Annotated in this window: 46 protein-coding genes and 6 tRNA genes (1 of these 52 running past the window's edge); 31 read left to right on the top strand and 21 right to left on the bottom strand. The window is 53.0% G+C overall.

The window, feature by feature from the left end; translation table 11 throughout:
- Both KTQ90_RS00750 and trpS read left to right on the top strand, forming a co-directional pair.
- Positions 1 to 1,094, top strand: partial view of a sulfatase family protein gene (locus KTQ90_RS00750; protein WP_217316830.1) — the 3' portion only. It extends 472 nt beyond the left edge of the window; the window shows 1,094 of its 1,566 coding nt (coding positions 473–1,566); its start codon lies off the left edge, out of view; its stop codon occupies positions 1,092 to 1,094.
- Positions 1,095 to 1,226: 132 nt separating this feature from the next.
- Positions 1,227 to 2,312 (top strand): tryptophan--tRNA ligase, encoded by a 1,086-nt coding sequence (gene trpS, locus KTQ90_RS00745; protein WP_022157155.1) that lies wholly within the window; start codon positions 1,227 to 1,229, stop codon positions 2,310 to 2,312.
- A gap of 102 nt (positions 2,313 to 2,414) precedes the next feature.
- Here trpS and KTQ90_RS00740 read toward each other — a convergent pair whose 3' ends face one another.
- Together KTQ90_RS00740 and KTQ90_RS00735 are read right to left on the bottom strand one after the other, a co-directional pair.
- Positions 2,415 to 3,179, bottom strand: a complete 765-nt coding sequence (locus tag KTQ90_RS00740) for a UDP-2,3-diacylglucosamine diphosphatase (RefSeq protein ID WP_022157154.1) — start codon at positions 3,177 to 3,179, stop codon at positions 2,415 to 2,417.
- A gap of 110 nt (positions 3,180 to 3,289) precedes the next feature.
- A complete protein-coding gene (locus KTQ90_RS00735) occupies positions 3,290 to 3,610 on the bottom strand; it encodes a metal-sulfur cluster assembly factor (RefSeq protein WP_217316829.1) in 321 nt (106 codons plus the stop codon).
- Between the two features lie 165 nt (positions 3,611 to 3,775).
- On the opposite strand from KTQ90_RS00735, the gene KTQ90_RS00730 reads away from it, so the two are divergent.
- A complete protein-coding gene (locus tag KTQ90_RS00730) occupies positions 3,776 to 5,236 on the top strand; it encodes a carbon starvation CstA family protein (RefSeq protein WP_217316828.1) in 1,461 nt (486 codons plus the stop codon).
- A 75-nt stretch (positions 5,237 to 5,311) separates the two neighbouring features.
- Here the strand turns inward: KTQ90_RS00730 and radC are convergent, their stop codons facing one another.
- The 3 genes from radC to efp all read right to left on the bottom strand — a co-directional run bounded on the left by radC (position 5,312) and on the right by efp (position 8,280).
- Positions 5,312 to 6,028 (bottom strand): RadC family protein, encoded by a 717-nt coding sequence (gene radC, locus KTQ90_RS00725; protein ID WP_217316827.1) that lies wholly within the window; start codon positions 6,026 to 6,028, stop codon positions 5,312 to 5,314.
- A gap of 476 nt (positions 6,029 to 6,504) precedes the next feature.
- Positions 6,505 to 7,518: a glycosyltransferase family 2 protein gene (locus KTQ90_RS00720; RefSeq protein ID WP_217316826.1), complete on the bottom strand. Its 1,014-nt coding sequence runs from the start codon at positions 7,516 to 7,518 to the stop codon at positions 6,505 to 6,507.
- Between the two features lie 195 nt (positions 7,519 to 7,713).
- On the bottom strand, positions 7,714 to 8,280 hold the full coding sequence (gene efp / locus KTQ90_RS00715) for an elongation factor P (RefSeq protein ID WP_022158312.1): 567 nt from the start codon (positions 8,278 to 8,280) through the stop codon (positions 7,714 to 7,716).
- Positions 8,281 to 8,594: 314 nt separating this feature from the next.
- Between efp and rpmH the strand changes: the two genes are divergently transcribed.
- The 18 genes from rpmH to rpoC all read left to right on the top strand — a co-directional run bounded on the left by rpmH (position 8,595) and on the right by rpoC (position 24,111).
- Positions 8,595 to 8,750, top strand: coding sequence for a 50S ribosomal protein L34 (gene rpmH, locus KTQ90_RS00710; RefSeq protein WP_004351099.1), 156 nt, complete (start codon positions 8,595 to 8,597; stop codon positions 8,748 to 8,750).
- Positions 8,751 to 9,042: 292 nt separating this feature from the next.
- Positions 9,043 to 9,234 (top strand): 30S ribosomal protein S21, encoded by a 192-nt coding sequence (rpsU, locus tag KTQ90_RS00705; RefSeq protein ID WP_007897876.1) that lies wholly within the window; start codon positions 9,043 to 9,045, stop codon positions 9,232 to 9,234.
- 416 nt (positions 9,235 to 9,650) lie between these two features.
- Positions 9,651 to 10,556 (top strand): tyrosine-type recombinase/integrase, encoded by a 906-nt coding sequence (locus tag KTQ90_RS00700; RefSeq protein ID WP_217316825.1) that lies wholly within the window; start codon positions 9,651 to 9,653, stop codon positions 10,554 to 10,556.
- Positions 10,557 to 10,615: 59 nt separating this feature from the next.
- Positions 10,616 to 10,915 (top strand): ribosome hibernation-promoting factor, HPF/YfiA family, encoded by a 300-nt coding sequence (gene hpf, locus KTQ90_RS00695; protein ID WP_022157424.1) that lies wholly within the window; start codon positions 10,616 to 10,618, stop codon positions 10,913 to 10,915.
- Positions 10,916 to 11,015: 100 nt separating this feature from the next.
- A tRNA-Thr gene (locus KTQ90_RS00690) sits at positions 11,016 to 11,089 on the top strand.
- A gap of 67 nt (positions 11,090 to 11,156) precedes the next feature.
- Positions 11,157 to 11,238, top strand: a tRNA-Tyr gene (locus KTQ90_RS00685).
- A gap of 15 nt (positions 11,239 to 11,253) precedes the next feature.
- Positions 11,254 to 11,329: transfer RNA gene (locus KTQ90_RS00680), tRNA-Gly, on the top strand.
- A gap of 4 nt (positions 11,330 to 11,333) precedes the next feature.
- Positions 11,334 to 11,405 (top strand) — tRNA-Thr (locus KTQ90_RS00675).
- 69 nt (positions 11,406 to 11,474) lie between these two features.
- The gene (gene tuf / locus KTQ90_RS00670) at positions 11,475 to 12,665 is read left to right on the top strand and encodes an elongation factor Tu (protein WP_022157425.1); all 1,191 of its coding nucleotides are present in this window, start codon (positions 11,475 to 11,477) and stop codon (positions 12,663 to 12,665) included.
- A 79-nt stretch (positions 12,666 to 12,744) separates the two neighbouring features.
- Positions 12,745 to 12,817: transfer RNA gene (locus tag KTQ90_RS00665), tRNA-Trp, on the top strand.
- 16 nt (positions 12,818 to 12,833) lie between these two features.
- Positions 12,834 to 13,025 (top strand): preprotein translocase subunit SecE, encoded by a 192-nt coding sequence (secE, locus tag KTQ90_RS00660; RefSeq protein WP_022157426.1) that lies wholly within the window; start codon positions 12,834 to 12,836, stop codon positions 13,023 to 13,025.
- Between the two features lie 15 nt (positions 13,026 to 13,040).
- Complete coding sequence (nusG, locus tag KTQ90_RS00655; RefSeq protein ID WP_022157427.1) at positions 13,041 to 13,586, top strand: transcription termination/antitermination protein NusG; 546 nt, start codon at positions 13,041 to 13,043, stop codon at positions 13,584 to 13,586.
- 64 nt (positions 13,587 to 13,650) lie between these two features.
- Positions 13,651 to 14,094, top strand: a complete 444-nt coding sequence (rplK, locus tag KTQ90_RS00650) for a 50S ribosomal protein L11 (RefSeq protein ID WP_118354694.1) — start codon at positions 13,651 to 13,653, stop codon at positions 14,092 to 14,094.
- 19 nt (positions 14,095 to 14,113) lie between these two features.
- Positions 14,114 to 14,803, top strand: a complete 690-nt coding sequence (rplA, locus tag KTQ90_RS00645) for a 50S ribosomal protein L1 (protein WP_217316824.1) — start codon at positions 14,114 to 14,116, stop codon at positions 14,801 to 14,803.
- An 18-nt stretch (positions 14,804 to 14,821) separates the two neighbouring features.
- Positions 14,822 to 15,337, top strand: coding sequence for a 50S ribosomal protein L10 (gene rplJ, locus KTQ90_RS00640; protein ID WP_022157430.1), 516 nt, complete (start codon positions 14,822 to 14,824; stop codon positions 15,335 to 15,337).
- Between the two features lie 54 nt (positions 15,338 to 15,391).
- A complete protein-coding gene (gene rplL, locus KTQ90_RS00635) occupies positions 15,392 to 15,769 on the top strand; it encodes a 50S ribosomal protein L7/L12 (protein WP_022157431.1) in 378 nt (125 codons plus the stop codon).
- A 172-nt stretch (positions 15,770 to 15,941) separates the two neighbouring features.
- Complete coding sequence (gene rpoB, locus KTQ90_RS00630) at positions 15,942 to 19,754, top strand: DNA-directed RNA polymerase subunit beta (protein WP_217316823.1); 3,813 nt, start codon at positions 15,942 to 15,944, stop codon at positions 19,752 to 19,754.
- Positions 19,755 to 19,782: 28 nt separating this feature from the next.
- Positions 19,783 to 24,111: a DNA-directed RNA polymerase subunit beta' gene (gene rpoC, locus KTQ90_RS00625; RefSeq protein WP_022157433.1), complete on the top strand. Its 4,329-nt coding sequence runs from the start codon at positions 19,783 to 19,785 to the stop codon at positions 24,109 to 24,111.
- Positions 24,112 to 24,320: 209 nt separating this feature from the next.
- Here rpoC and KTQ90_RS00620 read toward each other — a convergent pair whose 3' ends face one another.
- The 5 genes from KTQ90_RS00620 to KTQ90_RS00600 form a co-directional block, all read right to left on the bottom strand.
- Positions 24,321 to 25,259, bottom strand: coding sequence for a HipA domain-containing protein (locus tag KTQ90_RS00620; RefSeq protein WP_217316822.1), 939 nt, complete (start codon positions 25,257 to 25,259; stop codon positions 24,321 to 24,323).
- Between the two features lie 28 nt (positions 25,260 to 25,287).
- Positions 25,288 to 25,635 carry a HipA N-terminal domain-containing protein gene (locus tag KTQ90_RS00615; protein ID WP_217316821.1) on the bottom strand — a complete coding sequence of 116 codons (348 nt, stop codon included), beginning with the start codon at positions 25,633 to 25,635 and terminating at the stop codon, positions 25,288 to 25,290.
- Positions 25,632 to 25,865 (bottom strand): helix-turn-helix transcriptional regulator, encoded by a 234-nt coding sequence (locus tag KTQ90_RS00610; RefSeq protein ID WP_217316820.1) that lies wholly within the window; start codon positions 25,863 to 25,865, stop codon positions 25,632 to 25,634. The genes KTQ90_RS00615 and KTQ90_RS00610 overlap by 4 nt, the downstream gene beginning before the upstream one ends.
- A gap of 543 nt (positions 25,866 to 26,408) precedes the next feature.
- Complete coding sequence (locus tag KTQ90_RS00605) at positions 26,409 to 27,719, bottom strand: hypothetical protein (protein ID WP_217316819.1); 1,311 nt, start codon at positions 27,717 to 27,719, stop codon at positions 26,409 to 26,411.
- A gap of 4 nt (positions 27,720 to 27,723) precedes the next feature.
- Positions 27,724 to 28,704 carry a T9SS type A sorting domain-containing protein gene (locus KTQ90_RS00600; protein WP_217316818.1) on the bottom strand — a complete coding sequence of 327 codons (981 nt, stop codon included), beginning with the start codon at positions 28,702 to 28,704 and terminating at the stop codon, positions 27,724 to 27,726.
- Between the two features lie 758 nt (positions 28,705 to 29,462).
- On the opposite strand from KTQ90_RS00600, the gene KTQ90_RS00595 reads away from it, so the two are divergent.
- The 6 genes from KTQ90_RS00595 (at position 29,463) to KTQ90_RS00570 (ending at position 38,711) form a co-directional block, all read left to right on the top strand.
- The gene (locus KTQ90_RS00595; protein WP_217348248.1) at positions 29,463 to 30,821 is read left to right on the top strand and encodes an ATP-binding protein; all 1,359 of its coding nucleotides are present in this window, start codon (positions 29,463 to 29,465) and stop codon (positions 30,819 to 30,821) included.
- 301 nt (positions 30,822 to 31,122) lie between these two features.
- Positions 31,123 to 31,674, top strand: coding sequence for a DJ-1 family glyoxalase III (locus KTQ90_RS00590; protein WP_217316864.1), 552 nt, complete (start codon positions 31,123 to 31,125; stop codon positions 31,672 to 31,674).
- The gene (gene recG, locus KTQ90_RS00585) at positions 31,671 to 33,767 is read left to right on the top strand and encodes an ATP-dependent DNA helicase RecG (protein WP_217316816.1); all 2,097 of its coding nucleotides are present in this window, start codon (positions 31,671 to 31,673) and stop codon (positions 33,765 to 33,767) included. The genes KTQ90_RS00590 and recG overlap by 4 nt, the downstream gene beginning before the upstream one ends.
- A gap of 282 nt (positions 33,768 to 34,049) precedes the next feature.
- Entirely contained in the window at positions 34,050 to 34,997 is a 948-nt protein-coding gene (locus tag KTQ90_RS00580; protein WP_217316815.1) for a M23 family metallopeptidase, read from the top strand.
- Between the two features lie 322 nt (positions 34,998 to 35,319).
- Positions 35,320 to 36,678, top strand: coding sequence for a sodium-dependent transporter (locus KTQ90_RS00575; RefSeq protein ID WP_217316814.1), 1,359 nt, complete (start codon positions 35,320 to 35,322; stop codon positions 36,676 to 36,678).
- Between the two features lie 101 nt (positions 36,679 to 36,779).
- Positions 36,780 to 38,711, top strand: coding sequence for a sensor histidine kinase (locus tag KTQ90_RS00570; RefSeq protein WP_217316813.1), 1,932 nt, complete (start codon positions 36,780 to 36,782; stop codon positions 38,709 to 38,711).
- Positions 38,712 to 38,884: 173 nt separating this feature from the next.
- Here KTQ90_RS00570 and KTQ90_RS00565 read toward each other — a convergent pair whose 3' ends face one another.
- From KTQ90_RS00565 to KTQ90_RS00520, 10 genes are all read right to left on the bottom strand, one after another.
- On the bottom strand, positions 38,885 to 39,847 hold the full coding sequence (locus tag KTQ90_RS00565; RefSeq protein ID WP_217316812.1) for a phosphatase PAP2 family protein: 963 nt from the start codon (positions 39,845 to 39,847) through the stop codon (positions 38,885 to 38,887).
- A 131-nt stretch (positions 39,848 to 39,978) separates the two neighbouring features.
- Entirely contained in the window at positions 39,979 to 40,980 is a 1,002-nt protein-coding gene (locus KTQ90_RS00560) for an NAD-dependent epimerase/dehydratase family protein (RefSeq protein WP_217316811.1), read from the bottom strand.
- 121 nt (positions 40,981 to 41,101) lie between these two features.
- Positions 41,102 to 43,375, bottom strand: a complete 2,274-nt coding sequence (gene priA, locus KTQ90_RS00555; protein ID WP_217316810.1) for a replication restart helicase PriA — start codon at positions 43,373 to 43,375, stop codon at positions 41,102 to 41,104.
- Positions 43,375 to 43,995, bottom strand: a complete 621-nt coding sequence (locus tag KTQ90_RS00550) for a porin family protein (protein WP_217316809.1) — start codon at positions 43,993 to 43,995, stop codon at positions 43,375 to 43,377. The genes priA and KTQ90_RS00550 overlap by 1 nt, the downstream gene beginning before the upstream one ends.
- Positions 43,996 to 44,057: 62 nt before the next feature.
- Positions 44,058 to 45,113, bottom strand: a complete 1,056-nt coding sequence (gene porN, locus KTQ90_RS00545) for a type IX secretion system ring subunit PorN/GldN (protein ID WP_217316808.1) — start codon at positions 45,111 to 45,113, stop codon at positions 44,058 to 44,060.
- A 59-nt stretch (positions 45,114 to 45,172) separates the two neighbouring features.
- Positions 45,173 to 46,717, bottom strand: a complete 1,545-nt coding sequence (gene porM, locus KTQ90_RS00540) for a type IX secretion system motor protein PorM/GldM (RefSeq protein ID WP_022157455.1) — start codon at positions 46,715 to 46,717, stop codon at positions 45,173 to 45,175.
- Positions 46,718 to 46,728: 11 nt separating this feature from the next.
- Entirely contained in the window at positions 46,729 to 47,619 is an 891-nt protein-coding gene (gene porL, locus KTQ90_RS00535; RefSeq protein ID WP_217316807.1) for a type IX secretion system motor protein PorL/GldL, read from the bottom strand.
- 10 nt (positions 47,620 to 47,629) lie between these two features.
- On the bottom strand, positions 47,630 to 49,090 hold the full coding sequence (porK, locus tag KTQ90_RS00530; RefSeq protein ID WP_022157457.1) for a T9SS ring complex lipoprotein PorK/GldK: 1,461 nt from the start codon (positions 49,088 to 49,090) through the stop codon (positions 47,630 to 47,632).
- A 158-nt stretch (positions 49,091 to 49,248) separates the two neighbouring features.
- Positions 49,249 to 50,160, bottom strand: coding sequence for a PorP/SprF family type IX secretion system membrane protein (locus tag KTQ90_RS00525; protein ID WP_217316806.1), 912 nt, complete (start codon positions 50,158 to 50,160; stop codon positions 49,249 to 49,251).
- 93 nt (positions 50,161 to 50,253) lie between these two features.
- A complete protein-coding gene (locus KTQ90_RS00520; RefSeq protein WP_217316805.1) occupies positions 50,254 to 51,270 on the bottom strand; it encodes a glycosyltransferase family protein in 1,017 nt (338 codons plus the stop codon).
- 134 nt (positions 51,271 to 51,404) lie between these two features.
- Between KTQ90_RS00520 and KTQ90_RS00515 the strand changes: the two genes are divergently transcribed.
- Both KTQ90_RS00515 and rsmD read left to right on the top strand, forming a co-directional pair.
- Positions 51,405 to 52,097, top strand: a complete 693-nt coding sequence (locus KTQ90_RS00515) for a DUF3822 family protein (RefSeq protein WP_217316804.1) — start codon at positions 51,405 to 51,407, stop codon at positions 52,095 to 52,097.
- A gap of 128 nt (positions 52,098 to 52,225) precedes the next feature.
- A complete protein-coding gene (gene rsmD, locus KTQ90_RS00510) occupies positions 52,226 to 52,783 on the top strand; it encodes a 16S rRNA (guanine(966)-N(2))-methyltransferase RsmD (protein ID WP_022157461.1) in 558 nt (185 codons plus the stop codon).
- Between the two features lie 806 nt (positions 52,784 to 53,589).
- Here rsmD and KTQ90_RS00505 read toward each other — a convergent pair.
- Complete coding sequence (locus KTQ90_RS00505) at positions 53,590 to 56,964, bottom strand: glycoside hydrolase family 2 TIM barrel-domain containing protein (protein ID WP_217316803.1); 3,375 nt, start codon at positions 56,962 to 56,964, stop codon at positions 53,590 to 53,592.
- A 182-nt stretch (positions 56,965 to 57,146) separates the two neighbouring features.
- Here KTQ90_RS00505 and KTQ90_RS00500 point away from each other — a divergent pair, with 182 nt between their 5' ends.
- Together KTQ90_RS00500 and KTQ90_RS00495 are read left to right on the top strand one after the other, a co-directional pair.
- The gene (locus KTQ90_RS00500; protein WP_254359330.1) at positions 57,147 to 57,461 is read left to right on the top strand and encodes a HigA family addiction module antitoxin; all 315 of its coding nucleotides are present in this window, start codon (positions 57,147 to 57,149) and stop codon (positions 57,459 to 57,461) included.
- 127 nt (positions 57,462 to 57,588) lie between these two features.
- Positions 57,589 to 57,670 (top strand) — tRNA-Tyr (locus KTQ90_RS00495).
- Position 57,671 lies beyond the last annotated feature (1 nt).

Below are 57,671 nucleotides of genomic sequence, written 5' to 3'. Positions count from 1 at the left end.
CTGCGGACATTGGTTTCGACAACCACTACATCATGGCGGCTACTGCCGATCGTGTGCCCTGCGTGATTATCGAGGACGGCATGGTGGCTAACTACGACGAGTCGGCGCCAATCGACGTGAACTACTATCATAACTTCGAGGGCGAACCTACGGCGCGCGAGCATCCAGAGCTGTGCTACAACCTGCGCTCGTCGCACGGACACGACCAAGCAATAGTGAACGGCATCGGACGCATCGGATATATGAAGGGCGGAGGTAAGGCGCTGTGGAAGGACGAGAACATCGCCGACTCGATAACAGGCTACGCCGTCAACTACATCAAGCAGCACGCCGACCGCCCGTTTTTCATGTACTTCGCCACGAACGACGTGCATGTGCCGAGATTCCCGCACGAGCGATTCCGCGGCAAGAGCGGCATGGGCTTGCGCGGCGACGCCATCGTGCAGTTCGACTGGTCGGTGGGCGAGATTATGCGCACGCTCGACCGACTCGGCATTGCCGACAACACCATCATCCTGCTCACCAGCGACAACGGACCCGTCACCGACGACGGATATGTAGACCGCGCCGACGAACTGCTCAACGGACACTCGCCGCAGGGGCCGTGGCGTTCGGGCAAGTATTCGGCTTACGAAGGCGGAACGGCTGTGCCCGTCATCGTGCGCTGGAAGGCAGGCGGCGTGAAGGCAGGCGAAACGTCGGAAGCGCTCTTCTCGCATATCGACTTGCTGGCGTCGTTCGGTTCGCTCATCAACGCACGCATACCGAAGGGCGCTGCCGTAGACAGCGAGAACCGCATCAGTACGCTCCTTGGCAACGACCGCACCGATCGTCCGTACGTCATCGGTATGGCTAACAACCACGTGCTCTCCGTGCGCACAAAGCAGTGGAAATACATAGAGCCGAACGACGGCGCAAAGACCATCGGCTGGGCGGCTACGCTCAACGGCGAACGCGTGGAGACTGGCAACAGCCCGCAACCGCAGCTCTACGACATGCAGAAAGACATTAAGGAGGAGCACAACGTGGCGCTCGAAAACGCACAGACCGTGTTCGACCTGCAGAACGTATTGCGCCGCGAAAGGGCGAAATAGATGAGGCTGAGTAGCTCAAACGCCCCAATTCTTGTGATAAACGGCAAAGTTTTTGCCCAATTCCTATAAATAATGTACCTTTGTAGGTTGATAGGAAACAAAAACAAACAGGAAATAAAAAATAAACAAAATATGGGAAAGATAATTCTTACGGGCGACCGTCCTACAGGTAAGCTCCACTTGGGTCACTATGTAGGCTCGCTCCGCCGCCGCGTCGAACTGCAGAACGCTGGCGATTTCGACCGCATGTTCGTCTTCATGGCTGACGTGCAGGCTCTCACCGACAACGCAGACAACCCCGAAAAGATTCGCCAGAACATCATTGAGGTGGCGCTCGACTACCTCTCGGCTGGTCTCGACCCCGAGAAGTGCACGCTGTTCATACAGAGTCAGATACCGGAGCTCGCCGAGCTTACTACCTATCTGATGAACCTCATCACCGTGTCGCGCGTGCAGCGCAACCCGACTGTGAAGACCGAGATAAAGATGCGCAACTTCGAGGCTAACATTCCGCTCGGCTTCTTCTGCTACCCTGTGAGCCAGGCTGCCGACATCGCTCTGTTCAAGGCTACAACCGTACCTGCAGGCGAAGACCAGGAGCCGATGATTGAGGTGACACGCGAACTTGTGCGCCGCTTCAACCAGACATACAGCGAGGTGCTCGTTGAGCCGGAGATCATGCTGCCCGAGAACGCTACGGCACGCCGTCTGCCAGGCACCGACGGCAAGGAGAAGATGTCGAAGTCGCTCGGCAACTGCATCTACCTCTCTGACTCAGCCGCTGAGGTGTGGAAGAAGGTGAAGAAGATGTCGAACGGTGCGCCGCGTATGAGCATGGACGAGCCGGGCAACCTCGAAGGCAACGCCGTGTTCACATATCTTGAGGCGTTCAGCACACCCGACGACTTCGCAGAGTTCTGGCCCGAGTACAAGACACTCGACGAGCTGAAGGACCACTACGTGCGTGGCGGCATCGGCGACGGCACAACGAAGAAGTTCCTCAACAACGTGCTCAACAAGATGCTCGACCCGATTCGCGAGCGCCGCGCAGAGTACGAGAAGGATATCCCCGAAATCTACAACATCCTGCGTAAGGGTTCGGAGGCTGCACGCGAGACAGCCGCTCAGACAATGGACGAGGTGCGTCGCGCAATGCAGATTGACTACTTCAACGACGCTGCGCTCATTCAGCAGCAGGCTGAAAAGTTCCGCAAGTAAAAGAATGCCATAACCCTCCTATGAAAAAGGGCAAAACTCATTAATCGTGAGTTTTGCCCTTTTTATATATCGTTATATACGACTTGGCTTTTTATATATCGTTTACGGCTGACTCTCGCCCTCCACATACTCCTCAAGGAACATGTGCTCGCCGTCGAACACGGCGTAGGTGAACTGTGTTATCCAGTCGCCGAGAATCATCATGCGCGTCTTTTTCGAGAGGAAGAGGTCGAGTTCTATGTGTCGGTGTCCGAACATGAAGTAGTCAACATCGTTGTGCGTCTTCATGTACTGCTTCGCAAAGAGCACGAGATGCTCGCGGTCTTCGCCCATGTACGGCGGTTCCTTGCCGTCGGCACGTTTCAAGCGCGAGTGCTTCGCCCAAGTGAGTCCGAACCACATTGCCCAGCGCGGGTGCAGCGAGTTGAACAGCACCTGGCACGTGCGGTTGTGGAACACGCTCTTTATGAACTTGAAGCGGCGGTCGGGGTCGCCCAGTCCGTCGCCGTGCGCTATGTAGAACACCTTGTCATAAATCTCCACCGTCTCGGGCTTGGTGTGTACAATCAGTCCGCACTCCTCCTCGAGGTATCCGTATGTCCAGATGTCGTGGTTGCCGGTGAAGTAGTGCACCTCCACGCCCATGTCGGTCAGCTCCGAGAGCTTGCCCAGGAAGCGCGTGTAGCCCTTCGGCACCACGTAGCGCCACTCGCACCAGAAGTCGAACATATCGCCCAGCAGATAGATGGCGCGCGCCTTTGTCTTTATCGAGTCGAGAAACCTCACGAGTCGGCGCTCCTGCGTGCGACCGTGGTCGATAGCCCACGAACCGAGGTGGGCATCGCTAAGGAAATATACATTTTTCATGCGAATTCAACATTGGTTAATTCAAAATCGGCGCAGCCTACCATTCTTGTTATAGCAAGCGGCATAGCCGAGCGCAAAACTCACTATTCAAAGCTCAATATTCGACCTTGTTAGTCGAATCCAAGCTCTATCTTTGCCTCTTCCGTCATCATGCTCTGGTCCCATACAGGCTCGAAAACGAGGTTCACGTTAGCCGACTTCACATGCTCGAGCGAGTCTACCTTCTGTCGTACATCCTCAAGTATGAAGTCGGCGGCGGGGCATGTAGGCGCTGTGAAAGTCATGTCGATGTCCACGTTGCCGTCGTCCTGCACGTCAATCTTGTAGATGAGTCCGAGGTCGTAGATATTCACCGGTATTTCGGGGTCGTACACCGTCTTGAGCACGTCGACGATGCGTTCTTCTATATGTGTCTTTTCTTCCTGTGTCATTCGTTTTGTACTTTAGGTTGTTATACATTAATATATTATTGCAAATTTAAGGAAAAATATCCGAATACCGAATTTTATGGCAGTAATAATACAGCTTTTCTTACTCGGTTACGATAAAAAACTATACTTTTGCATCGCATAACGTAACCATAATAACTAAAAAAAATGATAACATTCCTGATCAGTCTGGCAGCCCTTGTGTTGGGCTACCTTGTCTACGGACGCTTCGTGGAGCGCATCTTCGCACCCGACGACCGTGTTACGCCAGCCGTGGCGCAAGCCGACGGTCTGGACTATGTCGCGATGCCTTATTGGAAGGTGTTCATGATACAGTTCCTCAACATCGCTGGCACCGGACCTATCTTCGGTGCAATCATGGGCGCCAAGTTCGGACCCGCGGCATATCTCTGGATAATCTTCGGCTGCATCTTCGCCGGAGCCGTTCACGACTACTTCGTGGGCATGCTCTCCATGCGCAACGGTGGTTGCGACCTGCCCGAACTCGTGCGGCGCTATCTCGGCGGAGCCGCATCTAAGGTATTGTTGGTGTTCGCCGTGTTCCTGCTCATCATGCTCGGCACGGTGTTCGTGTATAGTCCGGCAGAGATTCTGCACGGCATAAGTGGTTCGACAACCATGTGGATAACCATCATCTTCGTTTATTACGTAGTGGCGACGATGCTACCTATCGACAAGATCATCGGCAAGATATACCCGCTCTTCTCGTTCTCGCTGCTGTTCATGGCTGTGGCTCTGATGGCTGTGCTGTTCGTAAAATGGCCTGCGCTGCCCGAGCTGTGGCATGGTGTGGGCAATATGGGCAAGGCTACAGACCCTGCTTCGTTCACCGACAACATCTTCCCATGTCTGTTTATCACCATCGCCTGCGGCGCTATCAGCGGTTTCCACGCCACGCAGAGTCCGCTTATGGCTCGCTGTCTTACGTCTGAACGCAAAGGCAGACCTATCTTCTACGGCGCAATGATTACGGAAGGACTCGTGGCGCTCGTTTGGGCTACGGTGTCGATGTGGTTCTTCTACGACGCTCCGCAGCCGGGATATGCCCAGATTGGCGGCACCATGGCTAACGGACTGCATACGTCGGCGCCCGTCGTTGTGAATCTTGTCTGCAAGGATTGGCTCGGCATTGTGGGCGGTGTGCTCGCTATGCTCGGCGTGGTAGCTGCCCCGATAACAAGCGGCGACACAGCGTTCCGCTCTGCCCGTCTTATCATCGCTCAGGCGCTGAAACTCAGTCAGCGTGCAAAGAAGAACCGTCTGTATATCTGCGTTCCGCTCTTCGCCGCATCGTTCGCCATGCTCGTTTGGCAGATGGAGAACCCCGACGGCTTCAACACCATCTGGCAATACTTCGGATGGGCTAACCAGACGCTTTCTGTCTTCGCCCTCTGGACCATCACCGTCTATCTTGCTCGCGAAAAGAAGCCTTACATCATCACGCTCGTGCCAGCCCTCTTCATGACTTGCGTCTGCACCACCTTCTTCATGGTGTCGAAGACTGCGCTCGGCTTGCCATACACTGTGGGCTACGGCGTCGGTGCAACCGCACTTGTCGTTGCTGCCGTGTGGTTCGCTGTGTGGTTTAGAAAATCGAACTGTCATTAAATATAAAAACAATTGCTTCTATGTAACCAGCGTTTTGTGCTGTTGCATAGAAGCAATTGTCTTTATGTGTGAACCTTAAATCCTGCCCTCTTCGGCGTAGCTGTAATAGCGGCCGTCGGTCACGATGAGATGGTCGATGAGATAGAGTCGCATTGTCTCGCAAGCGGTCTTCAGTTTGTGAGTGATGCGGTCGTCGTCGCCAGAAGGGCGCGCGTTGCCGCTCGGATGATTGTGTATTAGCGTGAGCGTTGTGGCGTTGGCGAGCAGCGCCTCGCGCAGAATGACGCGCACATCGACAGCCGTCTCGGTGAGTCCGCCGTGCGACAGTCGCACCGCCTTGATGAGTCGGAAGCGCTGGTTCATCAGTAGCACCCATGCCTCCTCGGTGTCGAGGTCCTGCATCTTCGGGTGCATATACTCGTACACCGCCTGCGCCGACCCCATGTCGGGGCGTTCGGCAGCCTTCGACGCTTGGCGGCGCTTGCCCAGTTCGCATGCCGCAATGATAGTTATCGCCTTCGCTTCGCCGATGCCGTTATACTGCATCAGTTCGTGCAGCGACATCTTGCCCAAGGTGTTGAGGTTGTTGTCGCAGGCGCTCAGTATGCGCTGCATGAGCGCCACGGCGCTCTCCTTCGTGCTGCCCGAACCTATGAGTATCGCCAACAGCTCGGCGTCGGACAGCGTCTCGGCGCCCTTGTCGCGCAGCTTTTCGCGCGGTCGGTCGGCTTCCGACCAATCGGAGATCTTTAGTTGAGCGTTATGATTAGTATTGTTGCTTATGTCGTTCATAGGTTGTTTGTTTAATAGAAAAATAATACAGAAGGCTCTCCCACGGAATTCACAGAACACACAGAACTTGTTGCAGAACTTTTCTCCCACAGATTTCGCAGATGTACACAGATAATTATGGCGTGTTTCAAGGCGAGTATGTTTACAGAACTTAATTAGTGCGAAAAATCTACCATATCTCCCAGCTGGCGTGTAACGCATTGTTGAGTAGTGAGTTAAAGGCTGGTAGATAGCGCTTTTCTTCCAGATATCTACCAGCCATCTGCCAGGCATCTCCCAGCTATCTTATAGACTGGCGCTGTCCGCATTGGTTAGGTTTTGACTCACACCCACTGTCAATATGATAGTGCCATCCGGTTTTGTTGGTGCAGCGGAGACCGCTGCACCCCCTGAAGCTACATCTGTGTGTATCTGTGCGATCTGTGGGAGTTTCTTTTCAGCAATAAACTTAGAGTGCGATCCGTGGGAGACGTGTGTTATTTGTAGAATGTTTTCTCGAACGCAGCGAACTCCGACTTGCCGCGCACGCAGCGTTTCCACCAAGCCTCGATGAATCCGAAGCCGTAGCCCATGAGCTGCACGTAGGCGGCGGCGATGCTCTGCACGCCGATCTTCAGACTGCGGTTGAGGCGAGCCGAGTCGATGCAGATGAGGAGCGAGTAGAGGGCGAGCGGCACGAGCGGCAGCCACGCCAGAGTGGGGCAGAGCACGAGCAGCACGAGACAGAGCGCGAGCATGGCGAGCACGCCCACGGTGAACACCATCGGCAGCATGTGCACCAGCTTCAGCGACTCGGGGTATTTCTTGTAGAGATTGATGCGCGCGATGCCCGAGTTGTACACCTGGCGGAAGAACTTGCGCAGGTCGGTGCGGCGCTTGTGCCACACCCATGCCTCGGGGAAGAGTCGGCAGCGCAGTCCGGCCTTGAAGATGCGTATTGAGAAGTCGATGTCCTCGCCGAAGCGCATCTTCGAGAATCCGCCCAGCTCCATGTATCTGTCGCGACGCACGCCCATGTTGAACGAGCGCGGGTAGAACTTGTCGAGCTTCTTCTTGCCGCCGCGTATGCCGCCGGTGGTGAAGAACGAAGTCATCGAGTAGGAGATAGCCTTCTGCGTGTCGGTGAACGAGGGGTGCGAGCTGTCGGGTCCGCCGAAAGCGTCGGCAGGCTCGCGCTTCAGTTCGTCAGACACCGCCGCCAGATAGCCTTCGGGCAGCACCACGTCCGAGTCGAGGATGAGCACGTAGTCGCCCTGCGCGCGCTCCACACCGTAGTTGCGCGTCTGTCCGGGTCCGGAGTTGGGCTTGGTGAAGTATTGTATGCGGAGCTTCTGCGCATATTTCTCGCAGACATCCTTGCACGGCACCGCCGAACCGTCCTCCACTACCACCACTTCGAAGTCGGTTTCGCTCTGACGGGTGAGGCTGTCGAGCAGTTCGTCCACCTCGTCCGGACGGTTGTAAACGGGAATTATTATGCTGTATTTCATTTCTTTTTGAGTTGACAGGTGAACAAGTGTACGATTAGGCAAGCCGACGATTAGGCAAGTAGACAAGCCGACGAGTCGGCAATAAACGCAAAAGAGTAAAAAAGTAAAGAGCACGTCGGGGCGTGCATGACGTTATCCCCAATGCTTTTTACTTTTTTACTCTTTTCTATTTCTTATTCCGTTGTTCGGTAAGGATTACTCCTTAACGCGCTGCAGGTAGCTACCGTCGCGTGTGTCAACCTGAACGAGGTCGCCTTCGTTAACGAAGAGAGGCACGCGAATCTCTACGCCAGTCTCGAGAGTAGCCGGCTTGAGAGTGTTTGTAGCAGTATCGCCCTTGATGCCCGGCTCAGAGTGAGTAACGCGGAGGTTAGTCTTCACCGGCATTTCGCCGAAGAGCACGGTATCTGTAGAAGCGTCAGAAACGACCTCGACGATGTCGCTCTCCTTCATGAAGTCAACGCCAGTGATGAGGTTACCAGCGATAGGAATCTGGTCGTAAGTCTCCTGGTTCATGAAGATATAGTCCTCGCCCTCCTTGTAGAGGTACTGGTACGGACGACGCTCTACGCGTACGTCCTCAAGCTTCTCGCTGATGTCGAAGCGACGCTCCAACACGCGGCCGTCGACAACGTTCTTCAACTTAACGCGCATGAAAGTGTTGCCCTTACCCGGTTTTACATGAAGGAAGTCGATTACGAAAAAGAGCTTGCCGTCCATGCGGATGCAAGTTCCCATCTTGATGTCTTGTGAGTTGATCATTGCTGTTTTTATTTATATTATTGTATTATCTCTCAAAAATCGCTGCAAAGTTACTGAAAATCACGCACAAAAACGCATGGTTCATAGTTTTTTTTATTCGTGACACGCCCTAAATCGTGAAAACCGGCAAAAAAAGCCCCTCAACCTCCCCGTCGCACCGCTTTTCAGTCCATACACGGGCGATTTTGCCCTAAAAATGTAGAAAAAACTAAAAAATGCAGCTAAAAAAGGCTCAAGTCTTTGTCGTTTAAAAAATTATGAGTAATTTTGCAACCCAAAAGTGTGAATAATAACAAATAAATAAAAATAAGACAATGAAAAGAACATTTCAGCCGCACAATCGTCGCCGCGTAAACAAGCATGGTTTCCGTGAGCGTATGGCTACAAAGAATGGTCGTCGCGTATTGGCTTCTCGCCGCGCACATGGCCGCAAGAAGTTGACAGTATCTGACGAGCACCACGGAAAGTAGTCGGCTGCGCCCCTCGGGGCAGAGCAGACTGCAACGTGTCGCAAGCAGACTTGTGACGACAAAAGGCAGCAGGAACTCCGCAAGGAGCGCCCGCTGCCTTTTAACGTTTATGGAGGCAAAGCGGCGTGCGTAGCATCCGGCTGCGCATTACGATGCCGAATAAGCAGGGCAGAATGCAGAAATATTGCGAAAAATTTGGCTAATCGGCAAATAATCAGTAACTTTGCACCCGCTTTGTGGCACGGTGCCGCAAATAAACAATGTATAACTATTTAAATTAAAAGAAACAAAAATGATTATTGTACAGGTAAAAGACGGTGAGAACATCGAAAGAGCACTCAAGAAGTTTAAGAGAAAGTTTGAGAAGACAGGCGTAGTGAAGGAACTCCGCGCTCGTCAGCAGTACAACAAGCCTTCTGTACTCAAGAGACTCAAGATGGAGCACGCTATCTACGTACAGCAGCTCCGCGCTAACGAGGAGTAATCTCCCCATTTCGACTAACAATTAATATGACGCGCACGCCCCACGGCAAGCGCAGTCGGATGGACCAGGAGGTGTACACACTCAGAAATAATCATTAAGACATAAACATGCCAACCCGAATCCTCTGCGACTCGGGCAGGCTGGCGACGGCAATAGCAGTTCTAAAGAGCAGCTATTGCCGTCTTTGTGTTTGGCAGCAGCAGCGTTACATCCACGCGGTAACACCATTACCGCAATGCTGTAACGACATAGCCACGCTGCGGTAATCATGTTACCGTAGCGCGGTAAAACACTTGCCGCACACGACGAATAGGCACCAGAACCACGCTAAAACGTGAAAAAACGAAAAAAGACAGCCGAAAACTTGCAAATGACAAATATTCGTCGTATATTCGTAGCGAAAAACAAAAAAGAACATGCAAAAAGGTATTGACGGCTTTCTCGACTATCTGCGCTACGAGCGCAACCGGTCGGAGAACACAGTGGAAAGCTACCGCCGCGACCTCGAAGCGTTCCAGCAGTTTTTCAGCAGTCTCGACAGCGAACTCACGTTCGCCACGGTAGACACCGACGTCGTGCGCGACTGGATGGAGCACCAGCTCGACCAAGGCAACCGCGCCACAACCGTAGCCCGGCGTCTGAGCGCCCTGAAAACCTACTACCGCTATCTCCTCGCACGAGGATACGTAGAGCACGACCCGGCGCACATCGTCTACCGCCCCAAGACCGACCGGCCCCTGCCGCAGTTCGTGCGCGAAGAACAGATGGACCGGCTGCTCGACCACACACAGCAGCCCGACACCTATCAGGCGCAACTCGAGCACACCATCGTGCTCACCTTCTACGAGACAGGCATGCGCCTCTCCGAGCTCACCTCGCTCGACGACAACTCCGTCGACTACGCACGCAGCGAGATACGCGTGCACGGCAAAGGCAACAAACAGCGCGCCATACCCTTCGGCGACGAACTCGCCCAAGCCCTGCGCAGCTACACCGCACGTCGCGACGCCGAGACACCGCCGCGCTGCACCCAGGCGCTCTTCCGCTCCGCACGCGGCACGCGCCTAAGCCCCGAGCGAGTGCGCCAGATGGTGAAGCAACAGCTCTCCACCGTGACCGGCCTTCAGAAACGATCGCCCCACGTGCTGCGCCATACCTTCGCCACCGCAATGCTCAACAACGGAGCCAACATCGAAAACGTGCAGAAGCTGCTTGGACACGAGCGCCTCTCCACAACCGAAATATACACCCACACCTCGTTCGAGCAACTAAAGAAAGCATATAATGAGGCACATCCCCGAAGCGAAACGCCGAAAGGATGACACTATACCTTATTATATATATAGTATAAACGACCTTAAACAAAGAAAAGGAGGACACTATGAACGTAAAGATTCAGTCAATTCACTTTGACGCTACCGAGAAACTACAGGAATTCATCGAGAAGAAAGTAGCAAAGCTTGAGAAGACATTCGAGGATATAAGCAGCGCAGAAGTGCAGCTCAAAGTAGTGAAGCCAGCCACCGCGCAGAACAAGGAAACAAGCCTCGAAGTGACCGTCCCCGGACAGAAGCTCTTCGTCGAGAAAACATGCGACACATTCGAGGAAGGCATCGACCTCTGCGTAGACGCAATGAAGGTGCAGCTAACTAAATTCAAGGAAAAAACACGCAAGATGTAAAAAAAAAGCCGAAAAATTTTGGCGAATAAAAAATAAGTCGTATCTTTGCAGCCGTTTTAGAACACGTCCTAAACGCAAGCCTTAGCGGCTGCAAGGATCTGCCTCTTTAGCTCAGTTGGCCAGAGCACGTGATTTGTAATCTCGGGGTCGTTGGTTCGAATCCGACAAGAGGCTCAAACAAACGGAAAACCTGAACGCAGTTTTTCTTCAGTATCCAAGCGATACGCTACTAATAAAGATTGGGTGGTTACCAGAGTGGTCAAATGGGGCAGACTGTAAATCTGCTGGCTATGCCTTCGGTGGTTCGAATCCATCACCACCCACTTCACTTTATCTTTGCGGAAATAGCTCAGTTGATAGAGCACTAGCCTTCCAAGCTGGGGGTCGCGGGTTTGAGCCCCGTTTTCCGCTCCAAGTTGCTGTAATAGCTCAGTGGTAGAGCACTTCCTTGGTAAGGAAGAGGTCCTGAGTTCAACTCTCAGTTACAGCTCTTTCTGTTCTTTAAACCAAGAATCGGAAGAAAAACGAACATTCAATTTATATATAAAATAAGAAAGCTATGGCTAAAGAAACATTTGTGCGCACCAAACCGCACGTAAACATTGGTACAATTGGTCACGTTGACCATGGTAAGACCACTCTTACTGCTGCCATCTCAAAGACTCTTCACGACAGAGGCTTCGGCGGCGAGGATGTTAAGTCTTTCGACCAGATCGATAACGCTCCTGAGGAGAAAGAGCGTGGTATCACCATCAACTCAGCTCACATCGAGTACGAAACAGCAAAGCGTCACTACGCTCACGTAGACTGCCCGGGTCACGCCGACTACGTTAAGAACATGGTAACTGGTGCTGCTCAGATGGACGGTGCTATCCTTGTAGTTGCTGCTACTGACGGTCCTATGCCTCAGACACGTGAGCACGTACTTCTCGCTCGTCAGGTAAACGTACCGCGCATGGTTGTTTTCTTGAACAAGTGCGATATGGTAGAGGACGAGGAGATGCTCGAGCTCGTAGAGATGGAGGTTCGCGAGATCCTCGACCAGTACGGCTATGAGGAGGAAACTCCTATCATCCGCGGTTCTGCTCTTGGTGCACTCAATGGTGTAGAGAAGTGGGCTGACAAGGTAATGGAGCTTATGGACGCTGTTGATACATGGATCCAGGAGCCTCCACGTGACCTCGACAAACCATTCTTGATGCCTATCGAGGACGTATTCTCAATCACAGGTCGTGGTACCGTTGCTACTGGTCGTATCGAGACTGGTCGCGTTAAGGTAGGCGACGAGACAGAGCTCCTTGGTCTCGGTGAGGACAAGAAGTGTGTCGTAACTGGTGTTGAGATGTTCCGTAAGATCCTTGACGAGGGTGAAGCTGGCGATAACGTAGGTCTTCTCCTCCGTGGTATCGACAAGAACGAGATCAAGCGCGGTATGGTACTCTGCCACCCGGGTCAGATCAAGCCTCACAAGCACTTCAAGGCTTCTATCTACGTTTTGAAGAAGGAAGAGGGTGGTCGTCACACACCGTTCGGCAACAAGTATCGTCCTCAGTTCTACCTCCGTACTATGGACTGCACAGGCGAGATCAAACTTCCTGAGGGAGTTGAGATGGTAATGCCTGGTGACAACGTAGAGATCGAGGTTGAGCTCATCTACGCAGTTGCTCTGAACGAGGGCCTTCGTTTCGCTATCCGCGAGGGTGGTCGTACAGTAGGTTCTGGCCAGATCACAAAGATCCTCGAAGACTAATTCGACGGACCGCAGACTCGCAAGAGGCTGCACTAAATAAAAATAGTTCCCGCATCGCTACGGCGTCGGGAACTATCCTACGGGAATAGCTCAGTTGGTAGAGCACTGGTCTCCAAAACCAGGTGTCGGGAGTTCGAGCCTCTCTTCCCGTGCTAAAAAGAAGATAATATGTTTAAGAAGTTTGTAAATTATTGCAAGACTTGTTACGACGAACTTGCGCATAAAACAACTTGGCCAAGTTATGCCGAACTCAACCACAGTGCAGTGATTGTATTATCTGCTTCCCTTGTCATTGCAGTTGTGGTGTTCGCTATGGACTCTCTGTTCAAGTGGGCAATGAGCATGGTTTATCCAGGTTAATCATTTTCAAGAAAAATGGCTAAGACAGAAAAAAAATGGTACGTGCTTCGTGCTGCCAGCGGAAAGGAATTCAAAGTAAAGGAATATATCGACGCTGAGATCAAGCACAACCCATTACTTCAGACGCATGTTTCGCAAGTGGTTCTGCCGCTCGAGAAACACGCATCTTTGCGTAATGGCAAAAGAGTAATCAAGGAGAAAATCTCTCTCCCCGGTTATGTATTCGTAGAAGCTGCCCTCGTAGGCGACGTAGCACACACGCTGCGTTTCATGCCGAACGTTTTAGGCTTTCTTGGAGGCTTGGACAACCCCTCACCAGTTCCGCAGTCGGAAATCAACCGTATGCTCGGTTCATGCGAGGAAACGGAGATTGAAGACAACATCGACATCCCGTACGTAGTTGACGAGACTGTCAAGGTGACAGACGGACCGTTCTCTGGCTTCAGCGGCATCATCGAAGAGGTGAATGTCGAGAAGCGCAAACTAAAGGTGATGGTCAAGATCTTCGGACGCAAAACTCCGTTGGAATTAGGTTTTATGCAAGTCGAAAAAGAAGGCTAACGCAAGGTTACGAATGCGTTTAGAATTCTTTTATATTAAATCAATTTAAATATTAACAGACAAAATGGCTAAAGAAGTTGCTGGATTAATCAAATTACAGATTAAAGGTGGCGCTGCGAATCCTTCTCCTCCAGTAGGACCTGCACTTGGTTCTAAGGGTATTAACATCATGGGATTCTGCAAAGAGTTCAACGCCAGAACCCAGGATAAGGCAGGCAAGGTAATTCCTGTTGTTATCACTTACTACACCGATAAATCGTTCAGCTTCGAACTTAAGACTCCTCCTGCAGCAGTACAGCTGAAAGAGGCAGCTAAAGTTAAGAGTGGCTCAGCTCAGCCTAACCGCCAGAAAGTTGGTAAAGTAACTTGGGAGCAGGTAAAAGCAATCGCTGAGGACAAACTGAAAGATTTGAACTGCTTTACAGTTGCATCGGCTATGCGACTCGTTGCTGGTACAGCAAGAAGTATGGGTATCACTGTAGAGGGAGACTTCCCTGAAAATGTTTAATAACTTCAATTTTTAAGAAATGAAACTGACAAAAAATCAAAAATCAGTAGCTGACAAGGTTGAAGCAGGGAAGATGTACACATTGAAAGAGGCTTCAGAGCTGGTAAAGGAAATTACCACAACCAAGTTTGACGCTTCTCTCGATATCGACGTACGCTTGGGCGTAGACCCGCGTAAGGCTAACCAGATGGTTCGCGGCGTGGTTTCTCTTCCCAACGGTACCGGTAAGGTAACACGCGTACTCGCTCTCTGTACTCCCGATCAGGAGGCTGCTGCTAAGGAAGCAGGTGCTGACTACGTAGGTCTTGACGAGTATATCGATAAGATCAAGGGTGGTTGGACAGACGTCGACGTTATTATCACTATGCCGTCATGCATGGGTAAGATTGGTCCTATCGGCCGTATCCTCGGTCCGCGCGGACTCATGCCTAACCCTAAGAGCGGCACTGTAACAATGGACGTTGCCAAGGCGGTTAAGGAAGTAAAGCAGGGTAAGATTGATTTCAAGGTTGACAAGGCTGGTATTATCCACACTTCAATCGGTAAGGTAAGCTTCTCTTCGGAGGCAATCTATCAGAATGCTAAGGAGTTCATCGCTACCATCATCAAGCTCAAGCCTGCTGCTGCTAAAGGTACATACATCAAGAGTATCTTTATTTCAAGCACTATGAGTAAGGGTATCAAGGTTGATCCTAAATCAGTTGAGTAACTCTAAAAGTTTTGTAAAATGAAGAAAGAAGTAAAAGATACTATTATTGCCGAACTCGGTGCGAAGCTGAAGGAGTTCCCTCACTTCTACATCGTTGACCTCGCAGGTCTCAACGCCGAGGCTACAAGCAACCTCCGCCGCAAGTGCTTCAAGAACGAGATCAAGATGATCGTCGTTAAGAACACACTTCTCCGCGAGGCTTTCCAGGCAAGCGACATTGATTTCGAGCCTCTGTACGGCGCTCTCAAGGGCACTACAGCAGTTATGTTCGCTCACACAGCTAACGTACCGGCTAAGCTCCTGAAGGAATACGTTAAGGATGGCGTACCTGCACTCAAGGGTGCATATGCTGAGGAGACAATCTTCGGCGCAGATCAGCTCGAGGCTCTCGTAGCTATCAAGAGCAAGAGCGAGGTTATTGCAGACATTGTTGCACTGCTCCAGTCGCCTGCAAAGAACGTTATCTCTGCTCTTCAGTCAGGCGCAAACACTATTCACGGTGTGCTTAAGACTTTGGGCGAGCGTCCTGAGTAATATAACTACAAGTCAAAGAACATTAACATTAAAAACAATTAAAATTTAAATACAATGGCAGATATTAAAGCTCTTGCTGAAGAATTGGTAAATCTTACAGTAAAGGAAGTAAACGAGTTGGCAACAGTCCTCAAGGACGAGTATGGTATTGAGCCTGCTGCTGCAGCTGTAGCTGTAGCTGCTGGTCCTGCAGCAGGTGGTGCTGATGCAGCTGAGGAGAAGACATCTTTCGATGTTATCCTCGCTGAGGTAGGTGGCGCTAAGCTCCAGGTTGTAAAGGCAGTTAAGGAAGCTTGTGGTCTCGGCTTGAAGGAAGCTAAGGACCTCGTAGACGCTGCTCCTGCTAAGATCAAGGAAGGTCTCTCTAAGGAAGAGGCTGAGAACTTGAAGAAGGCTATCGAGGAGTCAGGTGCTAAGGTAGAGCTCAAGTAATAACAGCTTACAATTCAAATGTCGGGTTTAACGCTGCTAAGCAGTATTTAGGAAAGGTTAACCCGATATTTTAAAATTAGCAAATATGGTTAGGATCTTCCAAGTAGGTGGGTCCTAACCTTTTTGTGTCTTTCCGCTTATTTCGATTTTTTATCACCCATAATAACTTCTGATGGCTTCAAAAATTGTTGATAACAGAGTAAATTTTGCCACCGTCCATAATCCGTTGCCATATCCGGATTTCCTCGATGTGCAGTTAAAGTCTTTCAAGGACTTCTTACAGTTAGACACTCCGCCTGAGGAACGCAAGAATGACGGTTTGTATAAGGTGTTCTCTGAGAACTTCCCTATCACCGACACACGTAACAATTTCGTTCTTGAGTTCTTGGATTACTATATCGACCCGCCCCGCTACTCAATTGACGAGTGCCTTGAGCGCGGTCTTACATATAGCGTACCTTTGAAGGCTAAGATGAAACTCTACTGTACGGACCCCGAACACGAAGACTTCGGCACATTCATACAGGACGTTTTCCTTGGCACGATCCCTTACATGACATCCAACGGTACGTTCGTCATCAACGGTGCAGAGCGCGTAGTAGTTTCGCAGTTGCACCGCTCGCCGGGCGTGTTCTTCGGTCAGGGTGTGCATGCTAACGGTACTGTGCTCTACTCGGCACGTATCATCCCGTTCAAGGGTTCGTGGATTGAGTTCGCTACCGACATCAACAACGTGATGTACGCATACATCGACCGTAAGAAGAAGTTGCCCGTAACAACTCTTTTGCGCGCCATGGGCTTCGAGCAGGACAAGGATATCCTCCAGATATTCGACCTTGCTGAGGAGGTGAAGGTGAACAAGAAGAACATGAAGGCTGCCATCGGCCGCAAGCTCGCCGCACGTGTGCTGAAGACCTGGAACGAGGACTTCGTAGACGAGGATACGGGCGAGGTTGTGTCTATCGAGCGCAACGAGGTTATCATGGAGCGCGAGACTGTGCTCACAGAAGAGAACATCGACGACATCCTCGAGTCGGGCAACGCTTCAGTGCTTCTCCACAAGGACGCAGAGGCAGCTTCACGCTACTCAATCATTTTCAACACTCTCGCTAAAGACCCCTCTAACTCTGAGAAGGAGGCTGTGCTTTACATCTACCGTCAGCTCCGCAACGCTGACCCGGCTGATGACGCATCGGCACGCGAGGTGTTCCAGAACATATTCTTCTCTGACAAGCGCTACGACCTCGGCGAAGTTGGTCGCTACCGCATCAACAAGAAGCTCGGTCTCGACATCGACTCTGAGACACGCGTTCTTACAAAGGAGGATATCATCGCCATCATCCGCTATCTCATCCAGTTGGTTAACTCTAACGCAACTGTTGACGATATCGACCACCTCTCTAACCGCCGCGTACGCACAGTAGGCGAGCAGCTCAGCAACCAGTTCTCTATCGGTCTGGCACGTATGAGCCGCACAATCCGCGAGCGCATGAACGTGCGTGACAACGAGGTGTTCCAGCCGACAGACCTTATCAACGCCAAGACAATCTCGAGCGTTGTAAGCTCGTTCTTCGGCACCAACCCGCTCTCGCAGTTCATGGACCAGACCAACCCGCTTGCCGAGGTTACTCACAAGCGTCGTCTTTCGGCACTCGGTCCTGGCGGTCTGTCACGTGAGCGTGCAGGCTTCGAGGTGCGAGACGTACACTATACACACTACGGACGTCTTTGCCCGATTGAGAGCCCTGAGGGTCCGAACATCGGTCTTATCTCGTCTCTCTGCGTTTACGCAACTATCAACGAGCTCGGCTTCATCGCCACTCCTTACCGCCGCGTGAAGGATTCGCTCGTCGACCTCAATAACGACCACGTAGTATACCTCACCGCTGAGGAAGAGGAAGACCACGTAATCGGTCAGGGTAACGCTCCTCTGCGCGAGGACGGTTCGTTCATACGCGACAACGTTAAGTGCCGTCAGAACGCCGAGTTCCCGGTTGTGCCGCCATCAGACGTAGACCTCATGGACGTCTCTCCGCAGCAGATCGCATCTGTATCGGCAGGTCTTATCCCGTTCTTGGAGCACGACGACGGTCACCGCGCACTCATGGGATGTAACATGATGCGCCAGGCAGTGCCATTGCTCCACAACGACGCACCTATCGTAGGTACAGGTCTTGAGAAGCAGGTGTGCGAGGACTCTCGTACAATGATTACTGCAGAGGGCGAGGGCGTTATCGAATACGTAGACGCTACAACAATCCGCATCCTCTACGATCGCACCGACGACGAGGAGTTCGTAAGCTTCGAGCCGGCTCTCAAGGAGTACCGCATTCCGAAGTTCCGCCGCACCAACCAGAACATGACCATCGACTTGCGTCCTATCTGCAACAAGGGTCAGCGCGTTAAGAAGGGCGACATCCTCACAGAGGGTTACGCTACAGAGAACGGCGAGCTCGCACTCGGTCGCAACCTCCTCGTGGCTTACATGCCGTGGAAGGGTTACAACTATGAGGACGCCATCGTGCTTTCAGAGCGCATGATTCGCGACGACGTGCTTACATCTGTACACGTAGACGAGTACTCACTCGACGTTCGCGAGACAAAGCGCGGCATGGAGGAGTTCACAAGCGATATTCCTAACGTTTCGGAGGAAGCTACAAAGGACCTCGACGACAACGGTATCGTTCGCATCGGTGCACGCATCGAGCCGGGCGACATCCTCATCGGTAAGATTTCGCCGAAGGGCGAGAGCGACCCGTCACCGGAGGAGAAGCTGCTCCGCGCCATCTTCGGCGACAAGGCTGGCGACGTGAAGGACTCTTCACTCAAGGCTAACCCGTCGCTCAGCGGTGTGGTTATCGACAAGAAGCTCTTCTCTCGTGCCGTCAAGACACGCGAGTCGAAGAAGCAGGACAAGGTGATTCTCGCCAAGATTGACGAGGAGTATGAGGCAAAGAACGACGACTTGAAGGATATTCTCGTCGACAAGCTCCTCACACTCACCGAGGACAAGGTTTCGCAGGGTGTTAAGGACTACTCTGGTGCAGAGATCATCACAAAGGGCACAAAGTTCACAGCTACAATGCTGAAGAACCTCGAGTACGACGGCATTCAGTCGAACGACTGGACCGGCGACGAGCACACCGACAAGCTCATCTCTAAGCTCATCATGAACTACATACGCAAGTACAAGCTGCTCGACGCAGAACTCAAGCGTAAGAAGTTCGCCATCACCATCGGCGACGAGCTGCCTTCAGGCATCCTCCAGATGGCTAAGGTATACGTTGCAAAGAAGCGTAAGATTGGCGTAGGTGATAAGCTAGCAGGTCGTCACGGTAACAAGGGTATCGTTTCGAAGATTACACGTATGGAGGATATGCCGTTCCTCGAGGACGGTCGTCCGGTCGACTTGGTATTGAACCCGCTCGGCGTGCCTTCTCGTATGAACCTCGGTCAGATCTTCGAGGCTATCCTCGGTGCTGCCGGCCGTAAGCTCGGCGTCAAGTTCGCTACACCTATCTTCGACGGTGCTCACCTTGAGGACCTCTCTGAATGGACAGACAAGGCAGGTCTGCCGCACCTCTGCTCTACACACCTTTATGATGGTGAGACAGGCGAGCGCTTCGACCAGCCGGCTACAGTAGGTGTGACATACTTCTTGAAACTCGGTCACATGGTTGAGGACAAGATGCACGCCCGTTCAATCGGTCCGTACTCGCTCATCACACAGCAGCCACTCGGTGGTAAGGCACAGTTCGGTGGACAGCGTTTTGGTGAGATGGAGGTTTGGGCTATCGAGGCGTTCGGTGCCAGCCACGTGCTTCAGGAAATTCTGACAATCAAGTCCGACGATACAGTGGGCCGTTCAAAGGCTTACGAGGCTATCGTTAAGGGCGACCCAATGCCTACACCGGGCATCCCAGAGTCGCTCAACGTGCTCCTGCATGAGCTCCGCGGTCTTGGTCTGAGCATCAAACTTGATTAATCCGAACATCCCAAAACTATAGAAATATATGGCTTTCAAGAAAGATACAAAAGTTAAGAATAATTTCACGAAGATTACCATCGGTCTTGCCTCTCCGGAGGAGATCCTGGAAAATTCGTATGGTGAGGTTACCAAGCCTGAGACCATCAACTACCGCACCTACAAGCCCGAGCGCGACGGCTTGTTCTGCGAGCGCATCTTCGGTCCGACACGCGACTATGAGTGCGCCTGCGGCAAGTACAAGCGTATCCGCTACAAGGGCATTGTCTGCGACCGATGCGGTGTTGAGGTAACTGAGAAGAAGGTACGCCGTGAGCGCAGCGGACACATCGAGCTCGTTGTGCCCGTAGCTCACATCTGGTACTTCCGCTCGCTGCCTAACAAGATCGGCTATCTGCTCGGTATGCCGACAAAGAAACTCGATCAGGTTATCTACTACGAGAAGTACGTAGTTATCCAGCCCGGTGCGTTCGAAGGACGCACCGACGAGCAGGGCGACGAGTACAACGGTTCGCACAAGATGGACCTCCTTACTGAGGAGGAGTATCTCGACATCGTAGAGAACAAGCTCGGTGCTGAGAACGACCTTCTTGAAGACACCGATCCGAACAAGTTCATTGCAAAGATGGGTGCAGAGGCTGTCTACGACCTTCTCGCAGGTCTCGACCTCGACTCTCTTTCATACGAGTTGCGCGACCGTGCCAACAACGACTCTTCGCAGCAGCGCAAGACAGAGGCTCTGAAGCGTCTGCAGGTTGTAGAGGCATTCCGTGGAAGCAAGGGCGTCAACCGTCCGGAGTGGATGATCATGAAGATTATCCCGGTTACTCCGCCGGAGCTCCGTCCGCTCGTGCCGCTGGATGGCGGTCGTTTCGCAACATCCGACCTCAACGACCTCTATCGTCGTGTAATTATCCGTAACAACCGTCTGAAGCGTCTCGTAGAGATCAAGGCTCCTGAGGTTATCCTCCGCAACGAGAAGCGTATGCTCCAGGAGGCGGTAGACAGCCTCTTCGACAACTCACGCAAGTCGAGCGCCGTTAAGAGCGACGCCAACCGTCCGCTCAAGTCACTCTCTGACTCTTTGAAGGGTAAGCAGGGCCGTTTCCGTCAGAACCTCCTCGGTAAGCGTGTCGACTATTCAGCACGTTCGGTTATCGTTGTAGGTCCGGAGCTGAAGATGGGCGAGTGCGGTCTGCCGAAGCTCATGGCAGCCGAGCTCTACAAGCCGTTCATCATCCGCAAGCTCATCGAGCGCGGCATCGTGAAGACCGTTAAGAGCGCAAAGAAGATCGTAGACCGTCGCGAGCCGGTTATCTGGGACATCCTCGAGAACGTAATGAAGGGCCACCCGGTAATGCTCAACCGTGCGCCGACACTTCACCGTCTCGGTATCCAGGCGTTCCAGCCGAAGCTCATTGAGGGCAAGGCTATCCAGCTCCACCCGTTGGCATGTACGGCGTTCAACGCCGACTTCGACGGCGACCAGATGGCTGTTCACCTTCCGTTGAGCAACGAGGCTATCCTCGAAGCTCAGGTGCTGATGCTTCAGAGCCACAACATCCTCAACCCTGCCAACGGTGCTCCTATCACAGTGCCGTCACAGGATATGGTGCTCGGTCTCTACTATATCACAAAGCTCCGTCCGGGTGCAAAGGGCTCAGGCCTTTCGTTCTACGGCGACGAGGAAGCTATCATTGCTTACAACGAGGGCAAGTGCGACCTCCACGCTCCGGTTAAGGTGATCGTGAAGGACGTAGTGGACGGCCAGTTCCAGAAGCGCATGGTGGAGACATCTGTAGGACGTGTCATCGTCAACCAGATCATCCCAGAGGAAGTAGGCTTCTTCAACGATATCATCTCTAAGAAGACTCTGCGCGGACTCATCTCCGACGTAATCAAGGCTGTAGGTATGGCTCGCGCCTGCGAGTTCCTCGACGGCATCAAGAACCTCGGTTACCGTATGGCTTACGTTGCAGGTCTTTCGTTCAACCTCGACGATATCATCATCCCGCCAGAAAAGAAGGAAATCGTGGATCGCGGTCACGAAGAGATTCGCGCCATCCAGGACAACTATAACATGGGCTTCATCACTGAGAACGAGCGTTACAACCAGGTGATCGATACCTGGACTCACGTGAACAACGACCTCGCAAGCATCCTTATGAAGGAGATGACAGAGGCCGATCAGGGCTTCAACGCCGTATTCATGATGCTCGACTCTGGTGCCCGTGGTTCTAAGGACCAGATCAAGCAGCTCTCTGGTATGCGTGGTCTTATGGCTAAGCCTATGAAGGCAGGTGCCGAGGGCCATCAGATTATCGAGAACCCGATTATCTCTAACTTCAAGGAGGGTATGTCGGTGCTCGAGTACTTCATCGCTTCGCACGGTGCCCGTAAGGGTCTTGCCGATACCGCTATGAAGACAGCCGACGCCGGTTACCTTACACGTCGTCTTGTAGACGTTTCGCACGACGTAATCATCTCTGAGGAGGATTGCGGCACACTGCGCGGACTTGTCTGCACCGCTCTTAAGAACGGCGACGAGGTGGTTTCTTCTCTCGGCGAGCGCATCCTCGGTCGTGTGTCAGTACACGACGTTGTCGACCCGCGCACTGGCGAGGTTATCGTCAATGCTGGCGAGGAGATTACAGAGGCTAAGGCACAGCTCATCGAGGACTCTCCAATCGAGAGCGTAGAGATTCGTTCGGTGCTCACTTGCGAGAGCAAGAAGGGCGTCTGCATGAAGTGTTACGGTCGCAACCTCGCTACACAGCGCATGGTACAGCTCGGCGAGGCTGTCGGTGTCATCGCAGCTCAGGCTATCGGTGAGCCGGGTACACAGCTTACTCTCCGTACCTTCCACGCCGGTGGTGTGGCTGGTAACGCAGCAGCCAACGCTTCTATCACAGCAAAGAACGACTGCAAGCTTAAGTTTGAGGACCTCCGTGTCGTTCCGTTCGTAGAGAACAACGGCGAGAAGGACGTCAACTGCCAGATGGTAGTGAGCCGTCTTACAGAGTTGCAGTTCGTCGACCCGAATACCGACATCGCACTCGCTTCTGTCAACGTGCCTTACGGTTCTTCGCTCTACTTCAAGGATGGCGACGTTGTGAAGAAGGGCGACCTCATCGCTAAGTGGGACCCGTTCAACGCCGTTATCGTTACAGAGTACGCAGGTACGCTCCGCTTCAACGACGTTATCGAGGGCATCACATACCGCGCTGAGACCGACGAGGCGACAGGTCTTACCGAGAAGATCATCACCGACTCTAAGGACAAGTCGAAGGTTCCGACCTGCGACGTGCTCGATGCAAACGGCGAGGTTATCGGTACATACAACTTCCCGGTAGGTGGTCACGTAGTATGCGACGACGGTCAGACCGTGAAGACCGGTACCACACTCGTTAAGATTCCACGTGCAGCAGGTTCTGCAGGCGATATCACCGGTGGTCTCCCACGTGTAACCGAGCTCTTCGAGGCTCGCAACCCGTCTAACCCAGCTGTCGTATCAGAAATCGACGGTGAGGTGACAATGGGTAAGGTGAAGCGTGGCAACCGCGAGATCATCGTTACATCGAAGACCGGCGACCAGCGCAAGTACCTCGTATCGCTCTCTAAGCAGATTCTTGTACAGGAGCACGACGCCGTACGCGCAGGCACACCGCTTTCTGACGGTATCATCACTCCGGGCGACATCCTCGCCATCAAGGGTCCTACCGCCGTTCAGGAGTACATCGTTAACGAGGTGCAGGACGTTTACCGTCTGCAGGGTGTGAAGATCAACGACAAGCACTTCGAGATTATCGTTCGCCAGATGATGCGCAAGGTACAGATCGACGAGCCGGGTGATACAACATTCCTCGAGCAGGAGATGGTAGACAAGCTCGACTTCGCTGAGGAGAACGACCGCATCTGGGGTAAGAAGTACGTCACCGACGCTGGTGACTCTGACGTGCTCAAGGTTGGTCAGATCGTTTCGGCACGCAAGTTGCGCGACGAGAACTCAAGCCTCAAGCGCCGCGACCTCCGTCTCGTTCAGGTTCGCGACACCGTGCCTGCTACATCTACACAGATCCTGCAGGGTATCACACGTGCCGCTCTCCAGACCAAGAGCTTCATCTCGGCTGCTTCGTTCCAGGAGACAACCAAGGTGCTCAACGAGGCTGCTATCCGCGGTAAGGTAGACTTCCTTGAGGGTATGAAGGAGAACGTTATCTCTGGTCACCTCATCCCGGCAGGTACCGGTCTGCGTCAGTGGGACAAGCTCATCGTGGGTTCACGCGAAGAGTACGACCGCATGCAGGCTAACCGCCGCAACGTGACCGACTACTCTAATGAGGAGTCTGCTGAATAAAGCATAAATCCCGATATCACTGTCCGGTTCTTTAGCCGGACGGCGGTATAAACCATAAACGAGAAAACGCTGCAAGCGAGTCTTCACCGACTGCTTGCAGCGTTTTTATTGTATATGTACGTATATATAATTATACCCTTTCGGGTGTAATATCAAACAATTCGCTTGATATTACACCCGAAAGGGTATAAACACGATGCTTCAAACCATCATCTTAGCATCAGCATCCTTTTCAGAATAAGTCGTTTGTACTGCCGTTTGAAGTCGTCTGGCAGGAACGACGCCTCTATAAGTTCAATCCATTTCATCAGCGCCTTGCGGAATTTCTTCGCAATGTTGTCGAGCACCTTTTCGTTCACGCCCGAAGCTATTATCGACTTCTCGAAGTCGCTGCGCCTTATGCGCGCCTTCTTGCCGTTGAGCGTCAGCGCCAGTTCCTCCTTGTCCTCGGGCATCACTATTGCGGTCGATAGCAGGTCGTAGGCAGGCGTCAGACAGTAGCCCATCGGCGACTTGTAGAGCGAGAAGTTCTTCAGGTGCATGTCAGAGTTGCCCGTAATCCACGAGAACACCACCACCTCCCAGTAGTTCACGAGGTCGAGCTGCGGCACCGCCGAATACTTCTTTATGTGCTTCGCAATCTGCTCGTACGAACCCTTGTACTTGTACTCGGTGAGTCGCTCCGTGAGCTGGCACATGTCCTCCATCGCAATCTTCGATCCGTCGCGTTCGCGGTCGATGCGCCGTGTTATGTAGCACAGCTCTCCGTCGGCAAAGCGAATGAGCGAGTGGGGCACGACGGCTATTTTCGCCGCCTCCGCCATGTGCATCGTCAAGTCCTCCAGTTCGGGCAGTGCGCGGTAGGCGTCGGTCTGTGGTTTCAGAATGTAGCGTCCCCACAGCCCCACGATTGTGAAGCGGTCGGGCTCGTTCTTTCCACCCGGGTTCACGTCGAGCGACAGCTTCGCCTGCACGCCGGTCAGCGTGGTCTGCGCCCGCACCACCTGCTTTGCGAGGTCGGCTATCTCGCTGCGTCTGTAGGGCAGCGTCGGCACCTCCTTCACGCCGAACATCTTTCGTGCGCAGGCAGGGTGGAAGTCCTTCTGTCCCTCCTTCAGCGGCTTGTAACAGTAAAGGCATTTTTCCATAATCAAGAGTTTTTTAGTTAGCAATACCTCAGTTCGGGTTGTGCGCCGTGCCGTCTGCTCCCTCTTCCGGCACCACGCTCACCGCTCCGATGCAGTCTTTGCAGCAGGCGAGCAGCAGCGACATACGGTCGCGCTGGTTTATCTTCCAGCTGCGTTCCGCAATGTTCAGCAGCCATCCCTCCGGCACCAGTCCGTCGAAGAACGGAAAGAGCACCTTGTCCTCATACGGTTCTTTGCGCAGCGGCATCGTGAGGCTGATAGGCTCAGCGCCCTCCGCCGCGAGATACTCGCTGTCGTACACAAACTGAAATCCGTTTTCGTCCTCCGTCAGCCGACCTGCGTAGCGGTCGTACATGTATATCTTTGCACTCTTCATATGTTGTGGTGTTGAGATGTTGAGCTGTTAAGATGTTGTGGCACCGCTCCCACTTCGTGTCCGAACAGTGCGAGCACCTGATTTATCTTGTCTATGCGGAGCGTCTCCTTTCCCTGCTCCAGTTCGCGTATGAAGCGCAGTCCCACGCCCGACTTTTCCGCCAGATCCACCTGCGTGAGGTTGAACATGCGTCGGCGTTCCTTTACAAATGCGGATATTGATGTCTCCATATATATACAATTATACCCTTTCTGGTGCAAATATATAAAATTTATTTGATATTGCACCCGAAAGGGTATAATTATTCTTTCATTTTACTTATTACCTTAAATTAGCAGACAAAGTCTTTCCTTATATTCTTTGGATTTTTATCGTGCGCATACGCATATCTGCACGATAAAAATCCAAAGATGTTCAAATTAGGACACGACGCCACTTCCGTTTCCTGCGAGCCTATCTCAACACGCCTCCATTTGCGTATGTCTTGTATACGGCTGTACATTGACGCACTATCTCGTCCCACTGGTAGCCGTTGTAGGTAGATTATTGTTATCCAATGACTTGCTTTCTTGTAAAAATAACAAGTCTGCTAATCTAAGGAGATATGTCATTGTCCTGTAAAGTTTCAGTACGTGAAAAAATCTACCATATCTTCCAGAATTGCCGTAACTTGCACATTGCGAGCACGATAAAGGCTGGTAGATAGGCTTTCGAGAGCGATATCTACCAGCCTATCTACCAGTCTATCGTAAGCGGATACGTTTACAGTCAACCTATTTCTCTATATACATTTTGCGCGAAAGCGCATTGCCTATTTTCACAATGTAGAGGCCATTGTTTAGGGGAACGGTGACATTCGCGGCATTGGGCGTCTCGCTATAAACCACTTTCCCGTCAAGTCCGCAAACGGTAATATTCGTATTGGTGGGCAAGCCCGTCAGGCTGATACCTCCCTTCGTTGCTCGCAGCAACAAAGCGTCATTGCCGACTTGCGATATTCCAGTGGCATCGCCCACGTTTACCGTCCTGCGCGAATTTACCACCACATCGCCATTGGCGGAAATCAAAGTGCCGTCGGGAATGACTATGGTGTAGCCTTTATCGGATGTCAGCGGCGTGCCTTCAAAGTCGGCTTTCAGCACCCATTGACCGTCTTCCTCCGTCAGCGTGGGCATCACTTCCTTGACCATTTCCGAATTGTCGCCATACCACAGTTGCACCTTTGGATCACTGGACAGCATCACAGCTTGATTATAGTAGAATGCCACTTCACCTAGCACGTCCGTCGGGTGGTTGTCGAATAGGCTGCACCACACGTAGTTAATCGATGGCAGTGGCTCTTCGTAGCCGCCTACAAAATGCAATACGGCTTTCTTGTTTGTGATGTCGGGGCGGTACATGGCATAGACAGTTCCTTCTGGTATTTCAAGGGCGAAGTTTACGCCTTTCTCGAATTTTATATATTCACCAAAATCCACACATACTTGTCCTAAGTCCCAATCCCATGTGGCTTGAAATGGAAACTGGCGTACTGGCACGCCCTCGCGATACAAGACGGCTTGTTGTTCATCACTCTCAGTTTCCGTACCCCAATAGAAGGTCATTAGATTTGCTTTTGCAAGAGTGGAACCGTCTACAATGTCCGTGTGGAATTCGCCGAGGTCGGTGGGAATAGTGAACGAATATCTAACTTCATCATTATCGATGTTAGGCTCACCTTCTTTGTAAAAAGTTCCTTCGTCAATAACCACGGTGAAAGTTTCACCTTTTGGCAGAACAAGAGCTTCGTCGAACATTACTTCTACTGTCCCTTGTTGTGTAGTTGAGACATTCGAACTGTCATGTCCATGATAATTGTTTATGGCAAGTTTACCTTCGGCAATCACTTCATCTCCCTTATATACTTTGGCAGTGGAGTCGTTAAGCGATAATAGTTCTTGGTATGTAAAATCAATCTGCCGCAATGGCCAATAAGCGGCACGAATATCAAGTGAGCATTGCTTAAATGTTAGCTCTGTAGCTTGCGCTGATATTGAAGTCGTTAAGCCCAACACCACAACGATTGTAAGAATATACTTTTTCATGTGATTACTTTTTTACGATTATTTTTTTTGTTGTTAATGTACCGCTCGCGTCAGAGACGGAAACGATATAGAAGCCACGTGGCAAATTCATCTCAATAGATGCATTTCTGCCGAATTTGGCGGATTTATACTCTCGACCAGACATATCTGTTACCCTCACCGTTGCAGGATTATTCAATCCATGTATGGACAAAGTTCCTTCGCTATATCCAATTAATACTTTTGGGGGCGAAGAGACAGATAAAATGCCTGTTGCCTCTTTGGGGTTATATACAGGGCGTATGTTTTTCCCCGTATATTTTAATCCTATCATTTTACTAGCGCCAGCACCAGTATCATAATAAATACAATAAGCTCTTTCTGGGACATAGGTAGTTGAATCTGGAACGCCGTTATTGTAGATGTCGCATTTCGCTTCACCCATCCATAATACAGCCGATTGTCCTTCTGGTAGTTCATATTGTGCCCCAGGGCCAGCTCCCGCCCCTGCTGCTGGAATAAAAATACTATTCGTATTGGGACCACAGAAACGTTGTCCTTTTACATCATTCTCTTCAATTATCCCATTACTCCAGCACATCATTGTTAGTTCGTACTGTTCTTCTTGTGTAGGCATGCGCCAACCACTGCCCCATAGATTCACTGCTGCATCATATTCTGTTCCACTTATATTCCAGCCAATATCAATGCATTCATAAAATTCACCATATCTAGAATCTTGAATAATTTTCCCTGTATAATATAGATAATTCTCTGGGACAAACCAATCCTTTGGCTCAACTTCGCCCCAAGCAAAGAAATCGCCATATTCTTCGGGCGCGTTGGCACCAATGTTACAAGTTGCCCATAGAGTTCCACTTGGCAGGCCTAAATCGGCATAATCATGCCCCGCGTGAGTTCCACTTACCCAATGTGCTGGAATTTTATTTTGCGCATTGCAAATGACTGCAAAAATCATTAGTAATGCAGTAATAATGTATCTCATACCGTGCCATTTTATTGGGTGCGATGCTGAATACGCGCATCGCCCCCGTTATTTCATTGTTATTTTACCTTACAACAAGTTTCCTCGATGATATTTCTTGTTTAGTCTCTACAGACACAACGTATATTCCTTTCCCCCATTGTAGAAGGCATAGAAACATGTGTCTCTGTCCCGTTACATGTGGAATGTGCCAAAGTGGCTCAACGGATTTTTTCCGTGGCAGGGGATGTTTGTTAATTTTTCTTTTTGGAGTTAGTGGTCAAAATAAAAAATGAAAGTCTTACGACGAATGAGAGATGCAGTCTATTCTGCTGCAATAGATCTATTCTCTACTCTTTTATGAGAGTAAGCACGTTTAGAATATAAAGACAATTTAGTTTTAGATATTTGCTTATACATCCTTTTGCCAACGAAGATAGAATATTATAATTTAAAATGCAAGCGACAGTCGAAAAAACTTTGGTATTTAAGTTTATTTTATAGTGCGTTTGAATTTAGTAACATCTATTAACGTGCAAAAAAACAACTTGGACATCTTGGGTTAAAGCGTTGAGTTGACTATTTTCGGTCTTAGTTGTAAAGCTAATTGAGTCAATTAAGATGAAAAAACGGGCTCCAATAGTGCGATTATGTGAATTTTTGGGTGTTTACAGTGCGGATTATGTGAATTTTTTGGTGTTTATAGTGCGGATTATGTGAAATTTTTGGTGTTTATAGTGTGGATTATGTGAAAAGTGTTATCTTTGCACATATAATAAATGAATCGGAATATGGATAAACTGCTCAAAAGAAAGGTAGATAACTACTTGTTGGAATGGAAGAACAATCCAGACCGTAAACCACTTATTATTAAAGGTGCCCGACAGGTTGGCAAGACTCGTTCTATTGAATGGTTTGCCAGCCAGAACTATCAATGTGTTATTCAGATTAATTTTGTAGAGCAAAAGAGGTATAGGGATATCTTTGAAGATGGGTTTGAAGTTGATGCGATTCTGAAGAACATCTCCTTGCTTAATCCTGAATTGAAGTTCATACCCGGTGATACGCTTTTCTTTTTTGATGAGTTGCAGGCATGTCCCAATTGTGCCACATCATTGAAGTTTTTCAAACTCGATGGTCGGTTTGATGTAATTTGCTCCGGCTCATTGATGGGTATCAACTATCGTGAAATAGAGTCGAACAGTGTTGGCTACAAGGAAGATTATGAGATGCATTCTATGGATTTCGAAGAATTCCTATGGGCAAAAGGGTATTCAGAGGAATTTATAGACGACCTTTACCAGAATATGTTGGAGGTCAAGCCTATAAACAATTTGCAGATGGACGTTCTTTTCGGTCTTTTCCGCGATTATGTTACTATAGGCGGTATGCCAGAGGTGGTAGATTCGTATATCAAGAACAACAATTTCAGCGGTACTTTGGCTATTCAGCGTCAGTTGCTGAAAGACTATGAGGAAGATATCACCAAATATGTAGAAGGTTTGGATAAAGCTAAGGTGAAGGCTGTCTATAGCCACATCTCTACGTTCCTTGCCAAAGAGAACAAGCGTTTCCTGATAACAAAGATAGGCAAGAACGCACGTAACAGAGATTATGTGGGGTGTGTAGAGTGGCTGGCTGACGCAGGAGTCATCAATGTCTGCTATTGTCTTAATCAGCCGGAGCTTCCGTTGAAGGGTAACTACGACCCTAAACTTTATAAGATTTACTACAAGGATACCGGTCTGCTGATTGCTTCTCTTGACGAAGAAGCTCAGGAGGACTTGAGGGCTAACAAGAATCTCGGCACGTACAAGGGGGCTGTCTATGAGAATATAGTTGGAGACATGCTTGTGAAGCAGGGTTACAATCTTTATTACTACAACAGCGACAGACCCGCACTCGAAATGGACTTCTTTGTAAGAGATGCCGATTCTTTGATTCCGATAGAGGTGAAGGCTAATGACAACGCTACCGCCTCACTAAACAATCTGCTGAAAGAAGACAAGTATCCAGATATAAAATACGGCATCAAGTTGGGGTACAAGAATATCGGATTCAACGGCAAGTTCTATACATTCCCATACTTCCTGACGTTTCTGCTGAAGCGGTTCGTGGCAGAGAGGGGTAGGTTTTGAAAATGATTGTTTGAAAAATGATATTTTAAAAAATCATTTTTAGAAATGTGTTTTTTAGTCGCGCTGCGCTACTTTTAGTAGAAACCTTACGGAGTCTCGCCAAAAAACGGTATATTTGCAATCGAAAGAAACAAGCGGCGGCGTGCGTTGAAGCGGCGCTGCCTGATAAACAGATACATATATGGCACGATTCTATTCGCTTAAAAAGAAGGATGAGGACGACGCAAAGACAGCCGATCCGTTCGGCGTGCTGCGTCCGAAAGTGAAGAATGCAGAACAACAACAAGTAAACATATACGACATGGCAAAAGCATACGTATTTCTTGCCGACGGCTTCGAGGACATCGAGGCGTTGGCTCCGGTTGACATCCTCCGCCGCGGCGGACTCAACGTAAAGACAGTAAGCATCAACGCTACGGAGATGGTGGCGTCGGCGCACGGCGTGCAGGTGAAGGCGGACATGATGTTCGCCGATGCCGACTTCAGCGACGCCGACCTGCTCATGCTGCCCGGCGGAATGCCCGGCGCTAAGAACCTTGACGAGCACGAAGGCGTGCGCGCGGCGCTCGTTCGCCATGCCGAACAGCAGAAGCTCATTGGCGCCATCTGCGCTGCGCCTATGGTGCTGGGCCATCTGGGTCTGCTCCGCGGCAAGCACGCTACGTGCTATCCGGGCTTCGAGACAGAGCTTGAGGGCGCCACATACACCGCCGAGCCTTGCACCGCCGACGGCAATATCATCACGGGCAAGGGTCCTGGCGCATCGTTCGCTTACGCTTACCGACTGCTTGAGGAGTTCAAGGGCGCAGGCGTCGTTGAGGAGTTGAAGAAAGGAATGATGTACGAGTTTTGAACATCCTCTCACAGGACATAATGTATCTGCCGGGAGTCGGCCCCAACAAAAAGGACGTGCTCAACAAGGAGTTGGGCGTGCGCACCTGGGGCGACCTTCTGGAGTACTATCCATATAAATATGTGGATAGGAGCCGCATCTATGCCATACACGAACTGCAGAGCGACATGCCGTTCGTGCAGATACGCGGCAGGATACTCTCGTTTGAGGAGTTCGAGATGTCGGCACGCAAGAAGCGCGTCGTGGCTCACTTCTCCGACGGCAGGGGAGTGGTCGACCTCGTGTGGTTCTCCGGTGCGCAGTACGTTTACAAGACCTACAAGGTGGGCGAAGACTACATCGTGTTCGGACGCCCCACGGTATACGGCGGGCGTTTCCAGTTCTCTCATCCCGAGATAGAACGCGCCTCCGAACTGCAGCTCTCCGAGATGGGCATGCAGCCCTACTACGTCACTACCGAGCAGATGAAGAAACGCAACATATCGTCGCGCGCCTTGGAGAAGATGGTGAAGGCGATGCTGCAGAAGATAACGGAGCCGATACCCGAGACGCTGCCCGACTTCATCGTGAACGCACGCCACCTCGTCTCGCGCGACACAGCCTTGCGCTGCGTCCACTATCCGAAGAACGCCATCGAGATGCAGAAGGCGCGCGAGCGACTGAAGTTCGAGGAGCTGTTCTACGTTCAGCTCAACATCCTGCGCTACGCCTCCGACCATCGCCGCAAGTTCCGCGGCTACGTGTTCTCGCAGGTGGGCGACGACTTCCACCGCTTCTACTCCGAGAACCTTAAGTTCGAGCTCACCGGTGCGCAGAAGCGCGTCGTGCACGAGATACGCGACGACATGCGTTCGGGCCGTCAGATGAACCGCCTGCTGCAGGGCGACGTGGGCAGCGGAAAGACCCTCGTGGCGCTCATGACCATGCTCATAGCGCTCGGCAACGGCTATCAGGCGTGCATCATGGCGCCTACCGAGATACTCGCCGAGCAGCACTTCGCCACGATACAGGAGTTTCTGCGCGGTCTCGACATACGCGTCGAACTGCTGACGGGGCAGGTGAAGGGCAAACGGCGTCAGGAAGTGCTCGACGCCCTCATAGCCGGCGAGGTGAAGATACTCGTCGGAACGCATGCCGTGCTCGAAGACCCCGTGCGTTTCCAGCGACTCGGCGTGGCGGTTATCGACGAGCAACACCGCTTCGGCGTGGCTCAGCGCGCACGCCTTTGGGCTAAGGGCGAGAACCCGCCCCACATACTCGTGATGACCGCAACGCCCATACCGCGCACACTCGCCATGACCATCTACGGCGACCTCGACGTGAGCATAATCGACGAACTGCCACCCGGCCGCAAGCCCGTGCAGACCATACACAAGTACGACAGTCAGATGACATCGCTCTACTCCGGCATACGCCAGCAGATACGACTCGGGCGTCAGGTCTACATCGTCTATCCGCTCATCACCGAAAGCGAGAAGAGCGACCTCAAGAACCTCGAGGAAGGCTACGCCGCGCTGTGCGACATCTTCCCCGAGTTCAAGATAAGCAAGGTGCACGGCAAGATGAAGTCGAAGGAGAAAGACGCCGAGATGCAGAAGTTCGTTTCGGGCGAGACGCAGATTCTCGTCGCAACCACCGTCATCGAGGTGGGCGTGAACGTGCCCAACGCCTCCGTCATGGTGATACTCGACTCGCAGCGCTTCGGACTCTCGCAGCTCCATCAGCTGCGCGGACGCGTAGGACGCGGCGCCGACCAGAGCTATTGCATACTCGTCACCACCTACAAGCTCTCCGCCGAGACGAGCAAGCGCATCGACATCATGTGCGAGACCAACGATGGATTTCGCATCGCTGAGGCCGACCTCAAGCTGCGCGGACCCGGCGACCTCGAAGGCACGCAGCAGAGCGGCATTGCCTTCGACCTGAAGATAGCCGACATAGCGCGCGACGGACAGATAATGACCATCGCACGCGAAGAAGCTCAGAAGATAATAGACGCCGACCCTACATGCACCTCGTCGGAGTACGCCATGCTCTGGCGCCGACTGCGCGAATTGCGCGATACGAACGTCAATTGGGCGGCAATTTCATAGCAACAAGCTGACAGACAGGCTGATACAACGGCGTGTCTGTCGGCTTGTTTTTTTTGCTTTATAGCTGCAAAGAAAATGTTAAACTTCGTGCAAAAACTGTTAATGCAGAGTGCATAATGTAATATTATTCAATATTTTTTCGTATCTTTGCAACGCAATGTTCAAAATGCTATGCCAACATTGCAAATTAACTACTACTGATATCGAATATACTACAATTCGATGACCATCTTTTTGAAGGAATGATATACTCATTCTATTTTAAAAAAAACTGCCTGAAGAATGAATTTGAAGAAAATCGTTAAGACATTTGCAATATCGATGTTGCTCGCCGTTACTTCTACAACCGCCAACGCACAAGACCTTCTTGCACGCCAGGCGCCGGTAGACCGTAAGATGGCAGCCGTCGACACAATCATGCTTCGCAACATCACTATGCGCGAAGAACTCGAATCGCCCTCTGCAGACCTCTACGCCAACTGGGACAACAAGTACGCTCACCGCGCTACGGAGCTTCCTGAGACATACAAGATAGACCTCCGCCACTTCACCATGCCTACCACAAGCCGTGTCATCACGAGCAACTTCGGTTCGCGTTGGGGACGCCAGCACAAGGGTCTCGACATCAAGGTGTACATCGGCGACACAATCCGCGCTGCCTTCTCTGGCAAGGTGCGCATCGTGCGCTACGAGGCAGGCGGCTACGGCAAGTATATCGTAATTCGCCACAACAACGGCCTGGAGACCATCTACGGCCACCTCTCAAAGCAGCTCGTCGAGGAGAACCAAGAGGTTCGTTCGGGCGAGGTTATCGGTCTCGGCGGCAATACAGGCCGCAGCACCGGTTCGCATCTCCACTTCGAAACACGTCTTTGCGGCGTTGCGCTCAACCCGGCGCTTATGTTCGACTTCCGCGCGCAGGACGTAACCGGCGACTACTACGCATTCAACAAAGAGACATACGACAACGAGTCGACCAACGCTACACGCTTGCGCGGTAAGCAGGATTCTTCTACTTACGCAAGCACCAACTCTTCGGACGACTACGCTACAAACAAGCGCACCACTTCGGGTCTTACCGACCAGATTTCTTACCACAAGGTGAAGAAGGGCGAGACATTGGACCGCATCGCAAAGAAGCGCGGCGTAACTGTAGAAAAGATCTGCAAGCTCAACCACATCACAAAGACGATGCGTCTGCGCCCAGGTCAGATTCTGCGCTACTCTTAAAGTGCAATCGGGGCGCTATTCAAGAACGCATAGCGCCATTCATAAGCGTATATTTTACGACTGTAACAACATAGCAAGGCGACGCCAAACAGCTTGAAAGGGATTTTCGGGTTGTTTGGTGTCGCCTTTCTTTGTATATGACGCATTGTTAATCGTATACTTCTACGACGTTTTGTGTTTACGATTGTTTGTAGAAAGCGTAAAAATGTGTAATTTTGCAAGCTGTAATGCGCAAAGAATGTGCGCATGTTAATGATAACACAATAAGTTGTAATGAAAACGCAACAAGTGGTAATAATAACACAATAAAAAAGTATCAAGGATGACACAAGAGAGAGTTAGTTTTGGAAGTAAGTTGGGCATGGTTCTTGCCACAGCAGGATCGGCAGTAGGTTTAGGAAACGTATGGCGTTTCCCTTATATGGCGGGCGACAACGGCGGCGCCGCCTTTATCCTTATATATATAATGTGCATAATGCTGCTCGGCATTCCCTGCATGATGAGCGAGTTTATCATCGGCAGACACGGAGCAGCCAACACCGCACGCGCCTACTCGCGCATGGACACGCATAAGGCGTGGCGCTTCGTGGGACTGATGGGCGTGCTCACGGGTTTCCTCATCACGGGCTATTATGCCGTGGTGTCGGGCTGGTGCCTGCAGTATATCTTCGCCTCGGGCGTGGGCGAGCTGAGCGGCGACCCCCAGTACATAGCTAACTATTTCGCCGACTTCTCCGCATCGCCCGTGAAGCCGGTTTTATGGACCGTGGCGATACTCTGCATCTGCCACTTCATCATCGTGCGCGGCGTGCGCGGCGGCATCGAGCGTGCGTCGAAAGCCTTCATGCCGACACTCTTCGTGCTGCTGTTGGTGGTGGTTGTGAGTTCGTGTCTGTTGCCCGGCGGAATGAAGGGCGTGGAGTTTCTCTTCAAGCCCGACTTCTCGAAGGTGAGCGGCAAGGTGTTTCTCGCCGCAATGGGTCAGGCGTTCTACTCATTGGGCCTTAGCATGGGCTGCATAAGCACGTTCGCAAGCTATTTCTCGCGAGAGACCCATCTGCTGAAGTCGGCTGTGAACATCGCCGTCATCGACACGCTGGTGGCTATTCTCGCCGGACTCATGATCTTCCCTGCTGCGTTCAGCGTGGGCGTAAGCCCCGACAGCGGTCCGTCGCTCATCTTCATCACTCTGCCCAACGTGTTTCAGCAGGCGTTCGCCGGAATGCTGCTCGTGGGCACCGCCGTAGCCGTCATGTTCTACATGCTGCTCTCGCTTGCTGCCCTCACGTCGCTCATTTCGCTGCACGAGGTGAGCACGGCGTTCCTCAGCGAGGAGACATGCCTCGACCGCAAGAATGCGGCACGCCTCGTCACGGTGGTGTGCTCGGTGATAGGCGCGTTCTGCTCGCTCTCGCTCGGCGATAGAGCCTGGCTGAGCATGTTCGGAAAGACGCTGTTCGACTGGTTCGACTTCGTAACGGGTCAGCTGCTGCTGCCGTTCGGCGGAGTGCTCACCTGCATCTTCATGGGTTGGGTGGTGCCGCGCAAGCTGATAAAGGACGAGTTCACTAACTGGGGCACGCTGCGCGGCACGTTCTTCGGCGTGTACATGATTCTCGTGCGCTATGTGTGCCCGGTGTGCATCGTGGCAATATTCCTCAACCAGCTGGGAGTGTTGTAAAAGTAAAAAAGTAAAGCGCTAAAAAAGTATCTGCTTTGTTTTGCCGACTCCTTATTTTCAGTTAAATTTGTAGGTAGAACAAACAATATAGATACATATATATGCGAACAGTCATTCTGCTGCTTTTATCAGTGCTGCTCAACCTGCCGTTATGGGCGCAGGCTGAGCAGCGTACGGCGTCACCGAAAGAGTTGGCGCCGGTGGTGATCGTGTCGTCGTACAACACCGCCGTACGCCATGTGAACGAGAACCTTGCGGAGTTTTTCGAGGAGTACACCCGAAGCGGCATACCAAATCCAATAACCGTTGAGGACATCAACGCGCACAACCTGCGCGACTGCCTCGGCTGGCGCCACCGACTGAGACGAGTGCTAAGGAAGTATTACGAGCACGGCAACCGTCCGGCGTGCATCGTGCTGCTGGGTCTGGAGGCGTCGTCGGTGTTCTTCTCGTTCGACGACGCCGAGCTGAAGCGCACGCCAGTTGTAGTGGGCATGAGAAACTCGGCAATAGTGAAGATTCCAGCTCAGCAGAATCTCGACATTGTGGAGTGGGACCCTGAGTCGTACGACCTTACGAAAGACTTCAACGACTATAACATCGTGGGCGGCGAGCTCTACTACTACGACGTGAAGCGCAACCTCGACCTTATAAAGCGTTTCTACCCGAAGTGCAGCACGATCACGTTCATGACCGACAACACGCTGCGCGGCGTAACGATGCATGCGCTCTTCAAGAAGTACGCGCAGAAGGACAAACGCTTCGACGTGAACTATATCGACGGCAGAAAGATGTCGATGATAGAGGCTGACGAGACGATATCGAACATGCCGCCTTCGCAGGCGCTGCTGTTAGGTACGTGGAGCGTGGACAACTCGAACAGCTATGTGGTGCGCAACTCTACGTACACCTTCGGACAGACCAACCCGAAGCTGCCTACGTTCACCCTCACCGACGTAGCTATGGGCCACTGGCCCGTGGCGGGCTATTCGCCGCGCTATCATGTCATGGGCCGCACGCTTGCCGACAAGGTGGTGGAGTTTCTGAAGACGGGCAGGAAGAAGCCGGTAGAACTGGTGGAGAACCGCTATGTGTTCGACCTGCAGCGCCTGAACATGCTGAAGCTCTCGCTCGATGGCTTCAGCTTCAACTACGACGTGGTGAACGAGCCGCTGAGCGTCTTCGAGGAGTATCGCGACACCATTCTGTTCATCACCGTGCTCATCATCGTGCTCGTCTCGGCACTCGCCATAACGCTCCATCTGCTGCGCAAGAGTCGCCGGCTGAGCGCCAAGCTCGTGAAGCAGGGCAAGGAGCTGCTCGTGGCGAAGTACAACGCAGAGGAGGCAAACCAGACCAAGTCGCGTTTCATTGCCAGCATCAGTCACGAGATACGCACGCCGCTCAACGCCGTGCTGGGCTTCTCGCAGCTCTTCGCCAACGACCAGATAGAGATGTCGGCGGAGGAGCGCAAGCAGTATGCCGACCTCATCATGACCAACAGCAACATGCTGTTGAAGCTCATAGACGACGTGCTCGAGGTGTCGAAGATAGAGGCTGGCAAGCTGAAGTTCAACATCGGCGAGCACGACGTGGTGGCGCTCGTGAACACGGCGGCGAAGATAGCCGATGCCAACAACAAGTCGGCGGATGTGGAGATACGCGTCGAGACGAACGTCAGCCGTCTGATGATAGAGACCGACCGCGAACGCCTGCTGCAGGTGCTCGCCAACCTCACTACCAACGCAAAGAAGTGTACGGAGAAGGGCACGATAACCATTGCGCTCGAGAAGCTGCGCAAGGACGACATGATAAGCATCAGTGTGAGCGACACGGGCTGCGGCATACCAAAGGAGAAGGCGCAGGAGGTGTTCGAACGCTTCAGCAAGCTCGATTCGTTCAGGCAGGGCACGGGGCTCGGACTCTCCATCTGCAAGGCGTTCGTCGAGGAATTGGGCGGAAAGATATGGGTAGACACGACGTACACCGAGGGCGCACGCTTCGTGTTTACGCATCCTATAAAGCAGAAGTAACAGTCTGAACTCAATTACCGCGCGGCAAAAATGACATTCCCCCTATGCTGTAACGACGTTACAGCATAGGGGGAATATCGTTACCAGTCTGCGGTAATATCACCATCTCACCACCTCACCATCTCACCATCTCACCATCTCACCATCTCAACCAATATCACCATCTCACCACCTCACCATCTCAACCCCTTTGTCGCATACATCAGCGCGAAGTACAAAGCAGTGCCGGTGATGAGGCCCGCGATGGCGTCGATGGCGTAGTGCGCCTGTATGTAGACCGTGGCGAGACAGAGGAAGAAGTAGAACGGCGCGAGGAAGAGAAGCAGGCGGCGGTTGCCCGAGTGGTAAGCCAGCCACATGCACACCGTCGACACGCCCACGTGCGACGACGGGAAGGCGGCTGTGGGGCGTTCGCCCGCTGCCTTAGCCTGCTCGACGAGGTCGTAGAAGAAACCGTCTACGTAGCCCGGCGTGGGCAGACATTCCTGATGCGTGTTGAAGTAGGTGCCGACAGCAGGGAAGAAGCCGTTGGCGATGTTCTCCAAGCCCACCGCCTTGAAGTAGAACGTTGGTCCGGCTACGGGCACGAAGATGAACACGATGTAGTAGATGAAGAACGAGGCGAGCAGCACGAATGATGCGCGCTCGAACTCCTTGTAGCGTGCGAAGAAATAGTAGAACGCCACGAGACCTATCATCGGATAGTAGGCGGCGTAGCCCATGCTCATGAGTTCGCTGATGGGAGCCCACGAGAAGGTGGAAGCGAAGGTGAGCGCCGGCTGGAAGCCGAACACCGACTGCTCAGCGCGGCAGAACACGTGGTCGAGGTTGGGGAACATGCGGTTGAGCTCGTACGTGTCGGGATACCACCACGCCAGCAGCGACATCTGCGCCACCACGCGCGCCAGCAGCGTCAGTCGGCACGGCACGAGTCGGTAAGCCACCCACAGCGCCACGGTCATTGCCACCACACGCACGCGGCCCCAAATCATGGCGTCGGGGTTCTGCAGGTTGGTGTAAGTGAAGAGCGCCACGAGCAGCGTGAACACCGTGTATGCCATCACGAGCCACTCCAGCGCGAGCAGTCCGCGCTTGGGCGATTTGTCTATAGAGAAAAGTTGTGTAAGGAATTTCATTGTCTTAAGTGTAATTTTAGGGGGTGCACTTGTCTCAAGTGCACCAACCGAGCAAAAGTGCACCAACCAAGTAAAAGTGCTCCAACCAAGTAAAAGTGCACCAACCGAGCAATCACCTGCGCGCACAGGCGTTACAGCCATCCGTTCTTCTTATACCACTCAACGGCGAGCTTCACGCCTTCGGCGAGTTTGTAGTGAGGATGATAGCCCAGCTCGTCGCAAGCCGGCTCGATGTCGCAGCGCCAGTTGCGCTGTTTCAGAATGTTATACTTATCGTTGTTCAGCGCGGTCGGCTTCTTCGTTATCTGGCTCAGCTTCTCGCCGAAGAACGTCACGATGCGCAGCACCCATATCGGCGCCACGATGCGCAGCATCCACTTCACGCCCATCTCCTTCTTCAGCAGGTCGCTGAACTCGGTAGAGCTGTATACGTCGCCGTCGGAGAGGAAATACTTTCTGCCGCTCATGCCGCGGTCGAGAGCGAGGAACACCGCCTGCACCACGTCGAGCACGTAGACGAACGTGATGTCCTGGCGCTTGAATCCCGCAGCGAAGTCGATGTGCTTCTTTATGCTCTCAGCCATGAGGAAGTAGTCCTTCTCGCGCGGTCCGTAGACGCCGGTTGGGCGCAGTATGATGTAGGGGAAGTCGTTGCCGATGCCGTCGAGGTACTTCTCGGCGTCGAGCTTGCTCTTGCCGTACGCCGTGTTGGGGCGCGGCATGTCGTGCTCGCTGATGTCCTGGTAGGGCTGCTGCTCGTGTATGGCGCCGAAGACGCTGAGCGAACTGAGGAACACGAAGCGCTTCAGCGGCATCTGCAGCTCGATGAGCGCATCGACGAAGTGCTTTGTGCCCTCGGTGTTCATGCGGCGGAAGTCGGCCTTGTCGAGACATTTAGTAACGCCGGCGGCATGAACGACGTAGTCGAACTCGTGCTCGCCGAGTTGCGCCTTCAACTGCTCCTTCGAACCGAAGTCAAGCTCAATAAAATGTATGCGTTTGTCCTGAAGATATTTGCGCGATGTGGTTTTTCTCACTGCTGCCCACACCTCCATATCTCTGTTGAGGGCTTCCTCAACGATAAAACTGCCAATGAAGCCACTGGCTCCTGTTATAAGTATCTTGTTAGTCATTCTTAATATTGGTACATAGTACAGGCTGCAAAGTTACTATAAAAAAGCGAGTTAGCGAAATAAAAGAGCTTTTTTAGTAGACTCATTTCATCTCGCTAACTCGCTTGTATGTATAAATGTATCAGCTTGGGTCGACATCGAAGAACACGGTCATGGCTGCGTAGCGCTTGTCCTGCAGCAGCTGCGTGCGTGCTTCTGCCATGCACTGGCGTGCGAGCGGCAGGTTGATGCCCTGCTCGAGCTTGATGACAATCTTGCGTATCGACTCGGTCTTCACACGTGCCACAGCCGGTTTGTCGGGGCCGAGCACGCGGTCGGCGAACGCCTGTCTTAGACGCGAAGCCATCTCGATGGCGGCGCTGTCTACGAGCTGCTCGTTGCGGTGGCGCAGGTAGACGTAGACGAGGTGGTAGAACGGCGGATAGCGGAACATGCTGCGCTCCTCGAGCAAGTCGCGGGCGAACGTCTTGAAGTCGCCCGCCACGACCTGCTGTATCACGGGCAGGTCGGCACTCTTGGTCTGCAGAATGACGAGTCCGCGCTCGTCGCGCCTGCCAGCTCTGCCGCTCACCTGCGAGAGCATCTGAAACGCCTGCTCGTAGGCACGGAAGTCGGGATAGTTGAGCATGGTGTCGGCATTCAGAATGCCCACGACCGTGACGCCCGAGAAGTCGAGCCCCTTGGTTATCATCTGCGTGCCGATGAGTATGTCGGTTCTGCCGCAGGAGAAGTCGTCGATGATGCGTCCGTAGGCGCCAGCCGAGCGCGTCGTGTCGAGGTCCATGCGGGCGATGCGCGCCTCGGGGAACAACTCGCGCACGCGGTCCTCAATCTTCTCCGTGCCGTAGCCTCGACCGAGCAGTTCGGTGCTCTCGCAGTTGGGGCACTGCTTCGGCACGGGGTAGGTGTAGCCGCAGTAGTGGCAGGTGAGCAGGTTCATCGAACGGTGATAGGTGAGCGACACGTCGCAGTTCTTGCACTTAGGCACCCATCCGCATACCTTGCACTCCACCATAGGCGCAAAGCCGCGGCGGTTCTGGAACAGCAACACCTGCTTCTTGTTGCTGAGCGCCGTGCGCATCGCTTCGAGCAAGTCGGGCGAGAACGCCCCACGCATCATCTTGCGGCGGTAGAGGTCCTTGGTGTCTACGACGCGTATCTCGGGCATCGCCACGTCCTTGTATCTGGTTGTGAGCTGCACGTAGCCGTACTTGCCCGTGCAGGCGTTGTGGTAGCTCTCCATAGATGGCGTCGCCGTGCCCAGCAGCACCTTAGCCCCTTCGTACATTCGGGCGAGCATGATGGCTGCCGAGCGTGCGTGATAGCGCGGCGCAGGGTCTTGCTGCTTGAACGAGGTCTCGTGCTCCTCGTCGACGATGACGAGTCCGAGGCGCGTAAAGGGCAGGAAGATGGCAGAGCGGGCACCGAGTATTACGTCGTAAGGCTCGGCGGAGAGCTGCTTCTTCCATATCTCCACACGCTCGGCGTCGCTGTATCTTGAGTGGTAGATGCCGAGGCGCGAGCCGAACACGTTGTGCAGGCGGCGCGTCATCTGCACCGTCAGCGCTATCTCGGGCAGCAGATATAGCACCTGCTTGCCTTCGTCGATGGCTTTCTTTATAAGGTGGATGTATATCTCGGTCTTGCCGCTCGACGTTACGCCGTGCAGCAACACTACGTTCTTCTCGTTGAACTGGCGGCTGATGCTGTCCTCAGCCGCTTTCTGCGCCGGGCTGAGCGGCTGAATACGCTCGGGGTGATACTCGCCGGAGGTGTTCAGGCGGCCCACTTCGCGATGGTAAAGTTCGAGGAAGTTGCGCTGAATGAGCTGGCGCAATACCGCATCTGATGCGTTGGCTGCGTTCTGCAGCTCGTCGCAGGCTATCTCGGCGATATGCGCCGGCGGTGTCTCGCCGTCAATCTCGTTCCAATGCGACAGTTCGAGGTAGGTGATGAATGTCTGGTGTTGTTTTAGCGCGCGCTTCAGGATGGTGAGCGCCATGTGGAGCGACTGCTCCGAACGCAGCTTGGTGGGCAGCGTGACGCAGCGCACCGTCTTCGGACGATAGTTCTCTTCGGCTTTCAGACCGGCAGGGAGCGCGGCTTTGAATACGTCGCCAATGGGCGACATGTAATAGGTAGAAATCCACTGCCATAGGCGTAGCTGTTGCTCGATGAGCACCGGCTCTGTGTCTATGACTTGGATGATTGGGCGTGTCTCGAACTCGGGCTTCTCGCTGTGCAACCGCACCGCCATAGCCGTGTATGTCTTCGACCTGCCTAAGGGCACAAGTACACGCACACCCATCCGCACCTGAGCCACCATCGGCTCAGGCACGGAGTATGTGAATGTTCCTTCTAATGGTAAAGGAAGTATTACGTCTACGAAGTGCATTAGAAATAGTATGCAAGGGCAATCTGCCAAGCGTTTGTGCGGCCCTTGTCCTTGAACACCTCGTTTACTGTCTTGCTGAGTGTAGCGTCGCCGGTCTTTCCGCAAGCGATGTTGTAGTTGGCTGTAACCTCGAAGTGGTTCATGAAGCTGAAGCCTGCGCCTACGTTCACGCTGAACTGTGATGAGCGGAACTTCCAACGGCTGTCGCCGCCGAGGTCAACGTTCTTGTCGCCTACGTTGAAGCCGAACTGCGGACCTGCGAAGAACAGTACGCTTGCTACGCTGCCCAAGCCTACACTGTAGCGTGCGTTGATAGGAATATTGATTGCCTGTGTCTTCACGGTCTCTTTGGTCTTTGCCTCGCCTACGGTGAGCTTTGCCTCACGCTGGTCGTAGAGAGCCGAAGCGTCGATGCCCAGACCTACGATAGGCAGTGTGAACTTTACGGTCGGACCGAAGAAGAAGCCTGCGCGGTTGCTTGCGTCGAACACCTCTGAGTTGAGGCTCATGCTTGTAACGTTCAGACCGCCCTTAACACCGAAGTTGATACCAGCATTCGCTGTGTTTGCTGTGAAAAGCATCGCAAGTGCGATAGCTGCTGATGTAAAGATCTTTTTCATACCTGTTTTGTTTTAGTTAATATTCAATTTGCGTTTGCTTGATAACGTGGGGTGGTTGAAAATTAATGTCGCTGTCTGCGCACGCTGACACGTGCTGCGCTGCCCGACGACTTCGAAGAGCTGCTCTGCGAGCGTGATTTCTTCACCTTCGCTGCCTTTGTCTTTGTTGAGGCTGAGGCACCTGCGCGGCGGTTCTTCTTTCTGATAGCCTTAGCCGTCTTCTTGTCTACAGCGGCGATGCTGTCGAGCGAGTCTTTCGGTTCGCCTGTGCCCCATACGTGCTGCTCAAAGTCGGTAAGCTCCTTCTCGATGCGCTTCTGCTCCTTCTTCATAGCCGAATCGGTGGGGCAGTACTGCGCGAGTGTCTTGCCGAGCATGTTCGTGGTCTTGTATATCTTGCCCTTGTACATGTTCTTCGTGAAGTAGTCGTCCATCGACATTGTAGCAGCGTTGTTGAGGTTGCTTGTCATGATGGTCTGCTTTGTGAGGAACGGAGCAAGGTCGTCGTACTTTACCCAGAAGAGCGGATAGCTTGTGGCAGCGTCGCCGAAGTCGTCTTCGCGCTTGAGGATAGGGCAGAGCGCCAGCACCTTTGTGTGGAACGCCGAGTTGCGGTCGTCGAAGTATGTAGCCTCCTTCACGTAGTAGGCTGTCACTTCGCGCGACGGGATGTCGCTGTCGTCGATGCGTATGCCGCGGTCGGTGCGCTCGTAGAAGATGTGATAGTTGTCGAGCAGCGACTTTAGGTTCACCTTCGCTGCGTCGTCGAACACCTCATTGCCGTCCAGACGATATTCGTAGGCGGTGATAGAACGCTTCATCACGAGCTTGAAGATATAAGTGAAGAGGTTCATCTGCGAACCTACCGGCTCCACCGGATAGTAGAGTCCGGCGTTGGCGTCCTCCGTGAGGTCTATCTCGCGGTATATGTCGCGTCGCCATGTCACGTCCTCGTCCATCGCTTTCTGCGTTGGAAACGATATCTGGGCGCGCACGCTCAGTCCCTGGTCTTTCTGCTGTTGCTGCTGAGCCTGCTCGCGGCGGCGTGCCGCAGGCTGTGCCGAAGCTATATCGGCACAGAAGAGGGCGGCGAGGAGTATTGCTAAGAATTTATTCATTGTTTTGTTTTTTGTTTTCTAGGGTTTCTAGGATATCTAGGGGGCTAGGAAGCCCTGTTTTATTTCACGATAACCTCCATAGACCCGTTCAACTTGCGTGTGATGCCATCGGGGCCAACCGCTGTGATGCGCGAGATGTAGAAGCGCTTGCCTCTTGAGAGCTTGCGGAAGGTGTCGCGCTGGCGCTCAGAGAAGTTGCCGCCAGCCGAAGCCATCGGCACAGCGTTGCCCATGTTGTCGAAGAACACGGTCTCGAAGCTCACCACCTTGAACTGGATGTCGAGGATGCCGTCGTCGATGGCTGCCTTGATGCCCGGAGCGCTCATGATAGAAGCCTTGGCGAGTCCGCCGCCACGGAAGCGGTCGGTGCCGATCTGCATGTATGCTGCCGGGTCGGGGAGCTTGCGCACATGGAATGTGAACTTGCCCATCTGGCGCGACTTGCCGTTGGCGTTGGATGCGACGGAGATAGTGACGTCTCTGCCCACTGCCGACGGACGCGCAATGTACTTGCCCATGCCGATAGAGCGGAACGAACCGCCTGACATTGAAGCCGACACGGCGTTGAGAGGCACGCCAGGTATGCTGACGCTTATCGGGTTGTCGTAGCCGGCGTAGAGCACGTTCATGAGGTCTGCCGATACGGTGGCGCTCGGTGCTACGACGGTGTATTTCTGTGTGAAGTCGCGGCGTATCACGTTGCCTGCTCCGTCGCGCATTGTGATGTATCCGCCGAACTGATGCTCGCCTACAGCGCCTGCCGTGAAGCGGTAGAGTCCGTTGGTGATGCGCTGTCCGCCTACGTATATCTCCGGCTGCTGCGTGGTGTCGACAGCTGCCATTACGATCTGCGCAGAGAACTGGTCGCCGCTGATGACGGTCTTCGACTCGGGTATTACGAACGCCGAGAGCTTGTTGACGCGGATGTCCTTCATGTCGATGTTCGCAACGAGTGTGTGCAGCACTTCGCCTTCAGCGTAGCGCACGTCGCTCTGCAGCTTCGAGAGCAGCGTGACGGCACCTGCAACGGGCATGTCCTCAAACATGTACTCCTGCCAGTTCTTGCCGAGCGTGTTGGCGTTCTTCGGCACCTTTGTCGTGAGGTTGCTTTCGATGATGTCGCGCTGATGCTTGTCGGGAACCATCTTGAGGATGCGCTCGCGGAAGTTGTTGATGGCGTCATAGAGTTTCTTGCCCTGACCGGTGCCTGGAGCGAGCATCACATGGCTTGCCGCTTCGAGGTTATCCTTGCTCTTAATATTGTAGATATTGCCGTCCTTGCCGTCAGCCTCGCGCACAATCTGCACCTTCAGCGCCTGCGCGAAGTTGTAGAGCGAGTCGCTCATGCGCTTCACAGCCGTAGCTTTCTCGAACCACTCCTTCACCTTCTGCGGGTTCTTCTTCATCTGCTCGGCGAAGTTGCCGTAGAGCACCTCGTTCTCCTTCGAGGAGTTGGCAGTGGTACGGTTCAGACTCTCCTCCACGATAGAGAAGCCGTTGAGCACTTCCGAAGAAATGTTCAGGGCAAGCATCGCCATCAACACCACATACATGAGGTTGATCATCTTCTGGCGTGGGGAGATATGTTTTTTCTTTATTGCCATTCTTAGGGTTTTTACTCTTTTACTTTCAAGTTCATGTTGACGGTCATTGCCTCAATCATGCGTGCATAGATGCCGTTGAGCTGCTCTATCTGTTCTGCCATGCGCTTGCTCTGCTCGTTGATCTGGTCGATAGTGCCGATTTGCTGGCTTGCGCCCTTGAGCTGCATCTCGTATATCTTGCAGATGCCGGTGAGTGTGCGGTTGAGGTTTTCCATCTCCTCGCTGTCGCGGGTGAGACGCACGCTCTGGTCTGACACCTTCTGCAGGGTCTCTGTGAGGCGCTTGAGTTCGTCGAGATAGTTTGCCTGCGCGTCTGCCAGCTGCATAGCCACCTCGTGGTTGGCTGCCAGTTCGGCTGCTGCGGCTGCTGTCTGAGCTGCTTCGGGCGAAACAACAGTCTGTGTTCCGCCGGCAACAGTCTGTGCTGCGCCTTCAGAAGCCGGTGCTGTTGCTGAAGCGGCTGCGCTTGCTGCACCGCCACCTATTATAATAGTGCCACCGCCGCTTACGCCAACGCCAGATCCAGCAACTCCTGCGCCAGTGCTTGCTGCGCCGCCGCCGATGATTACGCTGCCTTGCACGCCGGCGTTGTATGCAGCCTCTGCTTCAGCCTCCTCGCGGTCTATCTCCTCCTCGTCGATGTGAGTTGGGAGGTCTCTGCCTTCCTGCGTCTTGTCGAACGGACGGTCGAACGCCGAGATGAAGAACACGAACACCTCGGTGCCCATACCAGCGAAAAGCATGATATTGGCACCCGGCAGGTGGGTGAGCTTGAAGAGCGTACCAAGAATTACGACTGATGCACCCCAGCTGTATGCGTAGTTGAGGAATGTCTGTCCGGGGACACTGTCCATCCACTTCTGCAAGTGGTAGACTATGTTGAATTTGCTGTAAATAGTCATAGCTTTTTATTTATTTCTTTTTTCCTTTTGCTTTTACCTTGCCGCTTGATGTGTTAGCCAAGCTGCGCACGCAGCGGAATCCGATGTAGCAGCGTGGCTGGTTCTGATATTCCCATGTGCGCCATGCAGAGCGTATGAACGACTCGGGGTCTTTCCACGAACCTCCGCGCACGCTCTTCTTCTTGAGTCTGTACGGGTCTTCCTTCGCCGCGTTGTACTGCAGTGTAGGGTTGAGGTCGTTCATCGCCTCTACGCCCGCTTCGGTGTATACGGTGCTTGTCCATTCTGCCACGTTGCCCGCCATGTCGTAGAGTCCGTTGCTATTGGAGCCGTAGATAGCCACCTTCGATGTGATGAGGTTGCCGTCCTTGGTGTAGTTGCCCTTGTCGGGTTTGAAGTTGGCGAAGAAGCATCCGTCGCCGCTCTTCACGCTCTTGTCCTCCCACGGGAACTCGGTGCCGCTCTTTCCGCGTGCCGCATACTCCCATTCTGCCTCTGTCGGCAGGCGGTAGCGCTGCACGTAGCGTGCTTCGGGGCCGAGACCTTTCAGCAGATAGTCGGTGCGCCATGCGCAGAAGGCGTTGGCCTGCTCCCATGTGACGCCCACTACGGGGTAGTCGTTGTAGGCAGGGTTAGAGAAGTAGTTGCGCAGGTATGTCTCGTTCTCTGCGTTGCGGAAGTCGTTCACCCAGCATGTTGTGTCGGGGTATACATTAACTATATATGTGTTGAGGAAGTCCCACGGACCGCTCAACGGACGGTTTATTGTCTCGCGTACGATGCGTCCTTCGTCGTCGATGTACGCCGTGTCCTTCGATATCATCACCACCTCGTCGGGGTTTACGGCGATGTCTGTGTTGAGGTTGCGCTCCTCGGGGTTGAGTCGGTTGCGGCGTAGCGCTGCAGCCGTGTAGTCGTACACCTCGTAGCGGTAGTTCATCTGACGGTAGTCGAGCATCTTCTCGCCGGTGATAGGGTTGCGTGTGTACACGCTCTCGATGGCGCGCAGCTCGTCCTCGTTAGGCTTGCGCGGCAGCTGCTTCTTCCAGTTGAGATGCGGAGTGACGGGGTCGCCGTTCTTGTCCTCGGTGATCATGTATGTCTCGTCGCCGCCATACTGCGGGTCGGCGAGTCGTGTGCGTATGATGCTGTCGCGCACCCACACCACGAACTGCTTGTACTTTGAGTTGGTTACTTCGGTTTCGTCCATCCAGAAGCCGTCTACAGAGATGTCCTTCACGGGTGTCTGCTTGCCCCACAGGCTGTCCTGGCTTTCGAGGCCCATACGCAGGTAGCCGCGTCCTACGCGCACCATGCCGTATGGTGCGGGCTCGGCGAACGAGCGTCCGCTCACGCCCACCACTTCGCCGCCGCGTCCTGCCGACGAGGCTGCCTTGCTGCCGAAGCAGCCGGTGAGTGTCATGGTGAGTGCCATGAGACTTAATAGTAATATGCTTTTTGTTGTTTTCATCTATTGTTGTTTTTTGTTTTCTTTCTTTTGAGGGAGGGTAGGAGGGTTAAGCCTATCTAAGCCTCTTTAGGCCTTTCTAAGCCGAGGGGCTATGGCTATCTTGGAGAACTGGTGACTAAGCCTTTCTGAGCCTCCCCGATGGGGAGGGTTGGGAGGGGCTACAGCACTCTCACGCTCTTGTGCATGTTGCGGCCCTTCTTCTGTAGGTTGAGGTCCATCTGATAGCCGATGAATATCTCGTGGCTTCCGTTGCCTGGATTGATGGCAGAGGTGTATATCTCGTAGGAGTAGCCGAGGACGATGCCGTGGAACTTGCCTCCGATGAGCACCGTCGTTGATATCGTAGGGGCGTAGCTTACGCCGGCGTACATCATCTTCTTCTCGTTGGTGTAGACGAGGCGTCCGGTGATGTCGCCGCGATAGCCCGAGAGGTCGCTGCGCACGAGAAACGAGGGTAGGATGGTGAGGAACGGGTTGCGCAGACGGATGGTTGCGCCGCCGGTGAGATAGTAGGTGGCGTCTACCTGCAACTCGTTGGTCTCGCCGAGCTTCACGCAGGGTGAGTTGAGGTGCTGCGCCGAGACGCCTACGTACCAGTTGCGGTGCGAGTAATAGAGTCCGGCGGCGAGGTCTACTGAGTTGCCGTCCACTTTTGACGATGAGAATGCGGGGTCGTTTGATTCCTCAAGATCCACTTTTGTTCCGTCGAAGCTCTCGCTGAGCAGTCCGGCTGAGATGCCTGTCGACAGTTGTCCGCCGAACAACTTGAACTTGAACGCATACTGCAGGGCGAGACGTTTGTGGCTGAACAGACCAATCTGGTCGTTCATGAACTGCACGCCTGCGCCGTGGAACTGCTTCATGAGCAGGAACTGTGCATCGGCTCCGGCGTACATCGTGTTAGGGTTGCGCTTGAATCCAGCCATTTGCATGGCGTAAGCCGCCGCGATGTTCAGCTTCGGCGACTTTCCCACTGCTGCGGCATTGAACGAAGGTTCCATGTCGAAGTAGTGGCTGAATGATACGTCGTACTGCGCTTGGCTCTTCATCGAGACAAGCGACAATATCATCGTTATTATTATGTATCCGCGTTTTAACACGTATGTATAACGTTTGTTTATTAATATTATTGTGAGATTATTAAGTTTTTTGCTTCTCGTGGCTTACCAATGGCTGTCTTTGCCGAATATTTTGCGTATGCGGTTGCCTATCGAGCGCCATATATGCGCGAAGTTGCCGTAGCGCATATTGAGCACGAGCTCCTCCAAAGAGCGTCCGAACTTTATCAACGGGTGACCGTAGGCATACGTGCGGTACACCTGCTCCTTGAAGTCGACGTCCTCTATCACGTACGGCGGGTGCTTCAGTTCGCTCTCCAGCTCGAAGCGCTTCATGGTGAACAGTCGGCGCAGTCGGCGCGGCATGGTCTGCAGCGAGCCGGTATAGTGAGTCGACCCGTCGGTGGCTCCGAGGTTATTGATAAGGTTGTGCGAGGGCATGATGGCGAGTCCGGAGTTCATTACCATCGATGCCCAGAATATCGTCTCGTAGTATTCCTTGCCCGACGCGCGATGGTCGTAGCATGCGCGCAGCGTGTCCTCGCAGTAGCGTCGCTGGCGCATTATCTTCTTGAGTTGTCGCATCGACGTGCGGTCGTCGAGGAACGGGTATCCGGGCTCCCACTTGTCGATGACGCGGCGCCACGACGCCCATCCCCAAATAGAGAACACGGAGGTGAAGAGATAGTCGTAGGGGTAGTCGGACAGCTGCTCCTCGGGGTTGAAGCCTGCAATCATCCAGATGCGCTCGTCGTGCTCGTAGCGGTCGAGCATCTCCTTGCAGAAGGTGAAGAACGACTGCGAGGGTACGTCGTCGTCCTCGAGCACAATGCACTTGTCGACGAACGAGAACGCCCACTTCTGCGAGATGTACTCCGAGGGGTCGCAGCCGTAGTTGCGCTCCTGGTAGAGGCGCTGCACGTCGCACTCCCAGTCGATGTTCTCTACTATGCGTCGGCATGCCTCTATGCCGGGCATGTCGCGCTCGCCGCGCGGTCCGTCCTGATAGAGGAACAGCTTTGATGGTCGCGCCTTGCGCACTTCGTCGAACACCTTGCCGATGTGGTCGGGACGGTTGAAGAAGAGTATGAGTACTGCTACGTCGGTCTTGTATGATTGCATAAGCGTTGTGGTTTTTGTCTTTTCAATTCTACAAAATTACAGAAATTTGACTATAGAACGGCATTGCAACGCTGTTTTTTTCGCATAACCCAAACTTTTTCAGTAACTTTGTGCAAACATATCAGTATAAAAACATGAAACTTATCATCACGATAGACAACACGATGATGACGCTGCAGACCGACTCTGCCGACGGCGGCAACGATCGCGAGACGTACGCCCTGAATTCGGGCATCGCCGTGGCTGCCAACCTGCGACAGGCTCTCGCCTCGTGCGCTCTGCTGCGCCATCCGCGCCAGTACGACCGTGTGACGGTGGTGGTCGACACGCCCGTGATGCTCATCCCCGAGGACGAGTACAGCGCAGGCAGCGCCACACTGCTCTACCGCAACGCGTTCAGCCTCGCTGCAGCCGACGAGGTGCAGACGTCGCCGCTCGACGCGCTGGGCGTGGTGGTGGCGTTCGCCGTGAACAAGGACCTCCACTTCGTGCTCAACGAGAACTTCCGCTACGTGTGCTTCGAGCCGCGCATCGCCTCTACGCTCGCCGACCTGAACCAGCGTGCGTACGGCGGTTTCCAGGAGAAGCTGTTCTGCGTGTTCCGCGGCAAGGACCTCGACATCATCGCCTTCCGCAAGCACCGCCTGCGCTTCTGCAACTCGTTCCATGCCGATGACACGCAGGACGCCGTGTTCTACATCATGAGCGTGTGGCAGCAGCTCGCCATGCGACCCACCGACATTCTCGTCATCACAGGCAACGCCGAGGAGCCCGAGACGCTGAAGACAAAGCTCGGGCAGTTTGTGAAGAATGTAAATGAGTTGTGATGTTGAGGTGTTGTGTTGAGATGTTGAGGTGTTGAGATATGCAATGCAAATGTCAACATAACACCACCTCACCATCTCACCACACATCTCAACACCTCACCACCACACCATCTCAACACCATTACATCATGCGTATAATAACAGGAAAATATAAAGGGCGCCACTTCGATATTCCGCGCTCGTTCAAGGCACGTCCTACTACGGACTTCGCCAAAGAGAATATCTTCAACGTGATTAACGGCTACATCGATATGGATGGCGCACAGGCGCTCGACCTCTTCGCTGGCACAGGCAGCATCTCGCTCGAACTGCTCTCGCGCGGCTGCGCTCCGGTTGTGAGCGTGGAGATGGACCGCGACCATGCGTCGTTCATCCGCGAGTGCATGACGAAGCTCGGCACGAAGGACAACATCCTCATCCGTGGCGACGTGTTCCGTTTCATCAAGTCGTGCAAGCAGCAGTACGACCTCATCTTTGCCGATCCGCCTTACGCTCTGCCCACGCTGCCTACCATACCGCAGCTCATCCTTGGTAAGGGAATGCTGCGCCCCGGCGGTCTGCTCGTCTTCGAGCACGGTAAGCATAACGACTTCTCTGATGTGCCGGGCTTCATAGAGCACCGCGCCTACGGCAGCGTCAACTTCTCGCTGTTCCGTGCGCCGGAGGATACCACGGAGGAAGCGTAGATTGTTGGTTGCTTTCCCATAGAATTCTTTAGGGGGTGCACTTGTCTCAAGTGCACCAACCGATCAAGAATTGCACCAACCGAGAGGGCGTACCATCTGCTCGGTTGGTGCAGCTGAGACAGCTGCACCCCCTGGGTGTGCTTCCACGGAATTCAGATGTTTAGGGTGCGTATCCATCCGTAGCGGAGGTCTCCGGTCTCCGCAGCAAGCTGAGGACAATCATAACTGTGACTTGGAGCTGCGGAGGCCAGAGACCTCCGCTACGGTTGGCGCATTCAAAAATTCGTTAACCCGCTTTCTATGTTTTCAGTAAGTGAGTTTGTTGTAAAGAAACATGTTATTTTCTGCGTTTTTTTACTTTTTTACCTTTTTATTCCTTTACTTTTACTCGCAAATATAATACAAGAAAACTTCCGCGAAAAAACTCATTCTATAGAAACCGAACACGGAACCAAAAAGTTGCGTGCCCATCCTCAAAGGGGGTGCACTTGTCTCAAGTGCACTGCTTGCTGTGTTGGTTTATGGCTTGCTGTGTTGGTTTATGGCTTGCTGTGTTGGTTTACGGCTTGCTGTGTTGGTGCACTTGAGACAAGTGCACCCCCTGGGGAAATGCTGTGTTCAGAGCACGAAAAAGCGGACTAAACGGACTTTATTGCTCAATCAATAAAAATCCGTTTAATCCGCTGTTTGTTTAGTGCAAATGCCGACTTGGTGTTGCGGAGGCCGGAGACCTCCGCTACGATTAGCAACGTATTTAACAACGAATCCGTTTAATCCGTTGTTAAAAAACGAGCGTCAAGATGCTGTTATTTAATTCCCATCGGTTTGATGTTCTTCACGATGTCAGCGCTGAAGCGTGCTTTCGGGTTGAAAGTCTTCGGAGTGAAGCGCATTGTCACCACGTGCTCGCCAGTAGGAGTCTTGAACTGCGGCAGACAAGAGTCGCCGCCACAAGAGTGGTTACCGATGCCGCGCTGCCAGAAGTCGAAGTGAGCGAACACCTGCTCGCTGCGAGTGAGGTCGTACGGGTGCTTGCCGCCGTAGAACACGTCGTAGTTGAACTGCTGGTCGTCGTAGTGCGAGAGCGAGAAGGCGAGCTGACCCCCCACCTTCATGTTCAGCTGCAAGCCCTTGCCGTTGTCTCTGAGCGTCAGTTCGCGCAGGCCCTGACGGTCGCCCATGGTCTGCGGAGTCGACAGCTCCTCGAACATCTTGTCTACCGACGTGCGGTACCAGCCGAGCATTGAACCACGCTGGCGGTCGATATAGTTGGAGCGCGGACCCTTAGCGTAGTAGAGCACGCCCTCGAAGCCCGGTGCGAACTGCATTGTGATGCCCACGCGGCGTGTCTCCTCCGACGAGTTGTTGAACGCTACGCGCATGTCCACCTCGCCGTTCGGGTAGATGGTGTAGAGTATGTGGTGAGTGTCCTTGCCGTTCGATACGGCAGTCTCCACGACCACGTTTTTGCCTTGCTTCTTCGGAGCCTTTACGAGCGTCTTCTGACCAGTGAGCGCGCCCTCTTCCTTGTTCTCGTTCTCGGCTACGCCACCCGTTGCGCCGAGCGAGATGTTGTCGTTGGCGATGCGGCGGAAGCCGTTGAAGTCGGGGCCTGCTGACGGCATGACGATCTGCTTGCCATCGAATGTCCATTCGGCGATAGTACCGTCAGTGTCGAACTTGATGCTGAAGTTCTTGCCCTCAACGCTGTTGCCCTTCACCTTCAGTTTGCCCTTCTCGCTGATTGCGGGCAGAGCGATGTGGTTCTGCTGCACGTATGTCGGGTCGGCTACCGACGGACAGTTGGCAGCAGCGTCTGTTGTGAGGCGGAACTGCTGTGCCGCAATCACATGAGCGCGGTTTGCCCATGCGGTCTTGTCTTTAACTTTGAGCTTGAAGGTGATGATAATCTCCTTGTCAGCCGGAACGTTCACGTCGTACGGAATTTCCACTACGCATGTTTCGCCCGGCTTGCACTGCAGGTCTTTCACTGCGCCGTGAGCCAAGTTGCTCTCTCCCTCGCCGCGTCCGCTGATGCTCCATACGAGCTGGTAGTCGCTCAGGTTGGTGAAGGCGAACTTGTTCTTCAGTGTGAGCTTGTGGTTGGCGAACGACACGAAGTCGACATCGCGATACACGTACTTCACCTCGTCGAGCTTAGCCGTCCACTCGCGTCCCGGAGTGATGATGCCGTTGCTCATGAAGTCGCCCTGGAAACCATAGTCGCCGCGGTTCATCTTTGTATAGTCGTAGCCCGAAGTGTAGTAAGGAATGCCTGTCTTCGGATCATTCAGCGGTTCGCCAGCCTTGATGCGGCGTGTGTCGTAGATGCCCTGGTCTACCCAGTCCCAGATGCAGCCGCCCACGATGCCCTTGCTGTTCTCTATCACGTCCCAGTACTCCTGCAGGTTGCCTACAGCCTGACCCATAGCGTGAGCATACTCGCAGATGAAGTAAGGCTTGTTGTTCAGTCCGTCGCGCTGCTCAACCACCTTGCTCACCACAGGGTACATGTCCGAACCGAAGTCGGAATATTTCTCGCCGTGGTTGTATCCCTCGTAGTGAACCCATGCGTCGCGACGCGGCAGCAGGCGCTTCACGCAGTCGTATGTAGCCTGGAAGTTGCAGCCGCCGCCCGACTCGTTGCCGAGCGACCAGAACACCACGCTCGGGTGGTTGCGGTCGCGCAGCACCATGCGTGCCGTGCGGTCTACGTATGCTCCCTCCCACGACGGCATGTTAGAGATGCTCTGGTTGCCGTGACACTCCACGTCAGCCTCGTTCATGCAGTAGAGTCCGTAGTAGTCGAACATGGCGTACATCTTCGCCTGGCGTGGATAGTGCGATGTGCGCACGGTGTTTACGTTGGCCTTTTTCATCAGCTCCACGTCGCGCAGCATCGTCTTCACGTCGATGGCGTGACCAAAGAGCGGATGGATGTCCTGCGTGTTAACGCCCTTGAAGTACACGCGCTTGCCGTTAACGTAGATGAGGTTGCCCTTCTTCTCCACGGCGCGGAAGCCGTACTTCGTAGAGAACACCATCTCTTCGCCGCCGTTGTTCAGCTGGCGTACGATGACGGTGTAGAGCCACGGGTGCTCAGACGACCAGAGCTTCAGGTCGTTCAGACCCTCGAAGTCTATATAAACAGTCTTCTGTGCGTCCTTCGCTGTCAGCGTCACAGCCTGCTGCTTCTTCGCAACGAGCTGACCTGCAGGGTCGAGCAGCTCCACTTCGAGCGTCTTGCTTGCGCTCTGCTTCAGCGAGTTGTCTACGGTCAGCTCCACGTTCATAGAACCTGCGGTGTAGCCTTCGCTGAGCTGCGATGTTATGTAATGGTCGCTTACAGCCACCTTCGGAGTAGCCATGAGATACACGTCGCGGTGGATGCCGGCGAGGTGCCACATGTCCTGACCCTCAAGATACGAACCATCCGACCAGCGGTACACGCGCACCGATACGTTGTTCTCGCCCTTGCGTACGAGTGCTGTCACGTCGAACTCGGCGTCGGTGTTCGCACCCTCAGAGAATCCGGCGTACTTGCCGTTCACCCATACCACGATGGCGCTGCACGCTCCGTCGAAGTGGAGCACTACGCGCTTCTCCTTCTCCCAGCCTTCGGGCAGGTTGAACGTGCGGCGGTACGAACCCACAGGATTCTTGTCGAAGTTGTCGTCCATCGCCTTGATGCGCGGCGGGTCATTGTGGAACGGATAGCCCACATTGTTATATACAGGCACATCATAACCAGCCATCTCCCAGTTGAGCGGCACCTTGATGTCGTCCCAAGCCGATACGTCGGCGTTGTCGGCATAGAAGTCCTTTGCTTCGGGCTTGCCTTGCTTCCAGTCAGCTGTGTAGCGGAACTTCCACTCGCCGTTGAGCAGCAGGTAGTCGGCACGCTCCGGCGTGAGCCACGGCATGGCGTAGCACTTGTCTTGCATCATCTGCGATGTAGACGAGTAGGGTATGAATGTAGCGTGTGCCGGGAGCTTCTGGTCCTCAAACTTCTGCTCGTTCTCCACCCATGAGTCAACCACCTCGGCGATGTCCTTCACCTCAACCGAATGAACAATCGTAGGCACGTCCTTCTTTGTCTGACGCTTCGCCTTGCGCTGTCCGTAGGCAGTGCCGCTGCATACCAATGCTGCAACAGCCACTAACAATAAAGTTCTCTTCATTTATTTAGGTTTTTTGATTTGTTTCCGAATTACTGCAAATTTACTATTAATTTGGGAGTCGTACAAATTTTCATTGCTATTGTTAATGTAAATGAATTTATCTTCACAAAATTTGTGAATGTCAATTTGTTGCACTATTTTTGCAAAGATAATAAATAAGAAATAATATGTCGACACCAAATATGATAGCAAATAATATAAATCCTGCTTTCCCCACACATCCGGGAGAGGTCATTAAGGATGAGATAGAATATAGAGGCATCTCCCAACGTCAGTTGGCAGATGAAATGGGTATTGCGTATTCGGCACTTAACGAAATACTTAATGCTCGACGTCCCATTACCGAAAAGACAGCGCTTTTATTTGAGGCTGCGTTGGGTATAAACGCTGAACCATTGTTGAAGATGCAGATGCGTTATAATATTCAGACTACACGTAAAGATGCAACTTTTATGGATAAATTGGCAAAAGTGAGGAGAATAGCAGCTGCATTATAGTGTAAGCAAGTGCTCTTTCACTATTTTTGCGTTTGTTTTTACAGATAATGAAAAAAAACTGTGCAAAGTTATTGTAGTATCAAAATTAATTTGTACCTTTGCACTCGCTTTTAAGACAAAAGCTATCGGGTGGTTACCAGAGTGGCCAAATGGGGCAGACTGTAAATCTGCTGGCTATGCCTTCGGTGGTTCGAATCCATCACCACCCAC

The organism is Leyella stercorea, assembly GCF_019052365.1.
Classification (GTDB): domain Bacteria; phylum Bacteroidota; class Bacteroidia; order Bacteroidales; family Bacteroidaceae; genus Prevotella.
The sequence above is the reverse complement of the archived record's forward strand: the minus strand, read 5'-3'. Positions and strand labels throughout refer to the sequence as shown.

Coding starts and splice junctions, on each gene's coding strand:
- KTQ90_RS00735 (WP_217316829.1), bottom strand. CDS start 3,610: ATGACACAGGAAGAAAAGACACATATAGAAGAACGCATCGTCGACGTG.
- rpsU (WP_007897876.1), top strand. CDS start 9,043: ATGATTATTGTACAGGTAAAAGACGGTGAGAACATCGAAAGAGCACTC.
- porL (WP_217316807.1), bottom strand. CDS start 47,619: ATGACTATTTACAGCAAATTCAACATAGTCTACCACTTGCAGAAGTGG.
- rpoB (WP_217316823.1), top strand. CDS start 15,942: ATGGCTTCAAAAATTGTTGATAACAGAGTAAATTTTGCCACCGTCCAT.
- efp (WP_022158312.1), bottom strand. CDS start 8,280: ATGATCAACTCACAAGACATCAAGATGGGAACTTGCATCCGCATGGAC.
- KTQ90_RS00525 (WP_217316806.1), bottom strand. CDS start 50,160: ATGATATTGTCGCTTGTCTCGATGAAGAGCCAAGCGCAGTACGACGTA.
- porN (WP_217316808.1), bottom strand. CDS start 45,113: ATGAATAAATTCTTAGCAATACTCCTCGCCGCCCTCTTCTGTGCCGAT.
- KTQ90_RS00505 (WP_217316803.1), bottom strand. CDS start 56,964: ATGAAGAGAACTTTATTGTTAGTGGCTGTTGCAGCATTGGTATGCAGC.
- secE (WP_022157426.1), top strand. CDS start 12,834: ATGTTTAAGAAGTTTGTAAATTATTGCAAGACTTGTTACGACGAACTT.
- KTQ90_RS00700 (WP_217316825.1), top strand. CDS start 9,651: ATGCAAAAAGGTATTGACGGCTTTCTCGACTATCTGCGCTACGAGCGC.
- KTQ90_RS00730 (WP_217316828.1), top strand. CDS start 3,776: ATGATAACATTCCTGATCAGTCTGGCAGCCCTTGTGTTGGGCTACCTT.
- porM (WP_022157455.1), bottom strand. CDS start 46,717: ATGGCAATAAAGAAAAAACATATCTCCCCACGCCAGAAGATGATCAAC.
- KTQ90_RS00575 (WP_217316814.1), top strand. CDS start 35,320: ATGACACAAGAGAGAGTTAGTTTTGGAAGTAAGTTGGGCATGGTTCTT.
- KTQ90_RS00520 (WP_217316805.1), bottom strand. CDS start 51,270: ATGCAATCATACAAGACCGACGTAGCAGTACTCATACTCTTCTTCAAC.
- radC (WP_217316827.1), bottom strand. CDS start 6,028: ATGAACGACATAAGCAACAATACTAATCATAACGCTCAACTAAAGATC.
- priA (WP_217316810.1), bottom strand. CDS start 43,375: ATGCACTTCGTAGACGTAATACTTCCTTTACCATTAGAAGGAACATTC.
- KTQ90_RS00605 (WP_217316819.1), bottom strand. CDS start 27,719: ATGAAAAAGTATATTCTTACAATCGTTGTGGTGTTGGGCTTAACGACT.
- rplL (WP_022157431.1), top strand. CDS start 15,392: ATGGCAGATATTAAAGCTCTTGCTGAAGAATTGGTAAATCTTACAGTA.
- KTQ90_RS00620 (WP_217316822.1), bottom strand. CDS start 25,259: ATGGAAAAATGCCTTTACTGTTACAAGCCGCTGAAGGAGGGACAGAAG.
- KTQ90_RS00580 (WP_217316815.1), top strand. CDS start 34,050: ATGAATTTGAAGAAAATCGTTAAGACATTTGCAATATCGATGTTGCTC.
- rplA (WP_217316824.1), top strand. CDS start 14,114: ATGAAACTGACAAAAAATCAAAAATCAGTAGCTGACAAGGTTGAAGCA.
- KTQ90_RS00600 (WP_217316818.1), bottom strand. CDS start 28,704: ATGAGATACATTATTACTGCATTACTAATGATTTTTGCAGTCATTTGC.
- trpS (WP_022157155.1), top strand. CDS start 1,227: ATGGGAAAGATAATTCTTACGGGCGACCGTCCTACAGGTAAGCTCCAC.
- KTQ90_RS00615 (WP_217316821.1), bottom strand. CDS start 25,635: ATGAAGAGTGCAAAGATATACATGTACGACCGCTACGCAGGTCGGCTG.
- rpmH (WP_004351099.1), top strand. CDS start 8,595: ATGAAAAGAACATTTCAGCCGCACAATCGTCGCCGCGTAAACAAGCAT.
- KTQ90_RS00565 (WP_217316812.1), bottom strand. CDS start 39,847: ATGAAATTCCTTACACAACTTTTCTCTATAGACAAATCGCCCAAGCGC.
- tuf (WP_022157425.1), top strand. CDS start 11,475: ATGGCTAAAGAAACATTTGTGCGCACCAAACCGCACGTAAACATTGGT.
- KTQ90_RS00740 (WP_022157154.1), bottom strand. CDS start 3,179: ATGAAAAATGTATATTTCCTTAGCGATGCCCACCTCGGTTCGTGGGCT.
- rsmD (WP_022157461.1), top strand. CDS start 52,226: ATGCGTATAATAACAGGAAAATATAAAGGGCGCCACTTCGATATTCCG.
- KTQ90_RS00595 (WP_217348248.1), top strand. CDS start 29,463: ATGAATCGGAATATGGATAAACTGCTCAAAAGAAAGGTAGATAACTAC.
- rpoC (WP_022157433.1), top strand. CDS start 19,783: ATGGCTTTCAAGAAAGATACAAAAGTTAAGAATAATTTCACGAAGATT.
- KTQ90_RS00590 (WP_217316864.1), top strand. CDS start 31,123: ATGGCAAAAGCATACGTATTTCTTGCCGACGGCTTCGAGGACATCGAG.
- KTQ90_RS00515 (WP_217316804.1), top strand. CDS start 51,405: ATGAAACTTATCATCACGATAGACAACACGATGATGACGCTGCAGACC.
- porK (WP_022157457.1), bottom strand. CDS start 49,090: ATGAAAACAACAAAAAGCATATTACTATTAAGTCTCATGGCACTCACC.
- nusG (WP_022157427.1), top strand. CDS start 13,041: ATGGCTAAGACAGAAAAAAAATGGTACGTGCTTCGTGCTGCCAGCGGA.
- hpf (WP_022157424.1), top strand. CDS start 10,616: ATGAACGTAAAGATTCAGTCAATTCACTTTGACGCTACCGAGAAACTA.
- KTQ90_RS00560 (WP_217316811.1), bottom strand. CDS start 40,980: ATGACTAACAAGATACTTATAACAGGAGCCAGTGGCTTCATTGGCAGT.
- KTQ90_RS00500 (WP_254359330.1), top strand. CDS start 57,147: ATGATAGCAAATAATATAAATCCTGCTTTCCCCACACATCCGGGAGAG.
- KTQ90_RS00610 (WP_217316820.1), bottom strand. CDS start 25,865: ATGGAGACATCAATATCCGCATTTGTAAAGGAACGCCGACGCATGTTC.
- rplJ (WP_022157430.1), top strand. CDS start 14,822: ATGAAGAAAGAAGTAAAAGATACTATTATTGCCGAACTCGGTGCGAAG.
- KTQ90_RS00550 (WP_217316809.1), bottom strand. CDS start 43,995: ATGAAAAAGATCTTTACATCAGCAGCTATCGCACTTGCGATGCTTTTC.
- KTQ90_RS00570 (WP_217316813.1), top strand. CDS start 36,780: ATGCGAACAGTCATTCTGCTGCTTTTATCAGTGCTGCTCAACCTGCCG.
- KTQ90_RS00720 (WP_217316826.1), bottom strand. CDS start 7,518: ATGAAATACAGCATAATAATTCCCGTTTACAACCGTCCGGACGAGGTG.
- rplK (WP_118354694.1), top strand. CDS start 13,651: ATGGCTAAAGAAGTTGCTGGATTAATCAAATTACAGATTAAAGGTGGC.